This is a genomic window from Rahnella sp. 1L-D-7-B-C2 (assembly GCF_057290995.1).
On the sequence record NZ_JBXAVQ010000014.1, the window covers coordinates 55,701 to 106,156 of the forward strand.

Annotated in this window: 53 protein-coding genes and 1 other annotated feature (1 of these 54 only partly in view); of the genes, 29 read left to right on the top strand and 24 right to left on the bottom strand. The window is 50.8% G+C overall.

All coding sequences use genetic code 11. The annotated features are described in order from the left end of the window. From silP to silC, 6 genes are all read right to left on the bottom strand, one after another. On the bottom strand, positions 1 to 352 hold the 5' end (the start) of the coding sequence (gene silP, locus AC0Z7K_RS18795; protein ID WP_485615478.1) for an Ag(+)-translocating P-type ATPase SilP. The gene continues 2,126 nt to the left of window position 1, outside the view; the window shows 352 of its 2,478 coding nt (coding positions 1-352); its start codon is at positions 350 to 352; the stop codon falls past the left edge of the window. Between the two features lie 97 nt (positions 353 to 449). Beyond that, positions 450 to 890 (bottom strand): DUF411 domain-containing protein, encoded by a 441-nt coding sequence (locus AC0Z7K_RS18800; RefSeq protein ID WP_000758228.1) that lies wholly within the window; start codon positions 888 to 890, stop codon positions 450 to 452. 86 nt (positions 891 to 976) lie between these two features. Next, the gene (silA, locus tag AC0Z7K_RS18805; protein ID WP_416187162.1) at positions 977 to 4,123 is read right to left on the bottom strand and encodes a Cu(+)/Ag(+) efflux RND transporter permease subunit SilA; all 3,147 of its coding nucleotides are present in this window, start codon (positions 4,121 to 4,123) and stop codon (positions 977 to 979) included. 10 nt (positions 4,124 to 4,133) lie between these two features. Further along, positions 4,134 to 5,426 (bottom strand): Cu(+)/Ag(+) efflux RND transporter periplasmic adaptor subunit SilB, encoded by a 1,293-nt coding sequence (gene silB, locus AC0Z7K_RS18810; protein ID WP_112197753.1) that lies wholly within the window; start codon positions 5,424 to 5,426, stop codon positions 4,134 to 4,136. A gap of 113 nt (positions 5,427 to 5,539) precedes the next feature. Continuing rightward, positions 5,540 to 5,893 carry a Cu(+)/Ag(+) efflux RND transporter periplasmic metallochaperone SilF gene (locus AC0Z7K_RS18815; RefSeq protein ID WP_001246152.1) on the bottom strand — a complete coding sequence of 118 codons (354 nt, stop codon included), beginning with the start codon at positions 5,891 to 5,893 and terminating at the stop codon, positions 5,540 to 5,542. A gap of 29 nt (positions 5,894 to 5,922) precedes the next feature. Beyond that, complete coding sequence (gene silC / locus AC0Z7K_RS18820) at positions 5,923 to 7,308, bottom strand: Cu(+)/Ag(+) efflux RND transporter outer membrane channel SilC (RefSeq protein WP_112197752.1); 1,386 nt, start codon at positions 7,306 to 7,308, stop codon at positions 5,923 to 5,925. Positions 7,309 to 7,497: 189 nt separating this feature from the next. Here silC and silR point away from each other — a divergent pair, with 189 nt between their 5' ends. From silR to copM, 5 genes are all read left to right on the top strand, one after another. Continuing rightward, complete coding sequence (silR, locus tag AC0Z7K_RS18825; RefSeq protein WP_112197751.1) at positions 7,498 to 8,178, top strand: copper/silver response regulator transcription factor SilR; 681 nt, start codon at positions 7,498 to 7,500, stop codon at positions 8,176 to 8,178. Continuing rightward, positions 8,171 to 9,646: a copper/silver sensor histidine kinase SilS gene (gene silS / locus AC0Z7K_RS18830; protein ID WP_112197750.1), complete on the top strand. Its 1,476-nt coding sequence runs from the start codon at positions 8,171 to 8,173 to the stop codon at positions 9,644 to 9,646. Before silR ends, silS begins: the two co-directional genes overlap by 8 nt. A gap of 250 nt (positions 9,647 to 9,896) precedes the next feature. After that, positions 9,897 to 10,328, top strand: coding sequence for a silver-binding protein SilE (gene silE / locus AC0Z7K_RS18835; RefSeq protein WP_000790483.1), 432 nt, complete (start codon positions 9,897 to 9,899; stop codon positions 10,326 to 10,328). A 184-nt stretch (positions 10,329 to 10,512) separates the two neighbouring features. Beyond that, complete coding sequence (locus tag AC0Z7K_RS18840) at positions 10,513 to 11,436, top strand: IS5 family transposase (protein ID WP_485615481.1); 924 nt, start codon at positions 10,513 to 10,515, stop codon at positions 11,434 to 11,436. A 101-nt stretch (positions 11,437 to 11,537) separates the two neighbouring features. Then, positions 11,538 to 11,888, top strand: coding sequence for a CopM family metallochaperone (gene copM / locus AC0Z7K_RS18845; RefSeq protein WP_112197749.1), 351 nt, complete (start codon positions 11,538 to 11,540; stop codon positions 11,886 to 11,888). 99 nt (positions 11,889 to 11,987) lie between these two features. Here the strand turns inward: copM and AC0Z7K_RS18850 are convergent, their stop codons facing one another. Next, positions 11,988 to 12,653 (bottom strand): recombinase family protein, encoded by a 666-nt coding sequence (locus AC0Z7K_RS18850; RefSeq protein WP_039187491.1) that lies wholly within the window; start codon positions 12,651 to 12,653, stop codon positions 11,988 to 11,990. Positions 12,654 to 12,948: 295 nt separating this feature from the next. Here AC0Z7K_RS18850 and AC0Z7K_RS18855 point away from each other — a divergent pair, with 295 nt between their 5' ends. The 3 genes from AC0Z7K_RS18855 (at position 12,949) to AC0Z7K_RS18865 (ending at position 18,608) form a co-directional block, all read left to right on the top strand. Then, entirely contained in the window at positions 12,949 to 13,923 is a 975-nt protein-coding gene (locus AC0Z7K_RS18855) for a hypothetical protein (protein WP_198670066.1), read from the top strand. Between the two features lie 184 nt (positions 13,924 to 14,107). Then, entirely contained in the window at positions 14,108 to 15,937 is a 1,830-nt protein-coding gene (locus AC0Z7K_RS18860) for a hypothetical protein (RefSeq protein ID WP_112197748.1), read from the top strand. Positions 15,938 to 16,367: 430 nt separating this feature from the next. Then, complete coding sequence (locus AC0Z7K_RS18865; RefSeq protein WP_112197314.1) at positions 16,368 to 18,608, top strand: KAP family P-loop NTPase fold protein; 2,241 nt, start codon at positions 16,368 to 16,370, stop codon at positions 18,606 to 18,608. A 25-nt stretch (positions 18,609 to 18,633) separates the two neighbouring features. On the opposite strand, the gene AC0Z7K_RS18870 is transcribed toward AC0Z7K_RS18865, so the two are convergent. Further along, positions 18,634 to 19,452: a hypothetical protein gene (locus AC0Z7K_RS18870; RefSeq protein WP_112197313.1), complete on the bottom strand. Its 819-nt coding sequence runs from the start codon at positions 19,450 to 19,452 to the stop codon at positions 18,634 to 18,636. A gap of 458 nt (positions 19,453 to 19,910) precedes the next feature. Between AC0Z7K_RS18870 and AC0Z7K_RS18875 the strand changes: the two genes are divergently transcribed. Beyond that, complete coding sequence (locus AC0Z7K_RS18875; protein WP_112197312.1) at positions 19,911 to 20,945, top strand: hypothetical protein; 1,035 nt, start codon at positions 19,911 to 19,913, stop codon at positions 20,943 to 20,945. Positions 20,946 to 21,122: 177 nt separating this feature from the next. Here the strand turns inward: AC0Z7K_RS18875 and AC0Z7K_RS18880 are convergent, their stop codons facing one another. The 9 genes from AC0Z7K_RS18880 to umuD all read right to left on the bottom strand — a co-directional run bounded on the left by AC0Z7K_RS18880 (position 21,123) and on the right by umuD (position 28,975). Beyond that, positions 21,123 to 21,368 carry a hypothetical protein gene (locus AC0Z7K_RS18880; RefSeq protein WP_157962076.1) on the bottom strand — a complete coding sequence of 82 codons (246 nt, stop codon included), beginning with the start codon at positions 21,366 to 21,368 and terminating at the stop codon, positions 21,123 to 21,125. Continuing rightward, entirely contained in the window at positions 21,352 to 21,834 is a 483-nt protein-coding gene (locus tag AC0Z7K_RS18885; RefSeq protein WP_112197311.1) for a hypothetical protein, read from the bottom strand. Before AC0Z7K_RS18885 ends, AC0Z7K_RS18880 begins: the two co-directional genes overlap by 17 nt. Before the next feature lie 573 nt (positions 21,835 to 22,407). Continuing rightward, entirely contained in the window at positions 22,408 to 23,289 is an 882-nt protein-coding gene (locus AC0Z7K_RS18890) for a RepB family plasmid replication initiator protein (RefSeq protein WP_112197309.1), read from the bottom strand. A gap of 630 nt (positions 23,290 to 23,919) precedes the next feature. Then, a protein-coding gene (locus tag AC0Z7K_RS18895; RefSeq protein ID WP_485615483.1) for an IS3 family transposase occupies positions 23,920 to 25,130 on the bottom strand; the annotation gives its coding sequence in 2 pieces (ribosomal slippage) (positions 23,920 to 24,845 and positions 24,845 to 25,130; 1,212 coding nt in all). Further along, positions 24,736 to 24,852, bottom strand: a sequence feature (AL1L pseudoknot). Its footprint overlaps the gene before it by 117 nt. Positions 25,131 to 25,144: 14 nt before the next feature. Continuing rightward, positions 25,145 to 25,624 (bottom strand): FRG domain-containing protein, encoded by a 480-nt coding sequence (locus AC0Z7K_RS18900; RefSeq protein ID WP_112197307.1) that lies wholly within the window; start codon positions 25,622 to 25,624, stop codon positions 25,145 to 25,147. A gap of 203 nt (positions 25,625 to 25,827) precedes the next feature. Continuing rightward, the gene (locus AC0Z7K_RS18905) at positions 25,828 to 26,097 is read right to left on the bottom strand and encodes a ribbon-helix-helix domain-containing protein (RefSeq protein WP_112197306.1); all 270 of its coding nucleotides are present in this window, start codon (positions 26,095 to 26,097) and stop codon (positions 25,828 to 25,830) included. A gap of 30 nt (positions 26,098 to 26,127) precedes the next feature. Further along, positions 26,128 to 26,778, bottom strand: a complete 651-nt coding sequence (locus AC0Z7K_RS18910) for an AAA family ATPase (RefSeq protein WP_112197305.1) — start codon at positions 26,776 to 26,778, stop codon at positions 26,128 to 26,130. 500 nt (positions 26,779 to 27,278) lie between these two features. Then, positions 27,279 to 28,553, bottom strand: coding sequence for a translesion error-prone DNA polymerase V subunit UmuC (umuC, locus tag AC0Z7K_RS18915; RefSeq protein ID WP_224267005.1), 1,275 nt, complete (start codon positions 28,551 to 28,553; stop codon positions 27,279 to 27,281). Then, positions 28,553 to 28,975: a translesion error-prone DNA polymerase V autoproteolytic subunit gene (gene umuD / locus AC0Z7K_RS18920; protein ID WP_224267004.1), complete on the bottom strand. Its 423-nt coding sequence runs from the start codon at positions 28,973 to 28,975 to the stop codon at positions 28,553 to 28,555. Before umuD ends, umuC begins: the two co-directional genes overlap by 1 nt. A gap of 269 nt (positions 28,976 to 29,244) precedes the next feature. On the opposite strand from umuD, the gene parM reads away from it, so the two are divergent. From parM to AC0Z7K_RS18965, 9 genes are all read left to right on the top strand, one after another. Further along, positions 29,245 to 30,210 (top strand): plasmid segregation protein ParM domain-containing protein, encoded by a 966-nt coding sequence (gene parM / locus AC0Z7K_RS18925; protein ID WP_421589578.1) that lies wholly within the window; start codon positions 29,245 to 29,247, stop codon positions 30,208 to 30,210. Between the two features lie 18 nt (positions 30,211 to 30,228). Further along, positions 30,229 to 30,624, top strand: coding sequence for a plasmid partitioning/stability family protein (locus tag AC0Z7K_RS18930; protein ID WP_224266898.1), 396 nt, complete (start codon positions 30,229 to 30,231; stop codon positions 30,622 to 30,624). 37 nt (positions 30,625 to 30,661) lie between these two features. Beyond that, a complete protein-coding gene (locus tag AC0Z7K_RS18935; RefSeq protein ID WP_213052954.1) occupies positions 30,662 to 30,895 on the top strand; it encodes a hypothetical protein in 234 nt (77 codons plus the stop codon). A gap of 305 nt (positions 30,896 to 31,200) precedes the next feature. Then, entirely contained in the window at positions 31,201 to 31,434 is a 234-nt protein-coding gene (locus AC0Z7K_RS18940; RefSeq protein WP_224266899.1) for a hypothetical protein, read from the top strand. A 539-nt stretch (positions 31,435 to 31,973) separates the two neighbouring features. Further along, the gene (locus AC0Z7K_RS18945; RefSeq protein WP_112197300.1) at positions 31,974 to 32,657 is read left to right on the top strand and encodes a DNA methyltransferase; all 684 of its coding nucleotides are present in this window, start codon (positions 31,974 to 31,976) and stop codon (positions 32,655 to 32,657) included. Further along, on the top strand, positions 32,654 to 32,878 hold the full coding sequence (locus tag AC0Z7K_RS18950) for a hypothetical protein (RefSeq protein ID WP_112197299.1): 225 nt from the start codon (positions 32,654 to 32,656) through the stop codon (positions 32,876 to 32,878). The genes AC0Z7K_RS18945 and AC0Z7K_RS18950 overlap by 4 nt, the downstream gene beginning before the upstream one ends. Positions 32,879 to 33,240: 362 nt before the next feature. After that, the gene (locus AC0Z7K_RS18955; protein ID WP_112197298.1) at positions 33,241 to 33,540 is read left to right on the top strand and encodes an ArsR/SmtB family transcription factor; all 300 of its coding nucleotides are present in this window, start codon (positions 33,241 to 33,243) and stop codon (positions 33,538 to 33,540) included. Between the two features lie 35 nt (positions 33,541 to 33,575). Next, positions 33,576 to 34,286, top strand: a complete 711-nt coding sequence (gene arsH, locus AC0Z7K_RS18960; RefSeq protein WP_112197316.1) for an arsenical resistance protein ArsH — start codon at positions 33,576 to 33,578, stop codon at positions 34,284 to 34,286. A 137-nt stretch (positions 34,287 to 34,423) separates the two neighbouring features. Further along, on the top strand, positions 34,424 to 35,605 hold the full coding sequence (locus tag AC0Z7K_RS18965; protein ID WP_112197297.1) for an MFS transporter: 1,182 nt from the start codon (positions 34,424 to 34,426) through the stop codon (positions 35,603 to 35,605). 66 nt (positions 35,606 to 35,671) lie between these two features. Here AC0Z7K_RS18965 and AC0Z7K_RS18970 read toward each other — a convergent pair whose 3' ends face one another. The 6 genes from AC0Z7K_RS18970 to AC0Z7K_RS18995 form a co-directional block, all read right to left on the bottom strand. Beyond that, a complete protein-coding gene (locus AC0Z7K_RS18970) occupies positions 35,672 to 36,169 on the bottom strand; it encodes an arsenate reductase ArsC (protein ID WP_112197296.1) in 498 nt (165 codons plus the stop codon). A 66-nt stretch (positions 36,170 to 36,235) separates the two neighbouring features. After that, complete coding sequence (arsC, locus tag AC0Z7K_RS18975; RefSeq protein WP_112197295.1) at positions 36,236 to 36,664, bottom strand: glutaredoxin-dependent arsenate reductase; 429 nt, start codon at positions 36,662 to 36,664, stop codon at positions 36,236 to 36,238. 64 nt (positions 36,665 to 36,728) lie between these two features. After that, the gene (locus tag AC0Z7K_RS18980; protein WP_112197294.1) at positions 36,729 to 38,018 is read right to left on the bottom strand and encodes an arsenic transporter; all 1,290 of its coding nucleotides are present in this window, start codon (positions 38,016 to 38,018) and stop codon (positions 36,729 to 36,731) included. 47 nt (positions 38,019 to 38,065) lie between these two features. After that, positions 38,066 to 39,823, bottom strand: coding sequence for an arsenical pump-driving ATPase (gene arsA / locus AC0Z7K_RS18985; protein WP_112197293.1), 1,758 nt, complete (start codon positions 39,821 to 39,823; stop codon positions 38,066 to 38,068). A 29-nt stretch (positions 39,824 to 39,852) separates the two neighbouring features. Then, positions 39,853 to 40,218, bottom strand: coding sequence for an arsenite efflux transporter metallochaperone ArsD (arsD, locus tag AC0Z7K_RS18990; RefSeq protein ID WP_112197292.1), 366 nt, complete (start codon positions 40,216 to 40,218; stop codon positions 39,853 to 39,855). 108 nt (positions 40,219 to 40,326) lie between these two features. Beyond that, positions 40,327 to 40,680: a metalloregulator ArsR/SmtB family transcription factor gene (locus AC0Z7K_RS18995; RefSeq protein ID WP_112197291.1), complete on the bottom strand. Its 354-nt coding sequence runs from the start codon at positions 40,678 to 40,680 to the stop codon at positions 40,327 to 40,329. Positions 40,681 to 40,771: 91 nt separating this feature from the next. On the opposite strand from AC0Z7K_RS18995, the gene AC0Z7K_RS19000 reads away from it, so the two are divergent. Next, positions 40,772 to 40,987 (top strand): hypothetical protein, encoded by a 216-nt coding sequence (locus tag AC0Z7K_RS19000; protein WP_157962072.1) that lies wholly within the window; start codon positions 40,772 to 40,774, stop codon positions 40,985 to 40,987. Between the two features lie 185 nt (positions 40,988 to 41,172). On the opposite strand, the gene AC0Z7K_RS19005 is transcribed toward AC0Z7K_RS19000, so the two are convergent. Continuing rightward, entirely contained in the window at positions 41,173 to 42,135 is a 963-nt protein-coding gene (locus tag AC0Z7K_RS19005) for an IS110 family transposase (protein WP_112197290.1), read from the bottom strand. 393 nt (positions 42,136 to 42,528) lie between these two features. Between AC0Z7K_RS19005 and AC0Z7K_RS19010 the strand changes: the two genes are divergently transcribed. The 10 genes from AC0Z7K_RS19010 to AC0Z7K_RS19055 all read left to right on the top strand — a co-directional run bounded on the left by AC0Z7K_RS19010 (position 42,529) and on the right by AC0Z7K_RS19055 (position 50,198). Beyond that, complete coding sequence (locus AC0Z7K_RS19010) at positions 42,529 to 43,035, top strand: antirestriction protein ArdA (RefSeq protein ID WP_217147311.1); 507 nt, start codon at positions 42,529 to 42,531, stop codon at positions 43,033 to 43,035. Positions 43,036 to 43,076: 41 nt separating this feature from the next. After that, entirely contained in the window at positions 43,077 to 43,277 is a 201-nt protein-coding gene (locus AC0Z7K_RS19015) for a hypothetical protein (RefSeq protein ID WP_112197289.1), read from the top strand. Positions 43,278 to 44,094: 817 nt separating this feature from the next. After that, positions 44,095 to 44,337, top strand: a complete 243-nt coding sequence (locus AC0Z7K_RS19020; protein WP_037035608.1) for a DUF905 domain-containing protein — start codon at positions 44,095 to 44,097, stop codon at positions 44,335 to 44,337. 2 nt (positions 44,338 to 44,339) lie between these two features. Beyond that, on the top strand, positions 44,340 to 44,645 hold the full coding sequence (locus AC0Z7K_RS19025; RefSeq protein WP_112197288.1) for a hypothetical protein: 306 nt from the start codon (positions 44,340 to 44,342) through the stop codon (positions 44,643 to 44,645). A 5-nt stretch (positions 44,646 to 44,650) separates the two neighbouring features. Beyond that, positions 44,651 to 45,100, top strand: coding sequence for a hypothetical protein (locus tag AC0Z7K_RS19030; RefSeq protein WP_224266916.1), 450 nt, complete (start codon positions 44,651 to 44,653; stop codon positions 45,098 to 45,100). A 94-nt stretch (positions 45,101 to 45,194) separates the two neighbouring features. Further along, positions 45,195 to 45,491: a type II toxin-antitoxin system MqsR family toxin gene (locus tag AC0Z7K_RS19035; protein WP_112197315.1), complete on the top strand. Its 297-nt coding sequence runs from the start codon at positions 45,195 to 45,197 to the stop codon at positions 45,489 to 45,491. A gap of 1 nt (position 45,492) precedes the next feature. Further along, a complete protein-coding gene (locus tag AC0Z7K_RS19040) occupies positions 45,493 to 45,894 on the top strand; it encodes a type II TA system antitoxin MqsA family protein (RefSeq protein ID WP_112197286.1) in 402 nt (133 codons plus the stop codon). A 1,034-nt stretch (positions 45,895 to 46,928) separates the two neighbouring features. Continuing rightward, positions 46,929 to 48,980 (top strand): ParB/RepB/Spo0J family partition protein, encoded by a 2,052-nt coding sequence (locus tag AC0Z7K_RS19045; protein ID WP_112197285.1) that lies wholly within the window; start codon positions 46,929 to 46,931, stop codon positions 48,978 to 48,980. A gap of 40 nt (positions 48,981 to 49,020) precedes the next feature. After that, positions 49,021 to 49,467, top strand: coding sequence for a conjugation system SOS inhibitor PsiB family protein (locus tag AC0Z7K_RS19050; protein ID WP_112197284.1), 447 nt, complete (start codon positions 49,021 to 49,023; stop codon positions 49,465 to 49,467). A gap of 50 nt (positions 49,468 to 49,517) precedes the next feature. Then, positions 49,518 to 50,198, top strand: a complete 681-nt coding sequence (locus AC0Z7K_RS19055; protein WP_263450352.1) for a plasmid SOS inhibition protein A — start codon at positions 49,518 to 49,520, stop codon at positions 50,196 to 50,198. The last annotated feature ends 258 nt before the right edge of the window (positions 50,199 to 50,456 follow it).

The following is a 50,456-nucleotide window of genomic DNA, read 5'->3' on the forward strand; positions in this document are numbered from 1 at the left end:
TCTCTTTTTCCGCCTGGTGGTGAGGCTGTTTTATCTGATCAGGGCTGACTTCGTGATAATCGTGGTGATGGTGTTGGGAATGTTCACTGGCATCTTCGGTAAGATACCGATCGGGATGGGCTTTAAATTTGCTCTCACAGCTGGCGGAGCAGAAATAAAGCTGATGGTCCTGGTATCGAATGCTGCTGTGCGCCCTGTCGGGCAGGATGGCCATCCCGCACACGGGATCTTTCACCTTATGCACTACGTGACTCTCGTCCGGGGATAATGTCTGCTCAGAAGCAGTCTGATTGTTGTGCTGCACTGCATTGTCATTTTTCACAGTAACTCTCCTTATGCATACCTGAAGCATCTTCTGTCTTCAGGGTATGTCATGGATGCGATTACCACGAATGTCGCCGGCACAGGAGTGCCTGCTACCGGCGTCCCGTTATCAGCCGTTCCGCTGACTATTCGATTCGCTGGAAGACTTTTTTACTTCCATCCGGTGAGAATGCGATAACATCGTAAGCCTCTTTTCGGGCTCCCATCTCCATTCCAGGACTTCCTGCTGGCATACCGGGGGTGGCGAGACCGTATATACCCGAACCAGACTGCATTGCCTTATGTATCGTTGTCGCAGGCACATGGCCTTCAATGATCAAATTACCGGCAACCGCGGTATGACAACTTCGTAGTCCTGCAGGAATAGCATGCTTTTCTTTCAGGGCTGACAGCGCCTGATCATTCATGACGTGAGTTCGTACTTCAAACCCGTCTTTTTCCATCGCTTTGCCCCACAGGGAACAACAGCCACAGTTTTCAGATTTGTACATATCAATCACTTTTTCACTCGCCATCGCGGGCAGTGAAAGGCCGAGAGCCAGCGCCATCAGAACCACTTTTTTCATACTCACCTCTGTATATTATCGATTTAAACCCTGACGTCAGGGTGAATCAGTAAAGAAGGACACCCACAGGGGGTGCCCTTTCAGGTTCAGGACACGCTTTTTTTATGTCTGCGCAGCCAGATTAATTTGTAGGCGGCAGGAATAATGAACAGGGACAGCAGCGGAGCCGTGATCATCCCACCAATCATGGGTGCCGCGATACGGCTCATGACTTCTGAACCTGCACCAGTTCCCCAGAGTATTGGCAGCAGACCCGCAATGATCACCGCCACGGTCATGGCTTTCGGCCGGACACGTAGTACGGCACCATGATAGAGGGCTTCATCAAGGCCTTCCGGTGTGAACGTCTCTTTACGGGACAATTCCGGGTGCGCTTCAATCGCATGACGCAGATACATCAGCATGACCACGCCAAACTCTGCTGCCACCCCGGCCAGAGCGATAAACCCGGTTCCGGTCGCCACTGACATATGGAAGCCCTGCCAGTACAGGAACCATATCCCGCCAACCAGGGCAAACGGCAGGCTCATCAGGATCAACAGGGCTTCATCAACCCTGCGGAATGCCAGATATAACAGGATGAAGATGATCATCACCGTCATCGGCACCATCAGCTTCAGTTTCTTGTTGGCATGCTCAAGCAGTTCAAACTGTCCGGAGAATGACACGCTGGTACCCGGTCTCAGTTTCACTTTCTGACCGATCGCCGTTTTAATGTCATTAACCACTGACACCATATCCCTGCCGCGCGCGTCAATGTAAATCCAGCTGGCTGGACGGGCATTTTCCGTTTTCAGCATAGTCGGCCCTGAAACGACCTTGATATCCGCAACATCGCCCAGTGTGATCTGCTGCTTCATCGGGGTCAGGATCGGCATCTGTTTCAGCGCCTGTGGACTGTTACGGTAATCCTGCGGATAGCGGATATTAATCGGGTACCGGGCCACGCCTTCCACCGTTTCCCCTACCGTCGCACCGCCGATGGCTGATGAAATGAACAGCTGCACATCGCCCACCGTCATTCCGTAGCGGGAGGCTTTTTCCCGGTTGATATCGATATCGATGTAGCGCCCACCCTCAAGTCGCTCAGCCAGGGCAGACACCACGCCCGGTACCGTTTTGGCTACCGCTTCAATACTCTGCGCCGTCGCATCGATATCGGACAGAACCGTTCCGGACACCTTGATACCTATCGGGCTTTTGATCCCGGTTGAGAGCATATCAATACGGTTACGGATTGGCGGCACCCAGAGGTTTGCCAGCCCCGGTAACCGGACGGTCCTGTCGAGTTCTTCAATAATCTTGTCAATGGTCATGCCTGGACGCCACTGATCCTCAGGTTTGAGCTGGATCGTGGTTTCAACCATTTCGAGCGGTGCGGAATCCGTTGCGGTCTCTGCTTTACCGGTCTTGCCAAATACAGAGGCCACTTCAGGAACGCTTTTGATTAACTTGTCCGTCGTCTGCAGGAGCGCTGCAGCTTCAGCCGGAGAGACACCCGGCAGGGTCGACGGCATATACAACAGGTCGCCCTCGTTAATCTTCGGCAGAAACTCACCGCCCACCTGGCTCAGTGGCCAGATAACGGTGAAAATGGACAAGGCCGCAACCAGCAGGGTTGTTTTTGGCCAGTGGAGAACCCGCAACAGCAATGGATGATACGCTTTGATCAGTACCCGGTTCAGGGGGTTACTGGTCTCTGCAGGAATTTTCCCCCGGATCCAGAATCCCATCAGAATCGGAATGACGATGATGGCCAGCGCGGCCGCGCCCGCCATGGAGTACGTTTTCGTGAATGCCAGCGGGCCAAACAGACGTCCTTCCTGACCTTCCAGGGTAAAGATAGGAATAAAGGACAGGGTGATGATCAGCAGGCTGATAAACAGTGCGGGTCCCACTTCAACGGAGGCGTCGGTAATCACCTTCCAGCGGGTGGCGTTGTCAATCTGCTCACCCGGATGCTGATGATCCCACTCCTCAAGCCGCTTATGCGCATTCTCAATCATCACAATGGCGGCATCCACCATCGCACCGACGGCAATCGCTATCCCTCCCAGCGACATGATATTGGCGTTCAGTCCCTGGAAGTGCATGACGATAAAGGCGATACACAGGCCAAGCGGCAGAGAGATAATCGCCACGAGGGCAGAACGTACGTGCCACAGGAACAGGGCACAGACGATGGCCACCACGATAAACTCTTCCAGAAGTTTGGAACTGAGGTTATCAATCGCCCGGTCGATTAACTGGCTGCGATCATAGGTGGTCACGATTTCAACGCCTTCCGGCAGGCTGGCCTTCAGCGTCTCAAGTTTATCCCTCACTGCCGTGATAACGTCGCGTGCATTTTTACCCGACCGCAGGATCACCACGCCGCCAGCGACTTCGCCCTGGCCGTTCAGCTCGGCAATACCACGCCGCATTTCAGGCCCGGTCTGCACGCGGGCAACATCCCGCAGATAAACCGGCACGCCGTTCTCGCCGGTTTTCAGGACGATGTTATTAAAATCATCAATGCTCTGAAGATAACCGCTGGCACGGACCATATACTCCGCTTCTGCAATTTCAACGGATGAGCCACCGGCCTCCTGGTTAGACAATTCAAGGGCCTGTTTCACTTCGGGCAGGCTGATACCATACTGAGACAGTTTTACCGGATTGACCTGAATCTGGTACTGTTTCACCACGCCGCCAACCGAAGCGACCTCAGCCACGTTCGGGATGGTTTTCAGCTCAAATTTCAGGAACCAGTCCTGCAGAGAGCGCAGTTCCGAAAGGTCGTGTTTTCCGCTGCGATCGACCAGAGCATATTCAAAAATCCAGCCCACGCCCGTGGCATCAGGACCGATTTCAGAACTCACACCGGCAGGCAGTTTTCCCTGAACCTGATTCAGGTACTCCAGCACGCGAGAGCGAGCCCAGTACAGATCGGTGCCGTCTTCAAAAATGACATACACATACGAATCACCGAACTGTGAAAAACCGCGCACGGTTTTTGCGCCAGGCACGGACAGCATGGTGGTGGTAAGCGGATAGGTGACCTGGTTTTCAACGATCTGCGGGGCCTGGCCGGGATAGCTGGTTTTGATAATGACCTGCACATCTGACAGGTCAGGCAAGGCATCGACCGGCGTGTTAATAATCGTCCATGTGCCCCAGATGCTGAGAAACAGGGCCCCCATCATGACCAGGAAACGGTTGGCGACAGAGCGCCGGATAATCCATTCAATCATCGTCGTCTCCTCAGTGCCCTGAATGCGTATTTACAGGCTGGTCAGACATTGCTGGCATACTGCTTTCTGTTTTTTCAGGGTGGCGCATACGTTCCAGTGCGCCCGTAATATTGGCTTCAGAGTCAATGAGGAACAGGCCACTGACCACCACGGTATCGCCTTCATTCAGGCCGGAGCCGATGCCGGACTGTTGCTGTGATTCATGCAGAACGTGGATCTGTTTCGGCACAAACTTGCCTTCATCATCAACAGTAATCACGCGCTGTTCTTTGCCGGTATCGATAACGGCCTGGCTTGGTATCAGCAGCATCTCCTGGCTCCTGGTATTCAGTTTCAGATAGGCATTCATGCCCGGCTTGAGAAACTCATCCTTATTAGAAACCTGGAGACGGACCTGAAGCGTACGGGTTGTCTGATCCACGCTGGGAAGAATGTTCCATTTTTCGACATGGAATGTTTTATCCGGATAAGCCGGTACCGAAATTTCAAACTGCGACGTATCTTTCAGCAGATAGGCGATAGATTCTGGCACTGCAGCGCTGATCCAGACCGGATCCATTCCCTGAATCTGAGCCACCACCTTATCTTTCGAAATATTCATGCCGGTGCGCAGGTCAAATGCAGTAATGACGCCATCAATAGGTGCTTTAATGGTAAAACGGGTCTGGATGGTGCGGGTTGAACGCAGCCTTTGAATATCCTCTTCCGGCATACCAGCCAGACGAAGTCGCTCCAGAACCCCTTTTATCTGGGTTGGCGTACCGCCTGTACCGGATAACAGCAGGAACTCACTTTGTGCCTCAACCCATTCAGGAATGGTGATATCGATAAGCGGAGTGCCTTTCTTCACATGATCGCCAATCGTCAGGGGATACACTTTTTCGACGAAACCGTCAGAACGCGCCTGCACAATGACAAACTGATACTCGTTGTAACTGACATTAGCCGGGATTGTCTGAGAATAATTCAGCATTCCTCGCGTGACTTTTTGCGTTTTTAATCCCAGATTCTGAACCTGGGTTGGGTCGATACGGATCCCGCCACTGCTTTTATCGCCACTTTCATCAGCATATTTTGGCACCAGGTCCATATCCATAAAGGGCGATTTTCCGGGTTTATCAAATTTGGTATCCGGTTTCATCGGGTCATACCAGAAAAGTACCTTTTTCTCCGGTGCCTTTTGTTCTGTTTGTACTGTTTTTTGTGATGAGTTTACATACTGCCAGGCAGTAACCGATATCAGCCCTCCTGCTATGAGGCTGCTGATAATTATTGCAGCATATTTTATCTTTAAAGAAGCCATACAATTTCTCGCTGAAAAATCAAAACACCTGGCATATGCGCCCGATCATTCATTCACAGTAATCCCTTAATGAATGTTCAGGCGCACTGGATGTATTCGCTCCGGACTGTTAATCAGGATTGCGTCACGTTAATGCTTTTGAGTAAGGAGATATTGCCCTGCTGAATAAACGAGAAATCGACATGGTTGCCGGTTTTCAGGGCATTGATAGCGTCGTCTGCATTAACAAAAGTGAAGCGCATGGTCATTGCAGGCCAGCCCACCGCAGGGATTGCTTCGTGCGAAATGGTGATTTTTTTACTATTCATATCAATGTCTTTAACGATACCTGTGCCCTTGATAACCTGCTGTACCGAAGCATCACTGGCAGCATTCATATCGCCATGCTGATGTGTTTCAGCATGAAGACCGGCAGAAAACATGACAGAGAAGGCACCAAATAAAACGGCTTTAAGTGAATTACGCATTTTTTAATTTCCTGATTAATTAAATAAATTTACTCTACCCAACCGCCACCCAGCGCGGTAAACAGATTAATTTCGTTAACCTGTCGGGAATAGGTAAGATCGAGAATGGTTTGCTGCGTAGCGAAGAGGGAACGTTCTGCATCCAGCACTTCGATGTAACTGACAGCACCACTTGCATACAATCCTCTGGCACGCTGGAGAGTTATCTGAAGTGAATCAAGATAACGCTGCTGAGACTCAAGTTGCTGGCTAAGGCTGTCGCGCAGCGCAAGCGTGTCGGAAACATCCTTAAAGGCTGACTGAATTTTTTGTTCGTAATTAACCACCGACTGTTGCTGGCGAATTTCAGCCAGCTTCAGATTGGCTTTATTCCTGCCAGCATTAAATATAGGAATTTCAATTTTAGGGATAAAATTCCACATTCCACTTCCTGACGTAAACAGGCTGGACAGCTCCGTACTGCTTGCGGAAAGACCACTGGTCAGGGTAATGGAGGGGAAAAACGCCGCTCGCGCTGCGCCAATATTGGCATCAGCCGCTTTCAGCTGGTATTCCGCTTCCATAATATCCGGGCGCTGCAGCAAAATTTGTGAAGACAGATTTGGTGGCAATTTTACTGGGGCTATCTCCCCGCCTTTCATCCCTTTTTCTGACGGAAGTGCGCGGTACGTTCCCAGCACCAGTTGCAGGGCATTGTTTGCCTGAGCCAGATCGCCTTCTCGTTTGGCTATTTCGGCGCGGGTACTTTCAATTTGTCCTCTCGCCTGTTCAAGTGCCAGAACGTTCGTACTCCCGGTCACGAGCTGTTGCTCAACGAAAGCATAGGACTGTTGATAATTTTTCAGCGTTTCCCGCGCAATACGGAGTTGTTCGTACGCCAGTTGCTGGCTGAAATAGCTTTGTGAAACGCTGGATACCAGCAGGATGTGTACGGCCCGACGGGCTTCTTCGCTGGCAAAGTAGTTCTGGCGATCAGCGTCACTCATGTTCTTAAGTTTGCCGAAAAAATCGAGCTCGTAGCTGAGTTCCAGACCCGCGTCGTACTCCTGTGTGGACGGCTTGTCGCCTTTCAGGCCACCGCTGTATGTGATCCCGGATGAGGCATTCAGCTGGGGATAACGATCTGCATCCGTGACGTTGAACTGGGCCCGGGCCTCTTCAACCTTCAGGGCAGCCATTCTCAAATCACGGTTATTATTCAGGGCTTCAGTAATCAGCCGTGTAACCTGGGGATCGACAAAAAAGTTACGCCAGCCCGTATCCTGATAACCATTCACTGCTGGCGTCAGGCTGTTTCGGGACAGTGAAAACTGCTGGGGTACCGGTGCTGCCGGGCGCTGATATTCAGGGGCCAGAGAGACACAACCGGCCAGGATGAATATCGTGCTAATGCTGAGTAATTTTAATTTGAACATAACGCTTCTCGTCCAGGCAGACCTGGTAAATGGTTCAAATGAAGTCCAGAGTATTGATAGGGGTACTTTACCGAACGCTCTCTGTTTGCCGGGTGACAGGATAATGACAATGTTGTCATTTTTGCTGTAATCCGTTGATAACGATCGTGGGCGCAATAGAATGACCATAGCAGCCAGCCGGGGAGCAAGATGAAAATATTGATCGTCGAAGACGAAATTAAAACAGGTGAATATCTCAGCAAGGGGCTTACAGAGGCAGGATTCGTGGTGGATCACGCTGATAATGGTCTTACCGGGTATCATCTCGCCATGACCGCCGAGTATGATTTAGTCATTCTGGACATCATGCTGCCTGATGTGAACGGCTGGGATATCATCCGCATGCTGCGCTCGGCCGGAAAGGGGATGCCGGTCTTACTGCTGACGGCCCTTGGCACGATTGAACACAGGGTTAAAGGACTGGAGCTGGGGGCGGACGATTATCTGGTTAAACCCTTTGCGTTTGCCGAACTGCTCGCCCGGGTAAGGACCCTTCTGAGGCGAGGAAACACGATGATCACGGAGAGCCAGTTTAAAGTGGCTGACCTCCTGGTTGATCTCGTCTCCAGAAAAGTCAGTCGCGCCGGAAACCGCATTGTGCTCACCAGTAAAGAGTTCAGCCTGCTGGAGTTCTTCATTCGCCATCAGGGGGAAGTGCTCCCCCGCTCCCTGATTGCCTCTCAGGTCTGGGACATGAATTTTGACAGCGACACAAACGCGATTGATGTCGCAGTAAAGCGACTTCGCGCGAAAATAGACAACGATTACGAGACAAAGCTGATCCAGACAGTCCGGGGCGTGGGCTATATGCTGGAGGTCCCGGATGCATAGCAAACCTTCCAGGCGCCCTTTCTCACTCGCTCTGCGGCTGACCTTTTTTATCAGCCTGTCCACGATACTGGCTTTTAGCGCCTTCACCTGGTTTATGCTGCATTCTGTTGAAAATCATTTTGCCGAGCAGGATGTCAGCGATCTTCAACAAATCAGCACCACACTGAACCGTATACTGCAGTCCCCGGCGGATCCGGATGAAAAAAAAGTAAGCAAAATAAAGGAGTCGATTGCCAGCTACCGCAACGTTGCCCTTTTGCTCCTCAATCCCAGGGGGGAAGTGCTCTTTAGTTCAGCGCAGGGGGCGGCACTACGCCCGGCCGTGAATTCAGCAGATTTTAGCGAGCACAGCCGCGCACGGGATGTCTTTCTCTGGACGGTAGAGGATCCTGCGAGACCGATGGATACCGGATCAGAAATGAAGATGGAAACATACCGGATTATCGCCTCCTCTGGCCAGGCGATATTTCAGGGCAAACAGCAGAACTATGTCATGCTGACTGGCCTCTCCATTAATTTCCATCTCCATTACCTCGATGCGCTGAAAAAAAATCTGATTGCGATCGCCGTTGTAATAAGTCTGCTGATTGTTCTTATTATTCGCATCGCGGTCCGCCAGGGACATCTTCCCCTGCGTAATGTCAGCAATGCTATTAAAAACATCACCTCCGAGAATCTTGATGCGCGGCTGGAACCGACACGCGTTCCCATTGAGCTGGAGCAGCTGGTTATCTCGTTCAATCACATGATTGGAAAGATTGAGGATGTTTTTACCCGCCAGGCCAATTTCTCTGCCGATATCGCGCACGAGATCAGAACCCCCATCACCAATCTGGTGACGCAGACTGAGATCGCACTGAGTAAGGACCGAACGCAGAAGGAGCTCGAGGATGTCCTCTATTCCAGTCTTGAAGAGTATAACCGGATGACTAAAATGGTCAGCGACATGCTTTTCCTGGCGCAGGCGGACAATAATCAGCTGATACCTGACAGGGTTCGGTTTGATCTCAGAGTGGAAGTCATGAAAGTCTTCGAGTTTTTCGAAGCCTGGGCCGAAGAACGCAATATCACGCTCAAATTTAACGGGATGCCCTGTCTGGTTGAAGGTGATCCACAAATGTTCAGAAGAGCGATCAATAATCTGCTTTCCAATGCCCTGCGTTATACCCCGGAAGGACAGGCAATCACCGTCTCAATAAGAGAGCAAGAGAGCTTTTTTGACCTTGTGATTGAAAATCCAGGGAAACCGATCCCTGAAGAACATTTATCAAGGCTGTTTGACCGTTTTTATCGGGTGGATCCATCCAGACAACGAAAAGGAGAAGGCAGCGGCATCGGCCTTGCGATTGTGAAGTCAATCGTGGAAGCACATCACGGAAGAGTGCAGGTGGAATCAGACGTACGCTCCACGCGTTTTATCTTATCCGTGCCCAGACTGGAGAAAATGATCCCGGAAACCCAATGCTGAAAATAAAGATGTAAATGACAAAGATGTCATTAGCCTGTCATGCAGCAAACAGAAGCCATTCGATATAATTAGTGCAACTTATCAGGAAGGCTGGATTGCTTCATCAATACCCGGCGTCAGAGTACGCCAGGAAATGAATATCCAGCCCTCTTCCGGAGAAATAAACGCTGCCGAACTTGTTTCAGTTATGGAACTGAAAACACCGGTTGTACTTCCCCGGACATCACTAATTCAGAAATGGAGAGTTATCATGAAAAATATCGTATTAGCATCTTTGCTGGGCTTTGGTTTAATTTCATCGGCCTGGGCCACTGAAACCGTGAATATCCATGATCGCGTCAACAATGCACAGGCTCCTGCTCACCAGATGCAGTCTGCTGCGGCTCCTGTCGGGATCCAGGGGACTGCTCCTCGTATGACCGGTATGGACCAGCATGAACAGGCCATTATTGCTCATGAAACCATGACGAACGGCTCGGCGGATGCGCACCAGAAAATGGTGGAAAGTCATCAGAAGATGATGGGAAATAACACGGTATCCACGACCGTCCCGTCAACGTCTTACGCGGCGATGAATGAGCATGAAAGAGCAGCGGTTGCCCATGAATTCATGAATAACGGGCAATCCGGCCCACATCAGGCCATGGCCGAAGCGCACCGCCGCATGATCAATGCAGGCTGAATGCGACGGTAGTATCCGTGCTGTTACCTTTTCCCTGATAGATTATTCCTTTACCGGATTTGTTGCTTCTTTTTGCCCCCGCCAGGGGGCTTTTTTAACTGACTCAGGGCTTTGTTGAATAAATCGAACTTTTGGCCATAATCAGGATCAGATCACCACATTCTCGATCCTGTAGCGGTATCCCGTGGCAAAAAAAAAGTTCAAAATCACCAACTGGAACGTCTACAACAAAGCCCTCGTCAATCGGGGCTCACTGACATTCTGGCTTGATGAGTCGACCATTCAGGCCTGGTATGACGAACCCAAAACCTCTTCACGTGGTCGTCCTCAACGTTATTCCGAGCTGGCCATTTCCACCGTTCTGATGCTCAAACGCGTCTTTCGCCTCACGCTGCGCGCTGTGCAGGGATTCATCGATTCCATTTTTATCCTGATGAAGCTCCCGCTCCGTTGCCCGGATTATTCCTGCGTCAGCAGGCGGGCTAAGTCCGTCAGCATCCCTTTCAAAAGCCCCACACGCGGTGAAATTGCCCACCTGGTTATCGACTCCACCGGCTTAAAAGTTTTCGGTGAGGGTGAGTGGAAGGTGAAAAAACACGGTCAGGAAAAGCGCCGCGTCTGGCGGAAGCTGCACCTGGCCGTGGACGCCAGTACGCATGAGGTTATCTGTGCTGACCTGTCCCTGAACAACGTGACTGATGCAGAAGCATTCCCGGGACTTATCCACCAGACACACCGGAAAATCAGGGTCGCTTCAGCCGACGGAGCTTATGACACCAGACGGTGCCACGACGAACTGCGGCGTAAGAAAATCAAAGCACTTATCCCGCCGCGAACCCGAGCGGGTTACTGGTCGGCTGAGTATGCCGACAGAAATCAGGCGGTTGCCCGGCAACGGCTCACGGGAAGCAATGCGTACTGGAAATGGCACACGGCTTACAACCGACGTTCGGTGGCCGAAACGGCAATGTACCGTGTCAAACAGCTGTTTGGTGGGCATCTTACGTTGCGGGATTATGATGCGCAGGTTGGGGAGGCTATGGCCATGATCCGCGCATTAAACAAAATGACGCGTGCAGGCATGCCAGAAAGCGTACGGATTGCCTGAGAAAGTCAGCGACGAGGGGAGCTTTTATCTAAATCCGATTTATTCAACAAAGCCCTGACTCAGCTACAATTTACCGGTACCTACCTGAAAGGAATTTTTATATGAAAATCAGAAACAGCCTTTTTGTTATATTAATGTTATCCCTGCCCGCCATTTCCGCCGAACATTCGGACATGAAAATGTCTGATATGTCCTCATCGGTATCGTCACAGGAATATATGGCAGGCATGAAAGACATGCATGCCAAAATGATGGCCGCCGTTAATGAGTCCGATCCCGACAAGGCGTTTGCAAAAGGTATGGTTGCTCACCATGAAGGGGCAATCGCCATGGCTGAGACCGAACTTAAATACGGAAAAGATCCCGAAATGAGAAAGCTTGCGCAGGACATCATAAAAGCTCAGAAAGGTGAAATTGAGCACATGAATAAATGGCTCGACAGCCAAAAATAATATTTGTATTACCGCTTCTGTAAGCGTATTTTTACATCACTCCCGAGATCGGGACCCTGTTAAACGTAAAATAATGAAACTCCGATTAATTTCGGGGTTTCATTTTAATATTAAAGCAACATCAGATTCCGACTGTGATTCTAAGCATCCTTTATTAGTTTTGCATACGCGAATAACGGTCATTCTTGATACACCTGCCAGTCGCGCCGTTTCATTTATGGATTTACCGTTATGTAGCCGTAAAGTTGTTATTAACTCGTGTTTTGCCATATCAGGTTGCCGTCCGGCATATTTCCCTTCCTGTCTGGCTTTTTCTACACCTTCTTTCTGTCGTCGGCGACGATCCTCATAATCTTTACGAGCGATAGCGGCCAACATATCGAGCATCATACAATTGACAGCCCTAAGCATACTTCGTGTAAAGTTGTCTGAAGCCGCATGAGTAAGAGCTATATGACTGGTTGGAAGGTCAAGACTGATAACTGACAAGTCCTTCTCAAGCATTCTACGCTTCAGTGTGTCCCAGTCTTCATCGCTAAGACGCGACAACCTATCGACCTGCTCTATCAATATCACATCCCCTGACTCCATATCAGAAAGCATACGGGTAAGCTCAGGACGGTCAAGCGAGGCTCCAGAGGCATTCTCAACATACCAACCGGCAATACGTTGTCCATGATGAGTTGCAAATTCCTTCAGCCTGTTTTTTGCGCGAAGAGCGTCTTGCTCAATTGTAGATGCCCGAAGATAAGCATAAATGTACATTTTCTCACCACTGGTAACTTTTAAATGGTAACAATTATAGGGGTACCTTTTAAATGGTATCATAACAGGATTTTCGAATTTAGTTAGATAGTATCATTAAGGGATACTTATATATCACTATTGTTTGAATAGTTACTAAGATTAAAGTAACTACCATTACGGTATCAAAATGAGTTCTTTTTGGGATGTTGTAATTCTTTTTTGTTTTTGTAATTCTCTTATTGATTTATCAATAAAATGACAATATTGTATTTCAATGTTTCTAAGCTAGTGAATAACTCCCATAGGGTTCCTTATGAATGAACGTATTTCCATACCTGATAACGGGACCGAACATACGATTGCGGTTTCGGTCAAAGGGGTAAGAGCCTCAGTCAGCCAAGCACTCGAAGAAGTCTCGGCCAGTAGAGGAACAAATAAATCTGCCCTGATGCGTGAGCTGATAAACGGTCCGATGAGCAGTATCATTAAAGTGTTCTGCTTGAAAAGTCCTCTGGTTACCTCATTAGATCAGGAGCTTGCAGCTATTTCCAATTGCACAATGGTGTCTGCATGGTATGACAATGGAGCAAGTACACTAGCTGACCGTGCTTATGTAGGCATTCTTAATATAAATAATGAGAATGATTTACGTGACATTCTGTTGCGTAATACTCCTTATTTGCGGATTCGTGCCCAGCAGGCTTTGGTACCAAGTGTACCCATGCTGTATGGTGTTTCCTTATATTTTGCCCTGTTTACGGAAATAGCAGGCCGTGATGATGCAACAATTGAAGCTGCTTGGGCTGATATATTTAGTCGATGGGGAACTTGGTATCGACGTCAGGATTACTATCGTCAGATTAACGAGATCCGTGCGGCCATGAATCGTACGGACGCTACCTTTCTTACCGAGGCACACGCTGAAGGTTACTATAGCCGTGTAGCGATATTCCGCCCTGATGGGTACGGTTATGGTGCCTTTCAGGTAACTATGATTTTAGATCAGTCTAGAACTGCAACGCTACCAGAAGAACTTTTCAGTAAACTAGCATTTCCTTTCTTCACTGGCCGGATCATGTCTCCAGACATGGGATTTGGCGAAGCCACTTGGCATAATAATAACTGGACTCTAGGATTTAGTTTTCGAGAGGGGACTTGCGCACTGCATCTTTACTCTTGTGGTGTAGCGGAACATGAAAACCCCGTGTCGCTGAGTGAAGTGGCTCGAGGATTGGCGGATTTAGTGGACGAGAAGGTGCGGGGATGGATCGGAGGGTCTGCGCGTTAGTTATTTTAAAGGAAAAGCCGCCCTAGACGGCGGCTTTGATAAAATATGGCTCAGAACCTCCCCGGGATAGAACCACAGACAGAAGGGAGAGCCGTTTTTTTCGGTGGCACCCGCTGTTGACAGCAGATGTCTTAAATTTAGATGGTGTCAATCATAGCTCACTACACAGTAGAGATCCATATTTATGCGCATAGACCGCCGCCTTGCCCGGGAAGGGTTGACGGATAGCCAGCTGTTCTTTATCGAATGCTGGGCTAATTTCTGCCACAAAAACAGCCCGGATACTGACCGGGTTGGCTATAGCAATGCGTTAAGTACCGTTCAAGAGCTGCTTTTTTTGTACGGCATGGAGGATCGTTTTCACGCCGATAAGAAACGCCGGCGAGTAGTGTTAGAGCTTCTTGATATTCTCGAACAGGACAATGTCCTAAAAAGCGACCTATTTATTGATACGGTCTCACAGCTAATCAGTCTCCTACCTCGCGACCAGTTGGATGATTCCACCCGAAGCCCCGTTGAAAAACGCCCTCGTCTAATCCGTAGCCTGTGTAGTCAGTTGGCAAATATCTCTGAAAGTCACTATGTCACACAAGCGCTTGCTCTTTTGGAACAACAGCTGTTCACTCATCAGATGTTGGGTACTGAGGAAGCGTTAAGAATCTACTCACTGACAAACAATATTATGAGCATACTGCTAACCAGGGGAATGACGCTCACTGAATGTTACCTTTTATATATTAATATATTCCGTAACCGTGTGGTTGATGAGCCAGACGCTTTCCGTACTGCATTCGATTCCTTTCGTCAGAAGCTGGTGACTCCTACAGAAGAAGTGACAGTGCGCATGTTCATTGTCAGCGAGAAGCTTTACTCCCTCCTTATTACCCATGGCCCATTTCTGCATTTTAACGGTTGTCTATTTAGACCATTAGAAGATAACCGCATGCGTTTTTTATCCGTAGATATCCCCGTTTGCTCCATGTCCGATGCATCCGCTCGTAACATGGCTGGGCAAATGCTGCGTGAATCGTTAGACGTAATCGCTTACATGGCCGGAAAGGGAGATATAACTATACAGAAGCAGTTTGTAATTGTCCGAGGGGAGGAGGAAACGGAAGTGCCTCGCTTCGATAATGAGATTGAGGCAAATGCTGACCGATTAACCGATGAAGAATTTACTCAATTCATGGTGGCTATGAGCGGGCTATTTGCAGGTACTCCAGATGCGTCACGTAAGAAGATAAGCTCCGCATTTCGATTCTTTCGCAATGGTATTGAGAATCCAGGCCAAGAAAGTCGCTTCACCGCATATTGGTCAGCGCTTGAGTCCTTGACTTTGGGTGTTGCACCAGGCACCCCTTCACATGATGAGCACGTGATAAGCGTTGTGGGGCCTTGCATGGTACTTGATTACATTGTGAAACAACTTTTTTCCCTTCGTCAGGTTCTCCATTTTCTGCATCGGGGCCCTGAAAACCCTTTACGCGAACCGGGAGTTGCTTCACTTACACTGGGAGAATTATTTGTACTGTTGAAAGATCCGGTTCGGGCTAACGATTTATTGGCAGATCTGGAGGGCTACCCTTACGTCAAGTACAGCGTCGGCAAATTAGCGGAAATATGTGCATCGCCTGAGAAAATGGAGAAAAAGTTGTCTGGCCACTTAGATAAGGTCACTCGGCACCTACATCGATTGTATCTCCTACGGAATACCATCGTGCACAACGCGGGGACAAGTCCCCATATAGAACTCCTAACGGTAAATCTTGAGCATTATCTGCGAGCAACTATCAGTGCTCTGTTCCATATTGTCGTAATTCATCCAACAGTCAGTACAGCCGAGGAAGCGTTTACCCGTTGCCAGTTTACTGCTGATTCTGTTTTTAAAGAACTGAATCCACTCTGGGGAATAACAGAAAGAAAAGCTATTGCTGCGATTCAGAAACAACTGGATGATAGAGATATATCTAGGAGTGACACACGTCTTATCAAATGGTTGAATGCACACCATTGATAGTTCTGTGCCAGTAATTACAACTCTACCAATCTTGAATAACTGGAATCATTCTTATTAAGAGGGATTTCTGCGTGAAAGGTTCTTAATGGAATAAATTGGATCTACTTCTTCATAGCCCTATGACCAGGCTGGCCAACAGAAGCGCACCAACTGCAGTGGTGCTTCGAGCAACACAAAACTTCTATCTGCGGTCGCTGCAGGAAATAATTCAAACCCTCACTGCGGGCGATCTGCACTTGGACATCCGGGTAGACGGTTAGCGCGGCGATTTTCCCGCCGCAGTCGGCGACTAGCTCCCGCGCCTGTAACTGGTTCTGACCGGTAGATGTCGTTCGTACGCTGTGTGCAGTTTGCTGAGCACTTTCGCCGAACGGAGAATTAGCCAGCGCCGTGGCAACCCTACGTACTTTGTACGGAGATTTGTAACATGACAGATGAACAGAGAGGAGACGGCACACGCATCAATGCAGACCTTGATGCCGCCGTGCACTGCCAGGCCGAGGACCGGTATGGGTTTACCCACGTCGCGAAGCAGCTGGCACTCGCCATCGAGGGATTAGGCCGGGACGGCAGCGCCGTGATCGGCATTGAGGGAGTCTGGGGCTCAGGTAAAACCAGCCTGCTCAATTTATTGCGTCTTGCCCTCGAGGCCGGACTGCATGAGCGGACCTTTGTGCTGTCCGTGTCGCCCTGGCTGGACGGTGGGAGAATGAGTCCCGTTGAATCCCTGCTTTTGCCGGTCGCGGCCATTATTGCGGAAGAAGAGAAGCGCGCGTTATCGGCCTCAGCGCTCAGACGCCTGAAGCGAAAGAAAACGCTGACTGACACGGCATCGACCGTGTTGCGATACAGCCAGTCGACCGCTCGCCACCTAGCTCCGGTAGCCGAAATTGCCGCGCTGGTACCCGGCATGCCCAACGCCAGTGGGGCATTGAAGGCCTACTCAGACGCAGAGTTTCTGACGAACAGAAAGACGACCGCCGAGCTGCGCGCCGAAATTGGCGATAAAATTACCGCGCTGGATCTGAGTTTTATCGTCGTAATGGACGACCTGGACCGGCTGGAGCCAGCACAGACCGTAGAAGTCGTGCGCCTGGTGAAATCCGTGGCGGATTTTCCCCGATTTCGCTATATCCTGTCTTACGACAAATCGGTGCTGGCCCATGCCATTCAGACCGGTCTGGGTGTCACGGACGGTGCTGCCTACCTGCAAAAAATCGTGCAGATTTCGTTCAGCCTGCCTCGTCCGGAGGCTTTTAGCCTGCGGCGGGAATTCATCAGCGGCGTGACTGAACTTTATCAGGACGTTAACGGCAACAGTGCCGGAGAGGACCTGTTGGCCGATCTTGCCCGCGTGACGGATGTCTACGGCGCCGCGTTGTCCACGCCGCGGGAGGTGAAGCTGGTTCTTAATATACTGAGATTTCGCTACGCAGGGGTGCGCGATTACGTTTATCTGCCCGACCTGTGCCTGCTGCAGCTTATCCGTATCAGTAACGCCAGCCTCTATGACTGGATAGAGCAGTATCTGACGGAGCGTGCTGTCGTCGACTCAGGTGACGGCAGCGTCAGTGAAGAAGAACAAACCGGGCTGAAAGACGCACTTATTGCACATCTGGCCCATTTTCCTCCCTCAACGGCGCGCACGGCCTACCATCTCAGAGATTGGATCCCGGGGATAGCTGGCTATGACAACGAAAACATTACACTTTTTTCCCAAACGGGGGATCGCGAACGCGCTGAGATGACGGCCAATAAGCGCCTTGCCAGCGGTGCTTATTGGCGTTACTACTTCGCCTTCTCCTCTCCACAGAATGTGCTACCCCCAGCGTTTTTTGATGACCTGTTCCATCAGGCGGCTGACCCGGCACAACAAGCGGCGATGGCGGAACTATTACTGGGGAAAATCGACAGCAATAATGTGTCCTCACGCACCTGGTTTGAGCACATTCTCAGCCAGCTTTCTCTACCGATGGTGGCCACGCAAAGCGCGAAGGCCTGCGAAGGGTTGGTGAGATTTTTCTTTGATTACAGCGATACCGTAATACAGCGCTATCATGAATTAAACGTGTGGTTTGCAGCGTATGATCTCGATTTGTACGGGGTTGTCGACCGGTTAATACAAAGAATGTGTCAGGAAGACAGGGCAGCCTCAATAGCTGTCCTCCAAAACATCTGTGTAGAGGGAACTGCTTGGTCATGGATTGCAAGATATGTGCGACATCAGCTGTGGCAAAATGGGGTGGTCGGAAACAGACAGGTGGTAGAGAATGACAGGGTACTGTTCGATGAAGAACTGAAGGGGTTGTTGCCAGGGCTTGCTGAACGGTTGAACAAGGACGAGATTCAGAGCCGTCTTTTAAATACGGACGATCTCCTGTCGTACCTTTATGCCTGGAGCGACATCGATAAAGCGGAACGTGTCAGAATCTGGGCTGAAAAGGTTATTCAAACCGATAATGGACTGCTGCAGTTGCTTATGCGCTTAAGAGGGCGTGGCATCAGCAGTGATATAGGTCGTTACCTGAGTCTGGACCTTAACAGGCTTAGTGAATTTCTTGGCGATGAAGAGGTAATAGAACAACGGCTTGCTCGCATAGACGCCGGGGGGCAACATCCAGAAGTCATAAGGGAAATCAGGACTGCCCAGGAGCACGCTCGATTTTAATGCCATTGGCCGGATGGTTTTGTTATTACCACCCGGTCACCACGCCCTGCTCTTTTAGCCGATGGCGGGTTCGCTTAACGTAAGCTGCATCAACGGTTTCCTCTGAATTAAGATTGCGAGTAATGTTGCATATCGTTGCGAGGGTTTCATCTGACAAATTGAAGCCACGGGGTAATGAATATCCAACCAATCCATTTTTTTGATCATTAATACGGTCAAACAGCTCCCTGAAATAATCCGTCAAAGAAGGGCGGCGGGCATTAATGATAGCCTCAGTGGCGTCATCAGCGAACTCAGTGATTACTTCTTCCAATCCCATTACATGCAGTATATCTTCAACTGCTGGCCAGTGCTTCAGGTCATAAACATTAAGCAGTGCAAGCTTACTTTTGAGAGATGACTGATAATAGCCATTATCTTTACCTGCTTCATCAATTAGTTCAGTCAGGCTTACCAGCCGCTCGCAGTAGAAATGGCCACTGAGGTTCAGTAATTCAGACCGGCGCTCAAGCATGGTCGCCAGCCTGATGCTTGCTTCGCTAATGGCCTCATTGAGAGCGGTAAGTTCCCGGAAATCTGAGCGCAAGCGGGCATGCTTTTCCTCGGTACCAAAGCTTGCGGCAAAAATAAGCTGCTCCAGCAAAATCCAGAGTCTGGTTCCTGTGATCCCCCGCTCAGCCAGCTCCTCATAGACCGCGAACATTTCATGATGACGAGTGATAAGGCGGTCAAAAACCGGCCAGGTTGAATTCCATGCCGGGCTGACGCCATCTTTCCAGTCGTGCAGTTTATCTATGAGTAATTGCCTGACATTTTCAGACTGATTGTGTAAATCGGCAGACATTCGCATTTTCCTTGAAAAAATTATGTTTTCGGGCCCATTATTTACATGAAGATGAAGAATGTCGGTAACGGGAGGAAAATTTTTATCAAAGTCAGAGGTACTTTGCCACGACAACATTGCCGTACATATAGGCATGCATAAATGTCACATCGCTGACTCACTCCTTAATTTAATCTTAATTAAGATGATGAGCATTTGTTACTGTTCATAGTAGGAAAATGATATTAATTTGCCTCTTCATCATCAACTTGGTGCATTCGTTTGGAAGCGCGCTTGAAATGGATATCCAGTTAATCCTCGTTGGAAAAGTGGTCCCTGTCACGCCATTGTTAAGATGATTTTTGAAAACCACCAAGTTGTGTTTTCAGGCGTAGGTGTTTAACAGTCTATTCCGACCCTATTTTATAGCTCAGCAGGTCTCCTGATAGGGGAACCGTAATTACGAAAAGAGAAGAGCCATGGACGAATTGAAAAAAATATTTACCCCACGTCTCAAAAAACTTGTCCTAGATTTGTTCGTTGAGTCTGCAAAAGGCCTACCCGGTGTGGGAGGTATGGTCAATGCTAGCGATAAATTATTGCGAGGCCTGGCCGATATTGAACAGGAGGAGCGGCAAAAGCGTCTAAAAGATTACGCTCTGGGCTTGGCTTACGATTACGTTGAAGATGTTGAATTTCGAGAGGAAGAAGTACTGACGGTGGTTCGCAAACTCGTTGCAGATGATGAGGCAGCAAAAACTGAATATTACACACGTCTTACGCTGGGTCTTGGTCGTATTGATATGGAAACGCTTCCCCCCAAAATGCGCTATCATCTCATCCGCATGACAAGCGAACTAACCTGCTACCAGATCGAGTTTGCTAGGGAACTGAAGATCCGCAAAACAGTACCGATTATAGGTACTCTCTCGCTAGATGAAGCCGAACTTAAACTTACCTCAATGGAAAGAGGTATGACTCTCCAGGCTGTAAGTACTCTTAGAAATTGGGGGTTAATAAAAGAAGTATCGCTTCCTCCTCGTGCGAAACCACCGGCTGGCCAGTTGTACGACTTAACGCAAGATTTTCATACATTGATGAGTTTGCTTTTCCACCCTGATGATTTTTCCCCTTTAACCATAGATCAGAAGCCCAAAGAAATTGTTGATGTCATTATCGTGGAACCATATAGCTCAGCCGACAATTTGTATGAAGAGTACCTTACATCTATCCTCAACAGAGAGGGAAAGAAGGTGTCTGTCGAAACTAGAGGAAGCCAGCACCTGTATGAAAAGCTGGGGCATCGCTACCTTCATACGGGGGAGTTGCTCAAAGATAAGAAAAAATTCATTAGATTTAATCTGACCAAAACGGGCCACAAGTCTGACGCAGAGACTCAACGTACGTTCCTTATAGAAAAGGAACTATATACCAGATTTAATAATAATAGTTCGAGTGCGCAAAGTAAGTTACGTCAGAAGTTGGATGAAATAGCGAGCGCTGTGCTGGAGTAGCTAAGGAAGTAGTTCCTGTTTGCTTGCACTCCTGAAGGCACGTTTCCCATGAAAAGGGAATATGATGAATAAATTCAACTTAATCATGGCTATAGACTGTGCAGTCTAGATTTAACGCTGATTTGATTTTTTGAAGTAACAGGTAGGGGGTGGAAAGCGGGGCACTTGCCCACGCTTTTAAGTTTTCTTAACATTCTTTCTTTTCAACGGAGATTCAAAACCAGCAAGGCTGTCTTTTTTCTTAGTTCTCGGAGAAACAACTTCGCCAATTTCGCCTACTTCTTTTCCACATAACTTCGCAGCTTCTGATATCAACTTGATGCGCATATTCTTGTAATCTGAAGCAATGCGCAAAACATCATCACGGCTGTATCCGTTTTTTGGGCGTTCGGACGTGGATGTAAAATTACGGTTCGATGACATGAATATGTTGCTCCATATAAGATTGGTTATAATTGTAGCCTAAATTTTGCTCATTTTCACGTAAAACCTTGTTGTACATCCAGGATAGCCCCCTATCCATAGGGATGGCCACTATTGCTCCAAAGTTATTATTTTCAATGTAATCAAAGACCGCTACAGCTAAGCCATCATTTACAAACTCTCTCATCTCCTTGAAAGTAAATTTCATGTTTACAACCGGCGTATATCTGTACACTCCCTCGTCTTGTTTGAATATCACATAATCGAAGAAATTGACCACATAGAAATCGTTTTCGATCTTATCGGCATTATATTGGTCATAGAAAAACGGGTGCATTTCTTCCGGAAGTCTTACAATTTCCACAACAAACTTACACTCAACCCCTACGTCTTTAACAATGCTGATTAGATAGTGTGTTCCCTCAACCAGCCCTGGAGGAGTGTATCTATTAACCGTTACATTCATTTAACTCCCGCCTCTCATTTCATGAGTCACATGACATTTATTTCGTTAAAATTATATTTTTCAATTAGTTATTTCTTTCATTTAAAATCACCATCTTTAAGTATGCAAATCCAATTTTTTGGTAACTTGCCATTTTCAAATCTGCATCGCCACAGGTTTAACAGACGCTTCCAAGTAGTTAAGATGACTTAAAAATAGAGGTACTCATGAGCGGTAATCTTATCTCACGACTTTAAAATCATTAATGTGAAAGTGTCGGGATGCATAGTACAAGTCATAAAAATATCAATATGATTTAATTTCAACATCAATTTAATATTATTTTCATTGTATTCTATGTTCCATCCCTTAGGCATAAGGTGACTACTTTCATAATGGAAAGCGGTCACTTTCATAATGCCTTTGAAAAGAGATGCTGCTTTCATAAGAATGCATCACAGTCAGTACATAATTCACTCTTAAACACCGGCGTATACCGCCAATTTTGCTGTAACTTATGAAAGTGACCGCTTAACGAATGCCGTTTATGAAAGTAACCGCCTTTCTTGCAGTGCGTTATGAAAGTGACCGCTTTTATGAAGAAGCGAGCCCAAGCTTTGGAGAGCGGGTATGGATGATGAACATGATCTCCCTCCCCTTTTTCGTCTCTGTATAGTCTATGTAGCCGATTTTCTTCAAATCAGTCATTGCCCTGCGGATCGTCGCGTTTTGGTCTTTTACTTGCGATTCCATCGCCAGACGCTCCCGGAGGCGTTTCATTGAAACAAACAATGTAGATGGGGGCATACTTTCAAAGTACACATACAGGGACTGAGCTGCTTCTTTACGGGATAACTCTGAAAGGGCTTTTAGACCAAGCAAAACCTTGTGATCATATCTGTACAGTTCCCATAGACTTGGGTCCCCAACAATTTCAACCAGATCAGCGTCCATATCTAACACCGCACGTTGTACCAAATGCGTCACCAGGGAGCGTTTGCCATCTTTGCTGCGAAATGCCAGGGTAACACTCGATAAATTGAACAAAGAGTCACTGAGACGTGTTCTGGCACGTCCATTGATGTCTGTGGGCTTTAAACCACACATCCGGGCAAATTCTGAGAACGGTAAGGTTATTTTTTCACTGGAATAACCGTATTTTGAAAAGGCAGAGATGATCCCTATCCACGTTTTGAAATCAGTGGACATACCGAGCTTGGCGCCCTGAATCTTGATATTTGTATACCCTTCCTGCCTGGCAACCTCTAAGCTGGAAAGTTCTTCTGACGCATCAATCAGAAATTCCCGCTTCCCCTTTTCCTTAGGTGAAACAGGGGTAAACACACTCAATCTAAGTAGTGCTACAGGCTGGACAGTTTTGCTGCTGTTCGGGATCAGTTCATAAGCTGTGCCTGAATCTTTCTTGATGATCGCGAATGGACTTTCTGGTGGATTGATATCATTAGAGTTTTCCATTTATCCACACCGTATTTGAAATTTGAGAACTTTTTATGAAAGTAACCGCCTAAAGGTTATGAAAATAACCGCCTTTATTATGAAAGTAAACGCTAAATTTATGAAAGTAACCGCTTTTTTTATGAAAGTAACCGCTCAATGTGCCGATTTAAGTAATGTTTTCAATAGAATACGAGGCTGGTGATCTGTTTTTCTTTAATATGATCTAATTATGATCTTAAGAATTGTAATATCAGGTGTATATGTGGATAACTTATTGATCCAGAAGACTCTGACTAGATCCACTCTTCAGTTCGGAACGGATGAAAGGGATCTTCTCCTATTCGTTCACCATCTTTCGTTACTGTAACGTCCAAAATTTTCACTGTTGGCATAACCAAAACCGTCGATATCAGGGAACAAAGTTAACTGGCGTACATCAAAGCTATCTTCGAGGATCCTTAAACAAACGCTTTTCATTTCCGGCGTAAGACCAATCGCCAGGAATGCCTTCTTTTCTTTTATAAACGCCAAACTACTTACTGGGTCATCACAAACTCTGCTGTATAAAAATTCAGCGCTTTGAGCTGCAATTCTTTTTGTTACTACTGAACCGCTCCGGTTTTCCTGGAGAGTATTTTGCCTGAGTGATCAGGATGCCACATCCCGGTCATTCAGCGAAGCGTAATAGGCTTTTTCTGCCTCCACTGGCGGGATATATCCGGTCCGTTCCATCAATCGGTGATTATTGTACCAGTCCACCCATTTCAGCGTAGCCAGCTCAACATCCTGTCGGGTTTTCCAGCTTTGCCTGTGGATCACCTCCGCTTTGTACAACCCGTTGATACTTTCTGCCATCGCATTGTCATATGAGTCGCCCGTGCTGCCTGTTGAAGCCAGCAGCTCCGCGTCCTGCAGCCGTTGCGTGTACGCCAGTGACACATATTGCGAACCTTTGTCGCTGTGATGGATGGTACCGCTCGGGCGTCTGGCCCACAGCGCCTGCTCCAGTGCATCCAGCACGAACGACGTTTCCATCGTGGATGAGACCCGCCAGCCCACGATAACACCGGCGAACACATCAATGATGAAGGCCACATATGCGAACCCCTGCCAGGTGCTGACGTAGGTAAAATCGGCCACCCAAAGACTATCGGGCCGTTCAGCCACGAACTGCCGGTTCACCCGATCCTGCGGTGTTTCGGCTTTGTTGCTGCGGGTGGTTCTGACACTTTTGCCGCGTGTCACCCCACGTAGCTGCAGGGCTTTCATCAGGCGCTCAATGGTGCAGCGGGCAACGCCGACACCTTCACGTTTTAGCTGTCGCCAGACCTTACGCACACCGTAAACGCTGTAGTTTTCTTCGTATACGCGCTGTATCTCAGGTATCAGCACGGCATCGCGTTTATCCCGACTACTGCGTCGTTCAGGACACTTCCGGCGTTGCTGATGCCAGTAGTACGTTGACGGAGCAATATCCAGCTCATGACAGACTGGCCCGACCCCGTGTTCACCGCTCAGATTTTCCAGAAGCGGCATTATTTTTTCCAGTGGCGGTCGAGCTCCGCCTGGGCAAAATACGCTGAAGCCTGACGCAGAATATCATTGCTGCGGCGCAGCTCGCGGACTTCCCGCTCCAGTTCTTTCAGACGCTGGCGTTCGCTGGCAGTCAGCGCATTCTGCTCATCATCAACGGGCTCCTGCTGACGGATCCAGATACGCAATGTCTCGGGAGTGCAGCCGATCTTAGGGGCAATGGAGCAGATAGCGGCCCATTGTGAGTTGTAGGTATTCTGGTTTTCCAGAACCATACGAATAGCGCGTTGACGAACTTCAGGGGGAAATCGGTTATGTTTTGTCATCCTGGTTACCTCTCTCAAAGAATGTAGTCTCCAGGATTACCGGGGCGGTTCACTACAGGTGGTTGCCAGACAACAGGATGTGAGCCCGTATCAAGACCTTTAGTGTCCCCTGCCCCAAAAATTTCGTTATATCCCCTTTCTTCAGAACGACCTTCAAAACCCAGAATATTACTTATATGCCATCCCAGTAGAATGCCTGTTTTGTCAGTTTGCGATCTGCAAGCGAACCATAAAGCCACTAACATATTTCTTGATACATCGATCAGCCTAGTTGCAGCACCATGGTGTTGAAGCTTTGCCAGTAACTCAAAATCAGTCAACTTCCTGCCATTTTCATAGCCATAGCCCTGATGCCAAGCGTTAAGTAGCAGATCTCTTTCATAATCGCGCATCGTCACCTCAGAAGGTGGCTCTTCCCAGCGTCTTTCTTTCAAGAGACGGCGATATGCTGAACTATGTATTGCCCAACTCACATCACCCTGCCCTCTCCACATGTATACACTTCGTCTGTCACCAGAATGGTCATCAATAATTTCCAAAATCTGGCTAAATTTACTAGGAGTGTGTATATCTCACCAAACAACAAAGTCTGCATTTTATGCACGTGTTTAACCATTATTACGCATCTAAAAAACAATCAATTTAATATCATAATGATAGTATTATAAGTGTTAAAAGAAACGATAGAGAATATCCTCTAGTCTTTCTTCCCACCAATCATTGCGCCTTCATTAAGTACATGCCGGATCCCGATGTTGATCAGAGCCGCGCGCGAAAGCCCTAGGTCTCCTGCTTTCTGGTCTAATTGGTCAAGGATATCTGGGGTGATAGTTAACGTGATTTGTTGTTTTTTCCCTTTAATGACACCTTTCTTTTTGGCTGACTGGCCATCTGGAGCACCTTCGATGAAAGCATCTAGTTTAGCGTTGGCTTCATTTGTTTTTTTTGGTGGTTTTGTAATTGCCATTTCATATCACCTTAATATTAATATGATGTTTTATTGATTGTTAAATAGGATGCTTATGAGGGTAGTAAGTTCCAGATTAGCTTTAGCATCTTGTGGCTTATATTCAAAGACGCATTGGCCTGAACCAGCAGCATTTGAAAATGCTTTACGGCCAACAATATGTTCAGGGATAAACTCAAGCTCCGGGTAATCGGTAAAGATGGCTGCAGCTTCTCTATTGTCTATTGAGTTACGATTTGCATCGGCAACGTTAATGATTGAGTAAGCTTTCAACCCGTCACGCACACTACGTGCCTCTGTAATTAGGTCTGAAATATCCTGCAAAGCCCATACATCAAAACTGCCTGGACGGTAGGGAACTAAAAGGACATCTGTCAAAACGAGTGCTGCACGCAATGCTGTTGAGTCCCTGCCGCCAGCATCAATGATCACATCATCATACTTTGCTTTTTGCTGCATAAGTTGTGAGCGCAGAATCGGGCCATCAGCATAAGCCGAGCATGCGATACCTGGTTGGATATCGTTTTGTGCTCTTATGCTGATCGCCGTCTGTGCTGTCTCCTGCCGGTCAGCATCAATAAGTAGGACATCACGGCCTTGCATGGCTCTGGCGGCAGCAATATTCACTGCAAGTGTTGTTTTCCCTACACCACCTTTAGTATTCCCAACTGTAAGAATCATTTTTTACCCTCATTTTAATATTAAAATGCTGTGCTTATGATGTTCTTATACTAGCAGTAAAATATCTTTTTAAACCAGCATTTTCTCAGATAATTATCATTAAATAATATTATTTTAATATTAATATAATTTGTTTTTGAGGTGTAAATGATTGGTAACTAGATAAAGAGAAATTTTTTGCATTGGTTAACTGTGATAGATGCAATTGCTATTGCATCAGAGTCACTTTTTCTCCACTTAGGTGACTCTTCGATAGCCCTAGTTTTGAAATTACTATTTAAAAGTATTCCAAGCATAAAACTCCCGTCCGACCATGCTGTGGGAATTGCGTGGGGTGGGCAGAGCAGAAGCACAATCCAGATTTTAAATGTTGAGATGGATTAATGGTATGTAAGTTATTTTAATATCATTAAAATATTAAAAAGGCATTATTTAACAATCATAATGATTTTTATTTAATATCGTATTGCCGCTAAAATTTACACGCAGATAGAGAAGGGTCAACGAATCGAGGCAACCGGTAAATCCGACCATCTTGTAGTGTAAGCAGGGGAGAGCATGTCACGTTTCATCTGCCATTCGGGTGCAATCCCACGTCCCGCAAACCATACCTTTCCCAGGCCAGAATTATTGATGCCATCGAGAACGTGCATCAACGCGTCACTGGCAGGTCGGGGCTGAACTTCATCGAACAAATCCAACTGTGATACACCGTTTGGTGTGAAATCATTGAGCATGATTCCGGCCTTTGCGTACCGGCGGCCATCGTCCCAGATACGATCGAGTGCCTTCATTGCGGCCGCAATAATATCGCGGGTGTCTCGTGTCGGTGTGGTGAGCTTTTCAGTGGCCACGTTGCTGTAATAGATTTCGTTGACTGCGAAAGGTGATGTTTTCACGAAAACGGAAATATGCCGGCAGTACTGATGTTCACCCCTGAGCTTTTCCGCTGCCCGTTCGGCATACTGGCAGACGGCCTGACGCATCGCCTCATAGGTTATGATCCTCTCGCCGAAAGAGCGGCTGCAGATAATTTGCTGTTTTGCAGGCGGGGCTTCCTCCAGGCTGATACAGCTTTCGCCGTTCAGTTCCCGACATATCCTTTCCAGGACAACGCTAAAGTTCTTCCTGATAAAAGTGGGATTTGCGCGAGCGAGCTGCAGGGCAGTGTGAATACCCATCAGGTTTAGCTTTTTTGAAATCCGACTTCCGCAGCCCCAGACTTCCTGAACGGGCATCAGCGATAACAATTTTTCAGTCCGCCGGGGATTACCCGGCGTAAGAGCCAGTACACCCTTAAATTGTGGCCATTCCTTCGAGGCCCACTGAGCGGCTTTGGCCAAAACTTTGCCGGGTCCCATCCCTACACCGATGGTCAGGCCAGTTCCCTTCAGAACGTGGGCGCGCAGCTGGTGGCCAAAGGTTTCAAAATCCATGCAGTTATCGATGCTTCTGATATCAATAAACATTTCATCGACGCTGTATTGCTCCACGCGTGGCGAAAGTTCCTCTAAATGACTCATCACCCGTTGAGAAAATGAGTGATATAAGGAATAGTTGCTGGAGAACGCGTACACCTTCTCAGGGAACGACATCTGCTGGATCTGAAACCACGGCATGCCCATTTTTATGCCTAATTTTTTGGCTGCTGCGGATCGCGCCACGCAACAACCATCATTATTACTCAATATTATCAATGGTTTACCGCGAAGCTTTGGGTTAAGAACCGCTTCGCAGCTTGCATAAAATGAATTTACGTCCGCCAGGGCAAACATCATTCACCGCCCCGGGTTTTATGCACAAAAGCCATCACGACTCCAAAAATCTGCAAGTCCTCCGGATAGATTGTCGGAAAGTTAGGGTTCATGGCCTGAAGCCCTGGGCGAGGTGTCAGTAACAGTCTCTTTACCGTGAATTCACCGTCTATCTCCGCTATCACAATGTCACCATGATGTGCCTCTTCTGCCTTATCTACGACCATCAGGTCACCGCTGTGCAAACCGATATCTGTCATCGAATTTCCAATCGCCCGGACGAAGAACGTGGAGGATTTTTTCTTTATACAGTAATCGTTCAGATCCAGTTCTGCGTCAGCGTAGTCGGCACAAGGGCTGGGAAAACCGGCGGGGCATCGTTCAATAAACAGGGGTAACGAAACCTTCACCGGATCAACGGCGGCGGGAGTGATATGTAGCATGGCAACTCCTTTTAATAATACTGTATATAATCACAGTATTATTGTTGTGAAAAATCAGACTTGCAAGCGCCGCATGGCTTCTTTTAACTAGCTCTCTGTTTTCTCAGGCGGAAATAATTCGTGGGAACATTCTTTGAACAAAAGGCATTCCACCTCAAATAAACCCTATTTTGATGATTTAATAATACTCATTATGAGTAATATTAATTGCAATTAGTCCTTTTTGGGGTATTATATTTACTCTAATTGAGTAAATATAAAGGTGTGTCATGAAAAAGATGGGTTGTGACGACGGTTCGACGAACGTAAAACTGGCCTGGCGGGACGGCGATGAAATCTGTACCTCTGTCTCGCCGAATTCGTTTAAAGCGGGGTGGAAGGTCGCCGGGATCGGCAGCAGTGAAACGTACAACTATGAAATTGACGGGCTGAAGTACTCCTTTGACAGCGTCAGCCATCAGGCGATCAATACCACCAACATCGAATACCAGTATGGCGACACCAATTTGCTGGCCGTACATCATGCACTGCTCACCAGTGGCCTGCCGCCACAGCCGGTAAGCCTGACGGTCACCTTACCTATCAGTGAGTTCTACACCAGCGACTGTCAGCATAACGAGGCCAACATACAGCGTAAAATTGACAACCTGCTGCGGCCGGTAACGCTGAACAAGCGCGAAACCTTCACCATCGCACACGTTGACGTCATGCCGGAATCGTTGCCTGCCGTGATATCGCCGCTGGAACGTGCAGGGGTAGGGGCGCTGGAAACCTCGCTGGTTATTGATCTGGGGGGAACGACGCTCGATGCCGGTGTCCTGGTGGGGCAGTTTGAAGATGTCAGTGCCATTCAGGGCAATTCTACGATCGGCGTATCGATGGTGACACAGGCCACACTCACGGCACTGCGTATGGCCAACAGCGACACCAGCGCCTTTGTGGCCGATCAACTGATACAGCGACGGCATGACCGCGAGTTTGCCGCCACAGTTGTCAACGATGAGTCAAAAGTGGACTATGTGCTGGACATGATAAGTTCGTCCATCGAGCGACTCGGGGAACGGGTGGTCAATGAGTTGTCGGCGTACCGCCAGGTGAACCGGGTTTGGCTGGTGGGTGGCGGGGCGTCGCTGATTGAGGCTGCCGTGCGCCGTGCCTGGAAACTGGCCCCCGACCGTATTGTGGTGGTCAATGAACCCCAGACGGCGCTGGTTCGCGAACTTGTTTTACTTTAATTCCAAGGAGCGCTATCCGTGACCGACAAACGTAAGAAACTGACCGTCTATTTGCACCCTGAAGACGACAGTCAGGATGCCAGGGCGATGGAGATTATCGAGTCAGTTCCCCTGCGCACCCGTGGTGATTTTTTCCGGGCGGCGATCGTCGGCGGAAGCGCGTTATACCAGCTGGATAAGCGTCTGCCTTATCTGTTGTCCATGCTGTTCGATGGCCAGCTGACCGCCGACCAGCTGGTGGGTATTATTCAGCAAACGACGGGATGGCAGCCCACGACGGCCAGCATTCAGGACGTCATTGCCGCCTGCGCTGGCCAGGTATCTGCCCCCTCAGTGCTCCCGGAACCCACCGGCAGTACGGAAGGGGAAGGGCAGGCCCGGACTAATTTCAAACGCATGCTGAAAAAAGACTGAAGCCCTCCGGCGTGCCGGAAGATTTGTGGAGAGAACCATGTCATTGATGCTGTTATGCAAAGGGATAATCGGACTGGAGACGCTGACGGGCAGGGCGCGCAAAAGCGCGGCGGAGTGGTGTTTTCTCCTCAGCTGCCTGTTTATTGTGCCGCTGCTGATATTTGACGGATTCAGTGTGCCGGTGAAGATACTCCTGCAGCTGTGCTGGGCGATCGTGGTGGTACGCGCGGCCTTTCTGGCCTCTGAAACTTGGAAGAAAAACCGTAAGTAAAACCGTAAGTAAAACCGATCATCGTTTTCCGCCGGCCCGCGTGCCGGTTTTTTTATGGCTACATCAGGCCGGGAGTGTGCGGTTTTCACCTCAGCTGCAGACGATATGACGCTTCCTCGTCGCGGCTGTTCGTTCCTCGCGGTGCTGCGGTACGCCTCAGCCGAGTCTGCGGCGAGCGTTGCGGGTTTTTCCAGGGTGGACTTTTTTTCCGCTTTTCGACATGCTCAAGACGACGCCCGGTCGTGCTGGCCGGCTCAGAACCCGGACGCATGATAAGGGGCGCTTAACCCCGCTGGAGGCATGACATGGTCATTAATCCCCGCTTTCCCAAAGAGCTGATTTTCTTCTCGGACGTCAAAGATGCCGTCGCTGACGCGGCGACCCGCATTTTTCTGACAGGTAAAGAGATCTGCCACGATACCCTGATGGAATGCCTGGCCGACCGGCTGGCTTATGCGAAAATTATTGAAGACAACTATACGGCCGGCGTGATGCAGCAGGCGATTGACCTGCTTGAAGAGCATCGTGGCCACCTCTGAACCGCCCGCGACGAACAGCATGTCATCCTCATTCATCGTCTGACCTCAGAGGCCGGCCTGGCCGGTGTCTGTCCTGCTGCCATTCATTTCGCGTACCGCCCCGGTCGTCGCAGACTACCGTCTCATTTCAAACCGCTTTCGGTTATCCACAGATTCACTGAGTAACTTCGGTATTCGCGGGGGATAAGTCGGTGAACCTTGCTGCGCCGGTCCTGTGCCCGGCGGCTTTTCACCCAAGGATGTCGCGTTGCTCCACATCCATAGCACCTGACGGTGCCGCCCTGATTTGCTCACTTCCGTGCTATCCCTCCACGTCCTTAACGTTAGTGCCAACGCCGTGCCCGCACTGTAGCCGGGCCGCTGCGCCTGCAAGTGTTCACTCCGTCGTCTCCTCACCCGTTCGCACCCGTCACGGCGCATTCAGCCCGTGACGGGTTTGCGCTGCGGCTTCCGGGGACGCACCTGCCTGCTCCGCTTTGCGCCCGTCTGTCGTGGGGGCACGGCGCCGGCCGGTTCCGGCACTCTCTGTGAGTAACACTATGTCCCGATATATGCAGGGTGACTGTCAGCTGGTCATGTCAACATTTCCGTCCCGTTCCGTGGATTTTATCCTCACGGATCCGCCTTACCTGGTGGGATTTACTGATCGGTCAGGGCGGTCTATTGCCAACGATAAACAGGGGGACTGGTTACTGCCGGCCAGCCGCGAGATGTTCCGGGTGCTGAAAAACGACAGTCTGGCGGTCAGTTTTTACGGCTGGAACCGGGTGGATCAGTTTATGGCCGCATGGAAAGCCGCCGGCTTTCGCGTGGTTGGCCACATTGTTTTCACCAAGACCTATGCTTCGAAATCCGCATTCGTCGGCTATCAGCACGAAAGCGCCTATGTCCTCGCCAAAGGGCGCCCGCCGTTGCCGGAAAAACCGCTCCCGGACGTCATGCCCTGGCAGTACACCGGCAACCGTCACCATCCGACGGAAAAACCAGTATCTATCCTGCAACCGCGGATTGAGTCCTTCACGCAGCCGGGCGCGATAGTGTTAGACCCTTTCGCCGGGAGTGGTTCGACCTGTGTGGCGGCGGCTCAGAGCGGACGCCGCTGGATTGGCATCGAACTGTTAGAGCAGTACCACACGGCAGGCATTCGTCGTCTGGCTGAATTTCAGCGCAGACATTCAGTGACGCCGGTTTCAGCCTCACAACACTCCCGGAGCATGGCATGAGCAACTATGCAGACAATATCGACCTGCGGTCGGACGTGGCGGCGCTGGCGAACGCCACCTATGAACTTCGCGAACAGTTCCGGGCGTTTGAAAAGAAATACTTTTGGGGCAGTGAGGAATTGGCTCAGCGTCTCGCCGGGCAGGTGGTGAACCAGTGCAGCGGTCAGATGCTGGAAATCTACAGACAGGTTAACGAACTCGACCACGCCTTCAAAGACTGAGACTCAGAGCATGGCCCGCGCGACGGGTCTAGCCAGGCTAAATTCTTGCTGTCAGCGGCCTGATGCAGCAGGCGACCGGGATAACCGGTCGCCAAGAGTCCCCAAAAAAGGACGTCGTGAAACTCCGCTTTTTCAGGGTTACAGCCCTGCAGGTCTGTAACCCAGTAAAAAAACAGTATCTGGCAGCCCCGTGCTGCGACGGCTAACGCCGTGCCTTCACTGTAGACGGGCCGCTGCGGCTGCAAGCAACTGTCTTGAAGAATTAGTACGCTTTCGAATCCTTGCGAATTTTATTTAACTCGGAGGTGTTGCTTCTTCATATATTTCCATTATTCTAGAAATATAGAATTAAGGGGGTTGTAATGGAACTTAATGACGTCGCCAACGCGCTAAAAGAGCTTGGCCACCCAACACGTCTCACTGTGTATAAGTCGTTGGTGAAGTCGGGGCATGAGGGCCTGCCCGTGGGTGAGTTACAAAAACGCCTGGACATACCTGCCTCTACGCTCAGCCATCATGTCGCTGCCTTGGTTGCGGTGGGGCTGGTACGCCAAAACCGGCAGGGCAGAACGCTGTATTGCTTACCGCAGTATGAGGTTCTGAACGAAATTATGGCCTTCTTTATCGACGAATGCTGCGCCGAGAAGGACCAAACCTGTTGAAGACACTACAAAGAGAACGAAATATGTCTGATTCGATGAACGAACTTAGCAACATTCAGCCTGAAATATTCGATACCCACATCAGCACGGAAAGGCTCTCCCTGACTGCGTGCGGCCACGCCCCGCGAATTTTGATGCTTTACGGTTCAGTACGAGAACGGTCATACAGCCGGTTAGCTACAGAAGAGGCTGCCCGCCTGCTTACGGCGATGGGTGCCGAAGTGAAAATATTCAATCCTTCCGGACTGCCGCTCCCCGATGATGCGCCGGATACGCACCCAAAAGTCCTTGAACTGCGTGAGCTTGTGATGTGGTCAGAAGGTATGGTCTGGTGTTCACCTGAACGCCACGGTGCGATGACCGGCATCATGAAAGCCCAGATTGACTGGATCCCGCTATCGGTAGGCGCTGTTCGCCCATCTCAGGGGAAAACCCTTGCCATCATGCAGGTCAGCGGCGGTTCACAGTCGTTTAATGCCCTGAATCAGATGCGCATTCTTGGCCGATGGATGCGCATGATCACCATCCCGAATCAGTCCTCCGTCGCCAAGGCGTTTCTGGAGTTCGATGAAAACGGCAGGATGAAGCCTTCCGCTTATTACGACCGCATTGTCGACGTGATGGAAGAGCTAATGAAATTTACGTTGTTAACCCGTGGCAATGCTGAATACCTGGTTGACCGTTACAGCGAACGCAAAGAAAGTGCCGCCGAATTATCCGCCAGAGTTAACCAGAAAAGCATTTGAGAGCGTTAAATCCTGCATGCAGTGGCGCGGCTGTGTAGCACACGCAACCATAGCCGGATAAATGCCTCCGATGAGTTAAGTAGAGATGTAATAATTATCCTGTAATCTCCCGGTCTTTTCGCCAAGGAGCATTCCCGTTGGAAGAGGTCATTGTTAAGGGCAGGGTGACGTTATTCGTGGGGTTAACCCAGCTGATTAACTGGGGCATTACCTTTTACCTGCTGGGGGCATTTGGTCAGGCTATCGGCAGAGATCTGGGATGGACGCAGGTGATGACCTATTCCGGGCAGACACTGTCCATGGGCATAATGGGGCTCACCTCGCCATTTTCCGGCAGGATATTGAAACACCTGGGCGGAAAAAAGATGATGGCCAGCGGCATCGTGCTGAACGCCACCGGATGTCTTTTGTTAGCGGCCAGTCAGGGGCCCCTGAGCTACTGGGCAGCCTGGGTTATCATGGGCGCAGGGATGCGATTGTCTCTTTATGACGCCGCCTTCGCCGTTCTGGTGGATATCGCGGGTCCATCGGCACGAAAATCCATGACGCAGGTAACGCTGCTGGGCGGTCTTGCTTCCGTGGCCTTCTGGCCGGTAGGTGCGTGGCTCTTAACGGTGATGGGATGGCGTGCAGGTACGGTTTGCTATGGGCTGTTTGCGCTGATGAGCCTTCTCTTACTCCGTTGTCTGCCCGATAAAATGTCATCGCCACTGACTTCCGGTACCCAACCAACCCCGTCACCTTGTGGGTTAGTCGACGACAGTAACCGGTGGTCTGGCTGGATTTACGCCGCTCTGATGGCCTTGCTGAGCTTTTTATCCACGGGGATTTCCGCGCATCTCCCCGCCATGCTTGCAGGCTTCGGCGTACCGGTATTGATTGGCACACTCTGGGGCGTCGGTCAGGTCAGCGCCCGCCTGAACGACGTTTTTATGGGCGCAAAAGGCTCGCCGCTTGGGCTGAATATGCTGGTGGGGGGAATATTGCCATTCTGTTTTGTGATCAGTCTGTTCAGTTTCCACTCCACCGTAAGCGCTGCTCTCTTTGTATTAAGTTATGGTGCAGCCAACGGCCTGTCGACACTGGTTAGGGCTACTTTACCTCTCGTTATGTTCGATAAACATCAGTATGCAGACAAACTCGGTACACTGCTGATGCCAAGCTTTTTCCTTTCCGCTCTGGCACCGGCCATCTATGCCAGCCTGCTGGACGCCATGGGCATTTATGACACCTTGTTGTTTTCTCTGTCTGTGTCACTGATAATTACGGTCCTGAGTGTTGCTCTTTCGTTTAGGGAACGGTACAGGCAGGTAGCATGAGGGGGAGAAAGCCGGGGAGAACAGGGCGTGGGTCTCAGCAGACTGTCTCGCAAGCAATGCTGAGGATTAATCGTCGCTTCCCCATTGTCGAAGCTGGACCTGAAGAGACATGCGTTCAATTTTATCAACGGGCAGGCTGACGAACAGCCGCAGCCGTGTGGCTATTTGTTTCTCAACCTGGATAAAACCCCGAATCTTTTCCTCTTCAGTACCTTCAACAGCTGTGGGATCAGGAAATCCCCAGTGAGCCGTTATCGGCTGCCCCGGTATAGCCGGACAGCCTTCTCCGGCGGTTTTGTCGCAAAGCGTAAAGATAAAATCCATGTGCGGGGAATCACTGCCGGTAAAATGCTCTAACCCCTTGCTGTATAGCGATGACGTATCCATACCCTGCATGGTCAGCACCTCCAGCGTCAGCGGATGAGGTGCGTCCATCGGAGCGCTTCCTGCGCTGAACGCCTCAAATTTATCGCCGGCAATCTTATTGAGCAGAGCTTCGGCAAACAGGCTTCTGGCTGAGTTGCCCGAACACACGAACAGAACCCGATGTTTTTTCATAGCCATTCTTTAACCCCCCTTATGGAAGAGAGGCACCCCATCAAAGGGGGGGCCTCTCTGTTTCACTCTGGTTTATTTAGCAACCCGCTTTCCCTGGGCGTCGACTACGGCTTCACCGTCTTCTTTGGTGAAGGCACCCTGCTGCGCGTCCGGGAGAATATCCAGAACGACCTCCGACGGGCGACACAGTTTGGTGCCAAGCGGCGTGACGACAATAGGGCGGTTAATGAGAATGGGATATTGCAGCATATAGTCCACCAGTTGCTCATCGCTGAACGCATCTTCAGTCAGGCCCAGTTGTTCATAAGGTTCGACATTTTTTCTCAGCAGTGATCTCACTGAAATCCCCATGTCGCCAATCAGCTTTATCAGCTCATCGCGGCCCGGTGGCGTTTCAAGATAGTGAATAACGGTTGGCTCAACGCCGCTGTTCCGGATGAGTTCAAGCGTGTTGCGCGAGGTGCCGCAGGCAGGATTATGATAAATCGTGATAGAAGTCATAACGGTGCTCTCTTGTGAGTAAGGCCCGCCGTGACGTCACGGCAGGCGGGTAGCCAGGGATGAATTAATGGGCGAACGATAAGCGTAAGGCAAGGGCGGCCAGCGTCACAAACAGTACCGGGAGGGTCATGACAATCCCGACCCGGAAGTAATAGCCCCAGGTGATCTTGATGCCTTTCTGCGACAACACGTGGAGCCATAGCAGGGTCGCCAGGCTACCAATCGGGGTGATTTTTGGCCCCAAGTCACTGCCGATGACGTTGGCATAAATCATGGCCTCTTTGATCACACCCGCCGCGCTGCTGCCTTCAATGGACAGCGCGCCGATCAGTACCGTCGGCATGTTGTTCATGATGGAGGAGAGAAAGGCGGTCAGGAAGCCCGTGCCCAGGGTCGCCACCCACAGACCTTGCTCAGCAAAGCGGTCGAGGATCATTGACAGATAATCAGTCAGGCCTGCGTTGCGCAGGCCGTATACCACCAGGTACATACCCAGAGAGAAAATGACGATTTGCCACGGGGCGCCGCGCAGCACCTTGCCGGTGTTAATCGCATGACCGCGCTTTGCCACGATAAATAGAATAAGTGCACCCACCGCCGCGACGGCACTGACCGGCACGCCCAGCGGTTCCAGCCCAAAGAATCCTATCAATAGCAGCAGTAACACAAACCAGCCCGTTTTAAAGGTCAGAGGATCCTTGATGGCCTTGCGCGGCTCAGCCAATTTAGACACGTCGTAGGTGGCCGGAATGTCTTTACGGAAGAACAGGTGTAGCATCGCCAGCGTTGCCACGATGGCTGCAATGTCGACAGGTACCATGACCGAGGCATAGTCGTTGAACCCGATGTTGAAAAAGTCGGCGGAGACAATATTCACCAGGTTTGACACGATTAGCGGCAGGCTGGCAGTATCAGCGATGAATCCCGCTGCCATCACGAAGGCCAGCGTCGCGCCGCGGCTGAAGCCCAATGCCAGCAACATGGCAATCACTATCGGCGTGAGAATGAGCGCGGCCCCGTCGTTGGCAAAGAGCGCGGCAACGGAAGCGCCGAGCAGGACAATGTAAGTAAACAGCAAACGCCCCCGACCGTTACCCCACCGTGCGACGTGCAGCGCTGCCCACTCGAAGAAGCCTGACTCATCCAGCAGCAGGCTAATGATGATGACCGCGATAAAGGTGGCTGTCGCATTCCACACAATGTTCCACACGACGGGAATGTCGCCAACGTGGACCACGCCTGAAACCAAAGCCAGCGCGGCGCCGATAATGGCGCTCCAGCCGATACCCAGACCTTTAGGCTGCCAGATAACTAACACAATCGTCAGAACAAAAATCGCCCCTGCTAACCACATACTTTCTCTCCTGTTCAGACGGGTATACCCGCCCGTAATGCCGTTTATTATTGTTTTCCAGCGAGAATGCTAAGACGGTTAATGCCGACCGGCTCATCTTCCTGTAGCGGGATCAATGCCAGACGTATCGCAAGGCCTGACTGAACTTTCCTGATTTGCTCTATTTCATGTACCGCGCGTAATTTGAGTAACGGAGACGTCGTACGTGCTGCGGCGAGGCTGTTGTTGATAATCCACGCCCACGGCTCAATACCCGCACGGCGAAGATCCTCCTGTAAATTGGCTGCCTCCAGCACCGGTGTCGTTTCGGGTAGCGTCACCAGCAGCACTTTAGTGCGTTCCGCATCCTGTAACTGCATCATCGGCGTTAGATAATGGCCGTTTTCGCCCATGCGCTTCGCCACTTCACGATGATACGCACCGGTGGCATCAAGCAGCAGCAGCGTGTGGCCCGTCGGTGCGGTATCCATCACCACAAAGCGTTTGCCTGCTTCGCGTATGACGCGGGAAAATGCCTGAAACACGGCAATTTCTTCGGTACACGGCGAACGCAAGTCTTCCTGCAGCAGGGCTTTGCCCTGCGCGTCCAGGTCCTTGCCTTTTGTCGCTAACACCGTCTCGCGATAGCGCTCGGTTTCGGCCTGCGGATCAATCCTGCTGACCTGCAGATTTTTAAGCTGACCGTGCAGCGTGTTTTCCAGGTGTGCGGCCGGATCTGACGTGGTGAGGTGAACGTCCAGACCTCTTTCAGCAAGCCTGACCGCCAAGGCGGCGGCAAGCGTCGTTTTACCTACCCCCCCTTTTCCCATCAGCATGATCAGGCCGTGATCCTGGCGGGCGATGTCCTCAACCAGTGCATCGAGAGAGGGGATGTCCGGGACCGCTTCATCCTGCCGCACAGGTGTTGCACCCGCAGGGTTTTCTGTCTGGAAAAGGCCACGCAGCGCGTCAGGGCCCACCATGTTGACCGGCTGAAGCGCTAAGGTTTCGTGCGGTAAGGCCGCTAATGCTGGCGGAAGGCTTGCTAACACGCGCTGCTCGCGTTGATAGAGAGACCGGGCCAGCGCATCTCCCGTGGTTGCGCTTTCAGGCAGCACGCCGTTGATGACCAGGGTCTGATTCTCCAGCCCGACCTGATGAAGCTCATCATGCGTGCGGGCGACTTCAAGCAGGGTAGAGGCCTGAGGACGAGCTACCAGAATCAGACGAGTCTGGGCAGAGTCGGCCAGAACCGACAGGGCATGTGCATAACGCTCACGCTGTTTTTCCAGCCCGGCAAGGGGACCGAGACAGGAAGCCCCCTCCGGATTTTCTGCAATGAAACTGCTCCAGGCACCGGGCAGTTGCAGCAGCCGGATAGTGTGACCGGTGGGTGCCGTATCGAAAATGATATGGTCGTACTCCAGCAGCAGGGCGTCGTCCGTCAGTAAGCCGGTGAACTCATCAAAGGCGGCAATCTCCGTCGTACAGGCACCGGAGAGCTGTTCTTCAATACTGCGGACCACGTCGTCGGGAAGCACCCCCTTAACGGGATCGACGATGCGTGCGCGATAGAGCTGCGCGGCGGCTTGCGGGTCAATCTCAAGTGCAGTGAGGCCCGGTACGCTATGAATGTCGGTCAGTTGGTTACCAATGGTTTGACCAAAGACCTGCCCCACGTTTGACGCCGGGTCGGTGCTGACCAGCAAAACGCGTTTTCCCTGATCCGCTAGCGAAATGGCCGTCGCGCACGACAGGGAGGTTTTCCCGACTCCGCCTTTGCCGGTGAAAAAGAGAAACGTGGGGGGATTATTCATGAATTGCATGGAGGTATCCTTCTTCCGAATTAATGAGTTCAGCAGCAGTTCGTCTTGCCGCCGGAACAGCAACCTGATGACGCGGCTTGTTCACCCTCCAGGGCAAGGCCACACCATCGAGCTAGCTCCTGACGCGTCGGATAGCGGCCGGCCAGAGCAACGTTATTGTCGAGCAGAATCAACGGTAAAGACGAAGTCCCTGAATTCTCAAGAAAAGCTTTAACCTGAGTGTTATCTGCGAACGCCATAGGTTGCTGGGAAAGATTGAAGCGATTTACCGTGATACCTGCCTGTTTAAGCCAGTCGCAGTCCGCGGAAAAGTTGACCAGCACCTGATCAACTTCGCTGCCGCACACGCCCGTGTTACAGCACATTGCTGGATCAAAAACTGAAATGGTTTTCATGACCTTTCCTCTAAATGTCAGTTATTGAGTGCGATCAGTGTTGGCCGCACTTCCTATCGGCTGTTTTGAAGTTTAAATCTGGTTAATCGAATGTATTTTCGTCTGAGATTACAGACAGACGGCCTTGCCCCCGGTGGTGTTCTGCTTGCGGGTAATGCTTTTAACCTGCGCAGTGATTTTGTCCTGCTCGCTCAAAAAGGCCTGCTCAATTATGGCCGCTGCCCATGCAGGCATATGCGGAGACAGGCGGTAGTAAATCCATTTTCCGTCACGGCGATCCATGATGAGTCCGGTTTCTCTGAGCATGGCGAGGTGTCTTGAGATTTTTGGCTGTGACTCATTAAGCACTCCGATGATTTCACAGACGCACAGTTCCCCGGCTTCTCTGAGCAGCATGACGATCGACAAGCGTGTTTCATCGGACAGGTTTTTAAACAACAGAAGTGAAGACAGACTCTTCATAAGATCTCCTTTGTATGATGAGTCCATGGTAGGGCTTGCTCAAAAAATGTCAATTACATATTCGATATTACGAATGTGTTTGATTAGGGTTATGTCAATTGATGTGACAAGTCTGAGTGGTGGTATTACAGGAAGTAAGCATGAAACCGTTTATACAAAAGAGCGTGGAATAATATTGGGGAATGTTTTTTTAAAAGCAGGCGAAGTGAGCTTATATGAATTCGACGGGGTGGCTTCCGGGCAGTTGCAGTTGACAACATTTGCGAATGAATTGGGAACGCAACTATCCAGTTTTATGAAGAGTTGAGATAGCAGCTTAAACGCGGCAAATTTACCCTAAGTAAGAATATCAACGAATGCAACACTAAGAGCGCTGATACTCTTGACCATCATAGGGATCCTGGTCATGGCCCTTGTTCTGGTGATGGTGTACACGCCGTTATAAAGAACGGTCTCTGATTCTTTGAGTATAACTAATCCTTTTAAACTTCATTAGCCGGGCAAATGCTTCGGATCCCATGTCTTAGAATTTTTCACTATTGCATTCAATATGGTCACCAGTTTCCGCATGCAGGCGACAAGTGCGAGCTTTTTTGGTTTCCCTGCAGCAAGTAATCGTTGATAGAACTCTTTAATTGCAGGATTGAACTGCGTGGCTACAAGAGCCGCCATATAAAGCGTTGCTCGGACACCAGCCCTGCCACCAAACGTGGTTCGTCTACCTCGCATTTTTCCTGAGTCTCTGTTCAGGGGGGCAACGCCCGTCAGTGCGCTAATCTCCCGTCGATTGAGTTTCCCCAACTCCGGCAGTTCAGCAATCAGAGATGCGACAGTGACCTCACCAACGCCTTTTACGCTCCCAATCAACTCGGCCTGTTTCATGAAAAATACTTTTACGTGTTGCTTCATCTCGTTATTGATGCGGTCGAGCTCGCTTTCAAGTGAGTCAATAATGTTATCGATACTCTTACGACTCTGTGGGTGAGAGGGGTAGCGACGATTACGCTCGGCGACCAGCATGTGATTCAATTGGCGACGACGGACAACCATAGCGGTGAGTACGGCACGAGCTTCGTCCGGTAGTACACGGATATACCGACTGCGGTCAGGATGGCGATCAATAACCTGTGCCAATTGTGCCAGCATGGCGGCATCAAGTTTATCCGTTTTTGCCAGATATCCCATTGAGCGGGCGAAATCCCGAGCCTGACGTGGATTGATAGCAACAATGTCATAACCTGCGGCCTGTAAGCTACAGGCGACAGATGCCTCCAGCCCTCCGGTCGCCTCCATCAGTATCAATGAGATCCTCGCTTCTTTCAGCGCTTTCAGGATTGCCATGAATCCGTCCTCATCATTACTGGTTGAAAAGGCTGAGAACTCTCCGGTGCCTGCGATGTCCAGCGACAGCTTAGCAATATCGATACCTACGCATTGTTGATTTAGCTGACTCATGTTACCCCTCCTTACGATACGAATTTGATTTCACACAACTGTACGGGCTACTGATGAGTAGCTCAGTTCATGCGCAAACCGCTTGCAGACGGGCTGATTGCCCTCGGGTACGCTCGTGCTGCATGAACCTCGCCAAATCTGACACTACCAAGTTTATGTCATCTTCAAGATATAAGGGTTCGCTTCGCCGCTATCCTCACCCGTTCGCACTCATACACTCGGCAGTCTTCCCGTCGCGTGCTCGTTCAATATTCACTCGCCCGCCGTTCAGCCTGCCTCCTTCCTTCGTTTGCGCTGCGGCCTCCGGTAGCGCCCCTGCATCCTCCGCTTTCCGCCCGTCTGTCGTGTCGGCACGGCGTAAGCCGGAACTGTGATCCCTCAACCAGCGGAGAAATGCATATGAGCACAACTACACCAGCCGTATACGTCGGTACGTACCACAAATACAACTGCGGCAGCATCGCCGGCAAATGGTTCGATCTGACCGAGTTTGATGACGAGCAAGATTTCTTTGCAGCATGCAGCGAGCTTCACGCTGATGAAGAAGACCCGGAGCTGATGTTTCAGGACTGGGAAGGGATCCCGTCCGGACTGGCGTCCGAAAGTCATGTGAACTGGGCATTTATAGATGCCTACCGGCAGGCGAAGGAGGAGGGGCAGGGGGAGGCATTTGTGGAATGGGCGGAATATTTTAACGCCTTTGATTATGACGCGTTTCAGGAAGCGTATCAGGGGGAGGCAGAAAGTGAGGAAGACTACGCGCGCAATTTTGCCGATGAAACCGGTTTACTCAGTGATATGCCGGACTCATTGCAGAGTTATTTCGATTATGAAGCGTATGGGCGCGACATGTTCATGAACGGGCTGGTTTTAGTGAACGGCTACGTATTTTCTGAATGACACACTCACCGGCAGGGGGAACCCTGCCGTAAGGATAAAAAATGAAACTGACACCTGATACCCGCGAAACGCTGCAGCACTATAAATTGTTGATTAACGCGTACCGCCGCGAGGCCGGATTATCCCCGCTCAATACGACACAGATTATGGACGATATTTGTTTTTATCTTAAATGTCAGAACGCGGTCTATCTCGGCGGTGCCTTTATTCAGCAGGCTGGGATCAAAAAACTCGATAAGTAAGCGGTAAGAAACGGGCGGGGAGCCGCCTGTTATCGCGCGAAAACCCCTTTCAGGCTTCGCCTGGCGATAGCAGACCGCTCCGCGCCTTCGGCGCCGCCCGTCTCCGCTATCGCTATAATCGATTGGCAGAAAAACAATGTCCTGTCGTCGGCCGGTCAAATCATTCAGTGAACGCCAATATCTTGCATGCGGCTTCGGTGCCGGTTTTTCGTTGTCCGAACTTCTCGATGCGGATGAAAGACATGACTCAAAATCCTACCCCGGCCCCCTTCGGCTCCCGACCTGCGGCCGGTCGTCGAGCCCGACTGCGCTAACCGGCTGCGCAGGTAAGCTCCGCGTAACCCCTTTTGGGTTACGGCCTGACGGCTAGGGTCTGAGGGAGCACGTCAACACCTGCAGCTGGCTCACGCCAGCGCGCTAACCGTACCGGCGAGAGTTCCGCCGGCACTTTTCGGCGCACCCCCGTTTCGCTGTCGCGCTCCGGCGTTGCGGCGGATCCCCGCTCATTGGTACTCCGGCACCCTCTTTCCGTTTAAGTCCCTTTGCCTGGGCTGATACCGACACAGTCCTCCTCGCTGTCCAGGGTAAATACACTCACTGAGAATTTTTCTCGGCCACTACGTTAGTCCTCCAAAAATTATCCGCTCGCCCTGGTCATCTTCGTCAGCCGGTGTCGTTTACGCCCTTGCGGCGAGGGGTCTCAAACGGGTGATGGCATACCAGAAGGGACCAAACAGCAGGTTCCCGCAAACGTCAAAACCGCGACAAGAGAAACTCAACGGGTGATGTGTGTAACCCAAACGAAAAGGAAAGGCTTATGTGCGATCAGGAATGTGTATTACCGGAGGAGGGTAAGTTTACCCGCGAACAGGCAACCGCCGTCGCGTCTCAGTACAGCAACGTGGCGATTGAAGACGATAACGGGAAGGAATTTCGTCTCGTCGTGCGTAAGGATGGTGAGATGGTGTGGCGTGGGTGGAATTTCGAGGCCGGTGCAGGATTTTGGCTTAACCGTTATATAAAAAACTACGGCGTGAAAAACCAGACGGCGGGGAATTAATCATGAATACACCGGTAAATTCTGACCAAAATATCAGCGCTAAGGCCCCCGCTGCGGGGGCCGCAACCTTTACTCCCGCGCAGCTTGGCGATCTGGCTAATTACATCCTCTGCTACGGGGCATTCTTACAAAAATTCGAGCCGCGACTTTTACCTGCGGGCGCGCAGGCCGAGATGTACAGGTGCGAAGAATCTCTTTCTTGGATTCTGGTGTGGTTTGTTAACGGACGACCGGTGATGGCCTGTGATTATTTTGACCATTTTACCTATGTCCTCGACCGCACGTTGTTAGCAGAGGCCGGACAGTGAACGCAATGAACGTGGTTCCCCTCGGCGTGGTGAACGTGGCGTATTACAGCAACCATGCGGCGCAGTACCTGCAAAACCTGCTTAAGACCGTTGAGGCATTGCCATTTTTACAGGAGGTGATCGACGAGTTATCCGCCGACCCCACCGTTGGCTGGAATTGCCAGACCAATTCGGTGTTAGGCGATGACCATATTCATTCCATCGAGCTGGAGATCGCCCCCATCTACGATGACGGCGAGTATGTAGAAACATTCACGTTTGAAGACAGCGTATCAGAACCTGACCGTGTGCATGCATTTTCGCTATATTCCCGCATTGCCGAGTCGTCAGATTTTGCGGGCGTGCAGCCACTGCATGATGCCGAATCACTCGCAGAATGCGAGATGATGGCTTTGTTAGCCGTGCGGCGTATAAATGAAATGAAGGCGAACCACGTCGAACCACGCTGGGGATAGCGTCACCTAAAACTAACCTCAAAGGTTATATTTGTGGTCTAAACTAACCTTTGAGGTTATAATTACGTCTCAAAAACCAATAATCCGAGTGAACATGGAAAAGAAAACTCCACATACGCGCCTTCATATCGTTCAGGGACTTGTTGCAGCAGGAAAGGTGAAAGCCACCAATACGGCGCTCAACGGCGCGGATGATTTAGGGCTGACATTTGATGATATGTGCAGTGCGATCCTGGGATTAACGGCAGCTGATTTTTTTAAAAGTATGACCACCTATAATGATCATACTGTCTGGCAGGACGTATACCGCCCGAAGTTGTCGTGTGGTGACGTATATCTAAAACTAACGGTCAGTAACGGTGTTTTGATCGTCTCATTCAAGGAGAAGTAATATGAAATGTTCCGTTTGTGGCGGTGCAGAACTTGAGTTTGGTATCAAAAAAGTCCCTTACTCATTCCGTGGCCGTAAAACACTCATCGAGGCAGAAGGTGACCACTGTCCGGCGTGTGGTGAAGTCGTGATGGATCGTGAGCAGTCTATGGCCTACATGGCAAAGGTGAAGTCATTTAAGGCCAAAGTCATCGCGGAAACCATCGAACCTGAGTACATCATTCAGGTGCGTAAAAAACTTGAACTCACGCAGAAAGAGGCCAGCGAGATTTTTGGCGGGGGCGTGAATGCCTTTTCGCGTTATGAAAAGGGAAAGGCACAGCCACACCCTTCGATCATCAAACTCCTGCGCGTACTCGATCACCATCCCGAGTTATTGGATGAAGTGCGCAAACAGGCATAAGTGGGCAGGGGGGCGCTCCCTGACTTTTGCCGCGCTTAAAACACCCCCAGCGGGCTACGCCCGCCAGTCCCTAAGACAGGGGGCGGCTTCGCCGCCCCTCTTCTCCGGTATGTGTCGGGGGCTTGTCTCTCTCTTCCCTTACCTTACCGTCTCTTCCTCTCCGGGTATTTTATATTCTTCGTTGTGCAGCTGCTGTGCGTCATTCTGTTGTTGTTATCACTCTCCGAACGTCTCCTGATCATTTTCTCCAAGACAAATTCCCCCCAGAGCATGGCCCCCTTCGGCTCCCGACCTGCGGCCGGTCGTCGAGCCCGACTGCGCTAACCGGCAAGCCGGTAAGCTTCGCGGAATCCCTCCGGGGTTCCGGCCTGACGGCTAGGGTCTGATGGCAACAGCCAGGTCAACACCCGCAGCCGGCTTCGCCGCCGCACAGACACTGGCCGGTAAACCGACCGCTAAGGTCGCCGCCTCGTTCCTCGCCGTCGGGTGTGTGCATTCTACCAGTTTCAGGTTTTCCATCTCACGTTAAGCCCTTACGCGGAGGGCTGGGTGTAGCACCGTCACCCGCGTTAACGCAAGAGTGAAATGCACGCCTGCGGCGCCCTTGCGTTCCCCCGCGCGCCGTTGCTACTTCGCCCTTTGCCGCGAAAGAACTCACCGAGAGATGACATTTAAACCAGAGGGGAAGACCAGCATGCACACACAAAACGTCAAGACCGCCGCTCACGAATCTTCCGAAAGATGGGGGACGAAAACCGTTCTCCATCTTATTGACCGAGGCCATTACAACGTGGCCTGTGCGCAGGAAGCTCACGCGCATGATGGTGAAAATTTTACGCGGCGGGATGCGTATTCCTATTTTATCCGGGGAACAGGGGAAGCACTGGTCAGCGTGATCCGCACATCGCTCAGAAAAGGGAGGCGGTCTGAATCGCGGGGAACCCGACGTGTGAGAAAGCAATAAGGCAGTAAGAAGAGGTGCCGGACGGGGAAAACGTCCGGCAGACATAAATCAACACTTGAGGTATTTCACTATGTCAGTAACCGAGTCTAAAGCAGTATCTATAACCCGTAAAGCGGCAAAAAATCCTAAAAGCTCCGCGCAGAGCGCCGCCGTGGAGCAGGCACTGGCAAATACGCCGGTCGAGATGGTGCCCCTGAGCCAGCTGGCACTGTCACCGCTGAATGTGCGTAAAGTATCCCCCGATCCGGTGAAATTGCAGGAACTGGCAGACAGCATTCGCGCCGTGGGCGTGTTGCAGAACCTGATCGTACATCTGTTGCCGGATGGCCTGCTGGGCACTGCCGCCGGTGGCCGCCGTTTTCGTGCCCTGAACATCCTGCTAAATGGCGGGATGATCACCGCAGATTACGCGGTGCCGGTGAAGACCGTCAGCGAAGAGATGGCAAAAATCGTCTCCGCAACGGAGAACTTTCAGCATGAAGAGATGCACCCTGCCGACCAGATTGCGGTGTTTGGTGAAATGAGCCGCGAAGGGAAAACGGCGGCACAAATCGCGGGTGTATTGGGTTACAGCACTAAACACGTTCAGAAATTCCTGCGGCTGGCAGGTATGGCACCGGCGTTGCTTGCGGCGCTGGCCGAAGACAAGCTCAACGTTGACCAGCTGCAGGCCCTGTCGGCCAGCGAAGATCAGGAACGCCAGCTGAACGTCTGGGAAAATGCCTACGGCTATTACCGCAACCCGAGAGAACTGCGGGAAGCGGTGCTGAAGGGCGAGGTGCCCGCTGAAGGCAACCGCCTGCTCGGCTTTGTCGGACGTGAAGCTTACGAACAGGCAGGCGGCGGGTTCCGCTACGATTTGTTCTCTGATGAAGGCTTTATCGGCGATACCGTGCTGCTTCACACCGTCGCCCGTCAGAAATTGGCTGATATTGCCGCCGGCATTGCGCAGGCCGAAGGCTGGTCATGGTCGGAAGGACGCACCGAGGGGGTGAGCACCTACGGTGAAGATGCCGAGCGTTATCTGTTACTCAAACAGCCTGCCGGTGAACTGACTCCCGAGGAACGTGCGCGGTTTGATGCCCTCGATAAGCAGCTGGAAACGCTGTCTGAGCAGGATGATGACGAAGACGCAGACCATGACGCACTGGAACTGGCTGCAGATGCCTGTCAGGCCGAAATGGACGCCATCGAAGCCGCCGCAAACATCCGGGCATGGGATGCCGATGTTCGTGCCCACGGCGGCGGCGTGGTGGTGTCACTGTTGCACGGGGCGATTTCTGTCCGTCGCGGCGTGATGCTGCGCAGCGACCTGCCGGAAACTGCCGCAGATGATAAAACCCGTGTGAGTCAGCACCTCAGCAGTATCCGCACGGAAGATACCATCGCAACCCCTGAAGCCAAACCGCTGAGCGCCGCACTGATCAAAAGCCTGTCCAGCGAGCGCACCTTAGCCGTACAGGCGGCACTGGCGGCACAGCCGCAAATGGCACTGGTGATTTTTGTGCACGATTGCCTGAAATCCACCTTCAATTACCACTCCTTTGTGGCATCGACCCTTAAGGTGTCACTGCATGCCCACACCGGCAACCTGCTCGACAATGCCCCGACGGCAAACGACGGGCTGGCAATGCAACATCTGAACGCCATGCACGACGCGTGGCAGGCACAGCTGCCGGACAACTGGCACGAAAGCTGGGACTGGTTACTTGCGTGGGATACGCAGCAGCTGATTTCTGTCATGGGCTACTGCCTTGCCAAGACGCTGAACGGGGCATCAGAACGCCTGAGCCACAAAGACAGCAAGGCAGGAAAAGAACTCGAGCCGGTGGAGGCGATGCTGGGCTTCACGCTGCGCGACTGGTGGCTGCCGACAAAAGCTAATTTCTTCGGGCGTATCAGCAAAGAGCAGATTTCTGACAGCCTGTCGCAGGCCGGTCTGGACGGGGCAGCGCGCGACGTCCTCAAAATGAAAAAAGCCGAGGCAGCAGAACTGGCTGAAGAGAAAATTACACTGACCGGCTGGGTGCCTGATTGCCTGATAGCTGTCTGTGAAGAGACTGTGCAGGCGGACGCTGGCACGGATACCGAAACCGAAATCGTCGCAAACATTGCCGCCTGATAAGGAGAAGCCGCTCCGTTAAGGGGCGGCATATAACGCCATGAAAAACAATCAATCTCATTTTCTTGCCAATATTCTCGGTTGCCAACCGGCGGGGGCTGAAATGCCTCTTGAACTGCGTGGCAACGTGCGTCAGATGTTTACAGATTCTGTCCTGCAAAACGTTGATCTGCCCGCTGCATGGTCAGTTGATGTGCCTGCGCCCTGTGAAGAGGGTTTTCTTTCGACCTGTTGCGTGCTGACGGCCGCATCCGGTATCCGGCTTATCTTCGGTCATGGTGGAAGGGATGCCCCCTTCTGGTCGTTGGGACTTTTATTTGACGGCGACCAGTCGGTCGCGTGGCTGTTCGTTTCTGAGGTTATCGATAACGCGGCGATCTCAGCTATTGAGCGCGAAATTGAGCGCATCGATGAGTATGTTCATGCGGGATACACCGGTGCGGACAGACTGGCGACAGCGTTACGGTTTACAGGGGTGGCAGTATGATCCCTCACTCACATGCATTAGTCCCTTTACAGCCTCAGCGGCGGGCTGCCATGCAGGCCATCGGTTATGTTGAAAGTCGCAGTGAGACGGCACACAGGCAGGGGAGATATCCCTATGCCCATGCCTTTTTCAGATTTATGGGCAAGCTGACCATTGGCTTAAACGACATTCGGATGCTCGATGGTACTTTTGACCCCAGCCAGCGGGGGCGTCCGGGTAAGGAGCGATATATTGCTGCCCTTGATATGCTCATTTCGACGCGGGGCGCATCCTGTCCTTCCCCACTGTCGGGGTGGGTGGGCAGCAGCCTGTTCCCTGAAGTTGAAAGCAGGGAACGGCAGCGGGGGGAACAGCGTGCCAGTCTGAAGGCTAATCGCAGGCGAAATGTTGAAGCGAAAGCAGAGGAACAGAAGCGGCGACGTTATGAAAGCCTGCTGGGACAGGCTGAAATCGAACTGGCGTTTTGTTCCCCAAGCACGATCAGACCGTGGTACGACACATGGACGCGCAAAGACTTACGCCTCCACGATCTGGGTGAACTGGTTTACGCGTGGATTGCACGGTTTCCCAGCCTCGGACACTTTGACCGCTACTTTCTGCGTTATGAGCCTCTGTGGGTAGTGATGTTGGAGGTAAATCGGCACGCTGACGATCAAAGCGAATTTGAGGCATACCTGGATCGCCTGATGCTGCCAAATCGCCTGTCTGACCTGGAAAACACACACCCATAACTGCCGGGCTGCTGCGGCTACGCCGCGGCGGCCAGTAGGACTGTCAGGTCTGTTTTGGGGACTTGCCTCTTTCTTTCCTTCCGTTCTCTTTCTCTCCTGGCTTTTACTCTCCTTTCTCTGCCTGGTCATTGCTGTCCGGTCTTTCTTTTTCACAACAAACCACCACGGCCGGAACATGGCCCCCTTCGGCTCCCGACCTGCGGCCGGTCGTCGAGCCCGACTGCGCTAACCGGCAAGCCGGTAAGCTCCGCGTAACCC

Coding starts and splice junctions, on each gene's coding strand:
- AC0Z7K_RS18800 (WP_000758228.1), bottom strand. CDS start 890: ATGAAAAAAGTGGTTCTGATGGCGCTGGCTCTCGGCCTTTCACTGCCC.
- silA (WP_416187162.1), bottom strand. CDS start 4,123: ATGATTGAATGGATTATCCGGCGCTCTGTCGCCAACCGTTTCCTGGTC.
- silB (WP_112197753.1), bottom strand. CDS start 5,426: ATGGCTTCTTTAAAGATAAAATATGCTGCAATAATTATCAGCAGCCTC.
- AC0Z7K_RS18815 (WP_001246152.1), bottom strand. CDS start 5,893: ATGCGTAATTCACTTAAAGCCGTTTTATTTGGTGCCTTCTCTGTCATG.
- silC (WP_112197752.1), bottom strand. CDS start 7,308: ATGTTCAAATTAAAATTACTCAGCATTAGCACGATATTCATCCTGGCC.
- silR (WP_112197751.1), top strand. CDS start 7,498: ATGAAAATATTGATCGTCGAAGACGAAATTAAAACAGGTGAATATCTC.
- silS (WP_112197750.1), top strand. CDS start 8,171: ATGCATAGCAAACCTTCCAGGCGCCCTTTCTCACTCGCTCTGCGGCTG.
- silE (WP_000790483.1), top strand. CDS start 9,897: ATGAAAAATATCGTATTAGCATCTTTGCTGGGCTTTGGTTTAATTTCA.
- copM (WP_112197749.1), top strand. CDS start 11,538: ATGAAAATCAGAAACAGCCTTTTTGTTATATTAATGTTATCCCTGCCC.
- AC0Z7K_RS18850 (WP_039187491.1), bottom strand. CDS start 12,653: ATGTACATTTATGCTTATCTTCGGGCATCTACAATTGAGCAAGACGCT.
- AC0Z7K_RS18855 (WP_198670066.1), top strand. CDS start 12,949: ATGAATGAACGTATTTCCATACCTGATAACGGGACCGAACATACGATT.
- AC0Z7K_RS18860 (WP_112197748.1), top strand. CDS start 14,108: ATGCGCATAGACCGCCGCCTTGCCCGGGAAGGGTTGACGGATAGCCAG.
- AC0Z7K_RS18865 (WP_112197314.1), top strand. CDS start 16,368: ATGACAGATGAACAGAGAGGAGACGGCACACGCATCAATGCAGACCTT.
- AC0Z7K_RS18870 (WP_112197313.1), bottom strand. CDS start 19,452: ATGTCTGCCGATTTACACAATCAGTCTGAAAATGTCAGGCAATTACTC.
- AC0Z7K_RS18875 (WP_112197312.1), top strand. CDS start 19,911: ATGGACGAATTGAAAAAAATATTTACCCCACGTCTCAAAAAACTTGTC.
- AC0Z7K_RS18880 (WP_157962076.1), bottom strand. CDS start 21,368: ATGTCATCGAACCGTAATTTTACATCCACGTCCGAACGCCCAAAAAAC.
- AC0Z7K_RS18885 (WP_112197311.1), bottom strand. CDS start 21,834: ATGAATGTAACGGTTAATAGATACACTCCTCCAGGGCTGGTTGAGGGA.
- AC0Z7K_RS18890 (WP_112197309.1), bottom strand. CDS start 23,289: ATGGAAAACTCTAATGATATCAATCCACCAGAAAGTCCATTCGCGATC.
- AC0Z7K_RS18900 (WP_112197307.1), bottom strand. CDS start 25,624: ATGTGGAGAGGGCAGGGTGATGTGAGTTGGGCAATACATAGTTCAGCA.
- AC0Z7K_RS18905 (WP_112197306.1), bottom strand. CDS start 26,097: ATGGCAATTACAAAACCACCAAAAAAAACAAATGAAGCCAACGCTAAA.
- AC0Z7K_RS18910 (WP_112197305.1), bottom strand. CDS start 26,778: ATGATTCTTACAGTTGGGAATACTAAAGGTGGTGTAGGGAAAACAACA.
- umuC (WP_224267005.1), bottom strand. CDS start 28,553: ATGTTTGCCCTGGCGGACGTAAATTCATTTTATGCAAGCTGCGAAGCG.
- umuD (WP_224267004.1), bottom strand. CDS start 28,975: ATGCTACATATCACTCCCGCCGCCGTTGATCCGGTGAAGGTTTCGTTA.
- parM (WP_421589578.1), top strand. CDS start 29,245: ATGAAAAAGATGGGTTGTGACGACGGTTCGACGAACGTAAAACTGGCC.
- AC0Z7K_RS18935 (WP_213052954.1), top strand. CDS start 30,662: ATGTCATTGATGCTGTTATGCAAAGGGATAATCGGACTGGAGACGCTG.
- AC0Z7K_RS18940 (WP_224266899.1), top strand. CDS start 31,201: ATGGTCATTAATCCCCGCTTTCCCAAAGAGCTGATTTTCTTCTCGGAC.
- AC0Z7K_RS18945 (WP_112197300.1), top strand. CDS start 31,974: ATGTCCCGATATATGCAGGGTGACTGTCAGCTGGTCATGTCAACATTT.
- AC0Z7K_RS18950 (WP_112197299.1), top strand. CDS start 32,654: ATGAGCAACTATGCAGACAATATCGACCTGCGGTCGGACGTGGCGGCG.
- AC0Z7K_RS18955 (WP_112197298.1), top strand. CDS start 33,241: ATGGAACTTAATGACGTCGCCAACGCGCTAAAAGAGCTTGGCCACCCA.
- arsH (WP_112197316.1), top strand. CDS start 33,576: ATGAACGAACTTAGCAACATTCAGCCTGAAATATTCGATACCCACATC.
- AC0Z7K_RS18970 (WP_112197296.1), bottom strand. CDS start 36,169: ATGGCTATGAAAAAACATCGGGTTCTGTTCGTGTGTTCGGGCAACTCA.
- arsC (WP_112197295.1), bottom strand. CDS start 36,664: ATGACTTCTATCACGATTTATCATAATCCTGCCTGCGGCACCTCGCGC.
- AC0Z7K_RS18980 (WP_112197294.1), bottom strand. CDS start 38,018: ATGTGGTTAGCAGGGGCGATTTTTGTTCTGACGATTGTGTTAGTTATC.
- arsA (WP_112197293.1), bottom strand. CDS start 39,823: ATGCAATTCATGAATAATCCCCCCACGTTTCTCTTTTTCACCGGCAAA.
- arsD (WP_112197292.1), bottom strand. CDS start 40,218: ATGAAAACCATTTCAGTTTTTGATCCAGCAATGTGCTGTAACACGGGC.
- AC0Z7K_RS18995 (WP_112197291.1), bottom strand. CDS start 40,680: ATGAAGAGTCTGTCTTCACTTCTGTTGTTTAAAAACCTGTCCGATGAA.
- AC0Z7K_RS19000 (WP_157962072.1), top strand. CDS start 40,772: ATGTCAATTGATGTGACAAGTCTGAGTGGTGGTATTACAGGAAGTAAG.
- AC0Z7K_RS19005 (WP_112197290.1), bottom strand. CDS start 42,135: ATGAGTCAGCTAAATCAACAATGCGTAGGTATCGATATTGCTAAGCTG.
- AC0Z7K_RS19010 (WP_217147311.1), top strand. CDS start 42,529: ATGCATATGAGCACAACTACACCAGCCGTATACGTCGGTACGTACCAC.
- AC0Z7K_RS19015 (WP_112197289.1), top strand. CDS start 43,077: ATGAAACTGACACCTGATACCCGCGAAACGCTGCAGCACTATAAATTG.
- AC0Z7K_RS19020 (WP_037035608.1), top strand. CDS start 44,095: ATGTGCGATCAGGAATGTGTATTACCGGAGGAGGGTAAGTTTACCCGC.
- AC0Z7K_RS19025 (WP_112197288.1), top strand. CDS start 44,340: ATGAATACACCGGTAAATTCTGACCAAAATATCAGCGCTAAGGCCCCC.
- AC0Z7K_RS19030 (WP_224266916.1), top strand. CDS start 44,651: ATGAACGTGGTTCCCCTCGGCGTGGTGAACGTGGCGTATTACAGCAAC.
- AC0Z7K_RS19035 (WP_112197315.1), top strand. CDS start 45,195: ATGGAAAAGAAAACTCCACATACGCGCCTTCATATCGTTCAGGGACTT.
- AC0Z7K_RS19040 (WP_112197286.1), top strand. CDS start 45,493: ATGAAATGTTCCGTTTGTGGCGGTGCAGAACTTGAGTTTGGTATCAAA.
- AC0Z7K_RS19045 (WP_112197285.1), top strand. CDS start 46,929: ATGTCAGTAACCGAGTCTAAAGCAGTATCTATAACCCGTAAAGCGGCA.
- AC0Z7K_RS19050 (WP_112197284.1), top strand. CDS start 49,021: ATGAAAAACAATCAATCTCATTTTCTTGCCAATATTCTCGGTTGCCAA.
- AC0Z7K_RS19055 (WP_263450352.1), top strand. CDS start 49,518: ATGCAGGCCATCGGTTATGTTGAAAGTCGCAGTGAGACGGCACACAGG.